Below are 57,671 nucleotides of genomic sequence, written 5' to 3'. Positions count from 1 at the left end.
GCGCCGTTTCTCGGCCAGGCCGGGCGGGACCCGGATGTGGAGCGCCTGCTCGAAGGTTTCGCTTTCCTCACCGGCCGCCTGCGGCAGAAGCTCGATGACGAGCTGCCGGAGCTGAGCCACTCGCTGATGCACCTGCTGTGGCCGAACTACATGCGGCCGTTGCCGGCATTCAGCATCCTGCAGTTCGACCCGCTGAAGCAGTCCGGGCCGGCCCTGCGCGTGGAGCGTGATACGCCGGTGGAGAGCAAGCCCATCGATGACGTGCGCTGCCGCTTCCGTACCTGCTACCCGACCGAAGTCCTACCGCTGGACCTGACCGCGCTGAACTACTCGGTGAAAGGCGACGGCGCGCTGCTCAGCCTGCGCCTGGAGATGAGCTGCGACGGCCATCTCGGCGAGCTGAACCTGAGCCGCCTGCGCCTGCACCTGGCGGGCGAGCGCTACATCAGCCAGATGCTCTACCTGAGCCTGTTGCGCAACCTCGAAGGCATCGAGCTGGTGCCGCTGGGCATGGACGGCAAGCCGTTCCCCGGCGTCAGCGGCGACGCCATGTCGTTCAAGATGCCGGGCAACCGCGTGCAGCCGGTGGGCTTTGCCGAAGAAGAGGCGTTGATCCCGTATCCGCTGAACACCTTCCGCGGCTATCGCTACCTGCAGGAATATTTCGCCTTCCAGGACAAGTTCCTGTTCGTCGACCTGAACGGCCTGGACCTGCTCAAGTCGCTGCCGGAGGACACCCTCAAGCAGATACACGGCCTGGAAGTGCGCTTCGACATTCGCAAGAGCGGCATTCAGCGCCTGCGGCCGACCTTGGACAACGTGAAGCTGTACTGCACGCCGATCGCCAACCTGTTCAAGCACGACGCGCTGCCGATCCGTCTCGATGGCAAGCAGGACGAGTACCTGCTGCTGCCGGCCGAGTACGACCTGGAAAACTGCGGCGTGTTCTCGGTGGAAACCGTCACCGGCTGGAAGCCCGGAGGCCTGGGTTACCAGGAATACGTGCCGTTCGAATCCTTCGAGCACGACCCGAGTTTCGACGTCCCGCAAAGCCGTCCGCACTACAGCATCCGCCAGCGTTCCTCGCTGCTGCACGATGGCCTGGACACTTACCTGAGTTTCGGCATCCGCCACACCGAGGCCCACGAGACTCTGTCCATCGAGCTGACCTGCACCAACCAGAACCTGCCGCGCCGGCTCAAGCTCGGCGAGATCAACCAGGCCTGTGAGGAAACCCCGGAGTTCCTCAGTTTCCGCAATATCACCCCGGCCACCTCGAGCTACGCGCCACCGCTGAATCGCGACTTCCTGTGGAAGCTGATCAGCAACATGTCGCTCAACTATCTGTCGCTGGCCAACGTCGATGCGCTCAAGGTGATCCTGGAAACCTACGACTTGCCGCGCTACTACGACCAGCACCTGGAAAAGGTCAGCAAGCGCCTGCTGGGCGGGCTCAAGTCGATCCGTCACGAGCATGTCGACCGGCTGCATCGGGGGCTGCCGCTGCGCGGTTTGCGCACCGAGCTGACCATCGATCCGGAAGGTTATATCGGTGAAGGCGACATGTTCGTCTTCGCTTCGGTTCTCAATGAGTTTTTCGCTCTTTACGCCAGTCTCAACTCGTACCACGAGCTGCGGGTAAAAAGTACACAGGGAGAGGTGTACCAATGGACACCACGTATGGGTCTGCAGCCCCTGCTTTAAGCGGGCTGACCCGGGTCATCCGCGAGTACTCGCTGTTCCAGGCCGTGCTGCTGGTGGTGGACCGGCTGCGCGATTCCCACCCGGGCCTGAGCGAAGAGGATCTCTACGACCAGCTGGAATTCCAGGCCAATCCGAGCCTGGGTTTCCCTGGCAGCGACGTCGATCGCGTGGAGTTTTTCGAAGAGCACGGGCAGATGCGCGCGCGCCTGAGGTTCAACCTGATCGGGCTGTTCGGCTCCGGCTCGCCGCTGCCGGCGTTCTACGGTGAGCAGGCCCTGGGCGACAGCGAAGACGGCAACCCGACTCGCAACTTCCTCGACCTGTTCCACCATCGCCTGCAGCGGCTGATGCTGCCGATCTGGCGCAAGTACCGCTACCGCGCCAGTTTCAAGAGCGGCGCGCTCGACCCGTTTTCCGCCCAGCTGTTCGCCCTGATCGGCCTCGGCGGCGAAGACATCCGCAAGGCCAAGGAGCTGAACTGGAAGCGCCTGCTGCCTTACCTCGGCCTGCTCAGCCTGCGGGCTCACTCGGCGGCGCTGATCGAGGCCGTGCTGCGTTACTACTTCAAGCATGCGGACCTGGTGATCGAGCAGTGCATCGAGCGTCGGGTGGAGATTCTCGAAGAGCAACGCAACCGCCTGGGCCGCGCCAACAGCCAGCTCGGCGAAGACCTGGTGCTGGGCGAGCGGGTGCGCGATCGCAGCGGCAAGTTCCGCATCCATATCCGCCAGCTCGACTGGCAACGCTTCCACGAATTCCTGCCGATCGGTTTCGGCTACCAGCCGCTGTGCGCGCTGGTGCGGTTCACCCTGCGTGACCCGCTGGACTACGACATTCGCCTGGTCTTGCGCCAGGAAGAAATCCGCGAACTGCGCATCGGTGAGCAGAACGCCTGTCGCCTCGGGTGGACCAGTTGGCTCGGCCGCGAACGCGCGGACGGCGTGGTGACCCTGGGCAGCAAAATTCATTAAGGACAGATGACATGATCAACGTAGACCTGCAGCAACTGATCCAGGCGCTGGACGCCGAAACCCGCCGCGACCTGGAGAGCTCCGCCGAACGCTGTGTCGCCCGTGGTGGCAGCAAGATCCTGGTCGAAGACCTGTTGCTGGGCCTGCTGGAGCGTCCGCAAGGCTTGCTCGCACGCGCGTTGCAGGACGCCGAAGTGGATGCCGGCGAGCTGAGCGCGGCACTGCAGTCGCGGGTCGAGCACAGCGCTTCGCGCAACCCGGTGTTCGCCCCGGAGCTGGTGCAGTGGCTGCAGGACGCCTTGTTGGTGGCCAACCTCGAACTGGGCCAGAGCCAGGTCGAGCAGGCGGCGCTGATCCTCGCCCTGCTGCGCAATCCAATGCGCTACGCCGGTAGCCGCTACCAGCCGCTGCTGGCCAAGCTGAACATCGAGCGTCTGAAGGATTTCGCCCTGTCGCAGAAGGAAGAACCGGCCAGCGGCAAGCCGGCGGCGCCGGGCGAATCGCTGTTGCAGCGCTTCACCCACAACCTGACCCAGCAGGCGCGCGAGGGCAAGCTCGACCCGGTGCTGTGCCGCGATGGCGCGATCCGCCAGATGGTCGACATCCTCGCCCGTCGCCGCAAGAACAACCCGATCGTGGTCGGCGAAGCCGGTGTTGGTAAAACCGCGGTGGTCGAAGGCCTGGCCTCGCGCATCGCCGCCGGTGAAGTGCCGCAGGTGCTCAAGGGCGTCGAGCTGCTGTCGCTGGACATGGGGCTGTTGCAGGCGGGCGCCAGCGTGAAGGGCGAGTTCGAGCGCCGCCTCAAGGGCGTGATCGACGAGGTCAAGGCTTCGCCTAAGCCGATCATTCTGTTTATCGACGAAGCCCACACCCTGATCGGCGCCGGCGGCAACGCGGGCGGTTCCGACGCGGCCAACCTGCTCAAGCCAGCCCTGGCCCGTGGCGAGCTGCGCACCATCGCCGCCACCACCTGGGCCGAGTACAAGAAGTACTTCGAGAAAGACCCGGCCCTGGCCCGGCGCTTCCAGCCGGTGCAGCTGCACGAACCGACTGTCAGCGAGGCGGTGACCATCCTGCGTGGCCTGGCCCAGGTCTACGAGAAGAGCCATGGCATCTACCTGCGCGACGACGCGGTGGTGGCCGCGGCCGAACTCTCGGCCCGTTACCTGGCTGGCCGCCAGCTGCCGGACAAGGCGGTGGACGTGCTCGACACCGCCTGTGCCCGAGTGCGCATCAGCCTGGCGGCGGCGCCGGAGAGCCTGGAGCGCCTGCGTGGCGAACTGGCCGAAGGCGGTCGTCAACGCCAGGCGCTGCGCCGCGATGCCGAAGCCGGCCTGGCGATCGACCAGGAGGCGCTGGACGCGCTGGAGGCCCGTCTGGCCGAGGCCGAGGCCGAGCAGCAAGCCCTGGAAACCCTGTGGAGCGAACAACGCACCCTGGCCGAACGTCTGCTCGAACTGCGTCAGCAACTGGCCAAGGCCCGCGACGCGGCCAACCAGCCGCCGCGGGTGTCGGTGGAAGAAGACGCCGAAGGTAGGGTGATCGAAACCCTCGCCGCCGAAGTGGAAGAGGGGCAGAGCGTCGAAGCGCTGGAAGCCGCCCTCAACGAAACCCATCGCGCTCTGAGCGATGCCCAGAGCCAGGAACGCCTGGTCAGCTTCGAAGTCTGCCCGCGCCTGGTGGCCGAAGTGATCAGCGCCTGGACCGGTGTGCCGCTGACGCAACTGGCCCGTGAACACAACGCCAAGGTGGCGAGCTTCGCCACCGACCTGCGCACGCGCATTCGTGGTCAGGAACAGGCGGTGCACGCCCTGGATCGTTCGATGCGCGCCACGGCCGCTGGCCTGAACAAGCCGGATGCGCCGGTGGGGGTATTCCTGCTGGTGGGCCCGAGCGGCGTCGGCAAGACCGAAACCGCCCTGGCCCTGGCCGACTTGCTGTACGGCGGCGATCGCTTCATCACCACCATCAACATGTCCGAGTTCCAGGAGAAGCACACTGTGTCGCGCCTGATCGGCGCGCCTCCAGGCTACGTCGGCTACGGCGAAGGCGGCATGCTCACCGAGGCGGTGCGACAGAAGCCGTACTCGGTGATTCTGCTCGACGAGGTCGAGAAAGCCGACCCGGACGTGCTCAACCTGTTCTATCAGATCTTCGACAAGGGCGTGGCTAACGATGGCGAAGGGCGCGAGATCGACTTCCGCAACACGCTGATCCTGATGACCTCGAACCTGGCCAGCGACCGTATCAGCGCCCTGTGCGAGAACGGCGAGCGGCCGAGCGCCGAGACTCTGGAAGAGACCATCCGCCCGGTGCTCAGCAAGCATTTCAAGCCGGCGCTGCTGGCGCGCATGCGCGTGGTGCCGTACTACCCGGTGGGCGGCCCGGTGCTGCGCGAGCTGATCGAAATCAAGTTGGGCCGTCTGGGCGAGCGCCTGAACCGTCGCCAGCTGGATTTCACTCACTGCCAGAACCTGGTCGACCACCTGGCCGAGCGTTGCACCCAGAGCGAAAGCGGCGCGCGCCTGATCGACCACTTGCTCGACCTGCACGTACTGCCGCTGGTGGCCGACCGCCTGCTGGACGCCATGGCCACCGGCGAGAACCTCAAGCGCGTACACGCGACGCTCGACAGCAGCGGTGGCGTGACCTGCGAGTTCGCCTGAGGTGGGTGTGATGTTCACTCGTGTACCACAACCGCTGATCTATGCCGAGGCGCTGCTGGCGCAGTTCGCCAGCCTGTCGCGGGCGGCCGACGGTGGCGCGCTGCTGGGCGATTTCGTGCGCGGCGTGGCCGGGCTCAGCGGCTGCGAACTGAGCCAGCTGTACCTGCTGGACGCCACCCATACCCGGCTGGGCCTGAGCGCCGAATGCCTGGGCGGCATCCTGCAACCGCGGGAAGCGGCGAGCCTGCCGGCGGACTACAACGGTGAGCAACTGCTGCAGTTCGCCCTGTGCCAGAACCGCGTGGTGAGCCTAGTGGGGCTGAGCGGCAGCCTGCATGAAACCAGTTTCCTGCCGGCCCGGGACACGCCCTGGCAGTCGTTGTTGTGCGTGCCGCTGGTGAACACGCAAAAGGCCGTCGAGGGCCTGCTGCTGTGCGCCAGTCGCGAACATATCGACCTGCAAGGCTTCGCCGATTCCATGGGCCAACTGGGTTCGTTCGTGCTCGGGCAATTGCACCTGCTGCAACGCCTGCGCCGTCCGGTGGGCGACGCGACGCCCGTGGCCAGCACCCCGGTCAGCGCCAGCGGCTACGGGTTGATCGGCAACAGCACGGCCATGCGCCAGACCTACCAGTTGATCAGCAAGGTGCTGCACAGCCCCTACACCGTGTTGCTGCGCGGCGAGACCGGCACTGGCAAGGAAGTGGTGGCGCGGGCCATCCATGACTACGGCCCGCGGCGCTCCCAGGCGTTCATCGTGCAGAACTGCGCAGCGTTCCCGGAGAACCTGCTGGAGAGCGAGCTCTTCGGCTACCGCAAGGGCGCCTTCACCGGCGCCGATCGCGACCGTCCGGGGCTGTTCGACGCGGCCAATGGCGGCACCCTGTTGCTGGACGAAATCGGCGACATGCCGCTGTCCCTGCAAGCCAAGCTGCTGCGCGTGTTGCAGGAGGGCGAGATCCGTCCGCTGGGTTCCAACGACACCCACAAGATCGACGTGCGCATCATCGCCGCGACCCACCGCGACCTGGCGGTACTGGTCAGCGAGGGCAAGTTCCGCGAGGACCTGTACTACCGCCTGGCGCAGTTCCCGATCGAGTTGCCGGCCCTGCGCCAGCGCGAAGGCGACATCCTCGATCTGGCCCGGCACTTTGCCGACAAGGCCTGCGCCTTCCTGCAGCGCGATCCGGTGAACTGGTCGGAAACCGCCCTCAATCACCTGTCGGGCTACACCTTCCCGGGCAACGTGCGCGAGCTCAAGGGCCTGGTGGAGCGGGCGGTGCTGCTGTGCGAAGGCGGCGAGCTGCTGGCCGAGCATTTCTCCCTGAGCGGCGAAGCGCTGCCGGAAGAACCCGGCCTGAACCTGCGCGAGCGCCTGGAGAAGGTCGAGCGTCACCTGCTGCTCGATTGCCTGCGCAAGAACGACGGCAACCAGACCCTGGCGGCCCGCGAGCTGGGGCTGCCCAGGCGCACGCTGCTGTACCGCCTCGGGCGGCTGAACATCAATCTTGGCGACTTCGAGGGTTAGCGCGACATGACTTCCCCCAGCGCCTTTTTCGTTTCGCCAAGCGTCGCCCGCAAGGGTCGGCGCTTTGTGCATTGTCTACCCATGGAGACCCTCTGATGTCTGTTCGTCACTGGCAAGCCGCCCTGCTGGCTCTGATCGTTCTCAGCGGCCTCGGCGGCTGTAGCGGCAATTACAAATTCAACGACAACACCTATCGCCCATTGGGTGATCCGCAGGCGGTCAATCGCGGCAAGTGACCGCAAGGAGCATCATCATGGAACTGGTTTTCGAAATGCTGAACACCAAGCAGTTCGTGCCCACGGAGTTGAGCAGCAAAACCTTCAAGCAGGCCGGCGGGGTGATCGGGCGGGGCGAGGATTGCGACTGGATCATTCCGGACCGCAAGCGTCACCTGTCCAATCACCACGCGATCGTCAGCTACCGCGACGGTACGTTTTTCCTCACCGATACCAGCAGCAACGGTATCCAGGCCAGTGACAGCGGCGCGCGCCTGCGCAAGGGCGAGCCGCAGCGTATCGAGCACGGCAGCGTCTATGTGCTGGGGGATTTCGAGATCCGTGCGCGCCTGGTGCGCGATCCGGCGACCTTCGACGCCGAAGTCGGGCGTCCGCAAGCCGCTGGCAGCATCATTCCCGATGACGCATTCCTCGACCTCGACCCGCTCAACGCGCTGGACCAGCAGGAGCGGGTGTATTCGGAAATCGACGAGCTGACCGCGCTCAATACGCCGCGCCAGGAACCACGGCAGCGCGCGGACTATGCGCGCATCGACATGGAAAGCTTGCTGGTGCCGGAACTGGTGGCGCAGCCCGAGGCGCCGGTCGCCGTCGAGCCGGCCCCGGTGGAGCGCCAGCGCGAAGGTTTCTGGGAGCATTTCGGCGCGGCGCTGGGGGTGGACCTCAAAGGCCTCGATCACGACGCCCGCGAAGCCCTGGCGATCGATGCCGCGCGCCTGCTCAAGCAAAGCATCGGCGGCCTGCAGCAAAGCCTGCGCACCCGCAGCGAACTGAAAAACGAACTGCGCCTGGCCCTGACCACCGCCCAGGGCGGCAGCAAGAATCCACTGAAATTCGCCGTGGACGCCAGCGAAGCACTGGGCATCCTGCTGCAGGGCAACAAGCCCGGCCAGTTGCCGGCCGAGCAGGCGATCTCCCGCGCTTTCCGCGATCTGCAGGCGCACCAGGTGGCGCTGCTGACCGCCAGCCGCGCGGCCGTGCGCGGCACCCTCGAGCATTTTTCGCCACAGCAGCTGACCCTGCGTTTCGAGCGCGACAACAAGCCGTTGCTGGCCACGTCCGGCAGCCGCTGGAGAGCCTACAACCGCTATCACCAGGCCCTGCGTCAGGACGATGACTGGAGCGAACGCCTGCTGGCCCGTGACTTCGCCCAGGCCTACGAAGAACAGATCCGCCTGATCTCCACCCTTCACACCGAACACCAAGGATGATGCGCATGTCTCGCTGCTCGACCCTGTTACTCAAGACGCTGGCTGCGCTGATTGCCCTGGCATTGCTGGCCGGCTGCTCGTCGCTGTCGCCGTACTCGACCATGACCAAGCTCAACCTCAAACTGACCGCCAGCGACCAGCTCAACCCGGACCTCAACGGTCGTCCGTCGCCGATCGTGGTGCGGCTGATCGAGCTCAAGCATCCGGTGGCCTTTGAGAACGCCGATTTCTTCAGCCTCTACGAGCGCGCCAAGGAGTCCCTGGCACCGGACATGGTGGCCAGCGAAGAGCTGGAACTGCGTCCGGGTGAAACCGTGGAACTCAAGCTCAGCGTCGAAGAAGGCAGCCGCTACGTCGGCGTGCTGGCGGCCTACCGGGATATCTCCGAAGCCCAGTGGCGCTATGTGGTGCAGCTCACTCCGGTGGAGCTGACCGAAGCCGATCTAACCCTCGACCAGGCCGGTATCCGCACCAGCAACGCAACGCTCGCCAAGGCGGAAAAGTAATCATGAACGTGCATAAAGTCATTTGGCAGGAAGGCATGTTGCTGCGCCCGCAGCACTTCCAGCACAACGATCGCTACTACGACTACCAGATGAAAACCCGCACCCAGTTGCTGGGCAGTTATTCCTGGGGTTTCCTGAGCCTGGAGATCGACCTGCAGTTCCTCAACATGGGCAAGCTGGTGATCAGCCAGGCCTCCGGCATCCTGCCCGACGGCAGCCTGTTCGAGCTGGGTGGCAACACCGAGCCGCTGGCCCTCGACGTGCCGCCGAACACCGGCAACACCCCGGTCTACCTGGCTTTGCCGCTGGTGACCGGCAACCACATCGAGTCGCGCCGTCCGGAGCAGTCCGACGTGCTGGCGCGCTACACCGCCTACGAGGCGGAAGTGGCCGACTCCAACGCCGGCGACGATTCCAGCAGCCAGGTCAGCTGCGCCCGGCCGGACTTCCGACTGCTGCTCGGCGAGCAACAGAGCGACCAGGCCTATGTGAAGCTCAAGCTCTGCGAAGTCCTCGACACCACGCCCGACGGGGTGATCAGCCTCGACCCGGACTTCGTGCCGACCTTCATCCACGCCCATGCCTCGAGCTACCTGCTGTCGTGCCTGAAGGAAGTGATCAGCATGCTCAGCCACCGCGGCGACACCATTGCCGACCGGATCCGTTCCAACGGCAAGGTCGGCGGCGCCGAAGTCGGCGACTTCATGATGCTGCAACTGATCAACCGCACCGAACTGCTGCTGCGCCATTACCTGGGCCTGGAGCAGGTGCATCCGGAAGAGCTGTACCGCACGCTGCTGACCATGCTCGGCGATCTGGCGACCTTCGCCAGCGACAGCAAGCGACCGCGCCTGGACAGCCGCTACCAGCACAGCGACCAGGGCGCGAGCTTCCGCAAGTTGATGGACGCGATCCGCCAGGTGTTGTCGATGGTGCTCGAACAGCACGCCATCGAGCTGGTGCTGCAGGCGCGCCAGTACGGGATCATCGTGTCGCCGTTGCACGACCACAAGCTGCTGGGCTCGGCCTCGTTCGTCCTGGCGGCCAGCGCCAACTGCGACTCCGAAGAACTGCGCCACCGCTTGCCGGCGCACCTCAAGGTCGGCCCGGTGGAGCGGATTCGCCAGCTGGTCAACCTGCACCTGCCGGGGATCAAGGTCAAACCCTTGCCGGTGGCGCCACGGCAGATCGCGTTCCACTCCAACAAAACCTATTTCATCCTCGAACTCAGTTCCGAAGACCTGGCGCAACTGGAGCGTTCCGGCGGTTTCGCCTTCCACGTGTCCGGCGAATTCGCCGAGCTTGAACTGAAATTCTGGGCCATCAGGAACTGACCGACATGATCAAGGACATGGAACACAACCAGGACGACAAGACCGTCCTGCTCGATCGCCAGGGCCATGGCCCGGCGCAGAGTCCGCTGACCGATTTCGCCGCGCCGCCGCGCTTCGAGCAACTGGAAGAACGGATGATCTATGCCGCGCGCCTGCGCCCGGCCGAGGCCTTCAACATCAGCCTGAACGCGCTGGTGGCGGCGGCCTCCGATCTGTTGTCGGAAGTGGTGCGCCTCAAGCACAGCGACACCCGCGAAGACCTGTACGCGCTCAACGAGCGCCTGACCTCGGGCCTGAAACTGTTCGAGGTGCGCGCCCTGCACAACGGCGCCGAAAGCAGCCAGGTCATGGCCGCCCGCTACGTGCTGTGCACCGTGGTTGACGAGGCGGTGGTCACCACCCCCTGGGGCAATGAAAGCGAGTGGTCGCAGATGAGCCTGCTCAGCAGCTTCCACAACGAGACCTTTGGTGGCGAGAAGTTCTTCCAGCTGCTGGATCGGCTGTCGAAGAACCCGGTCAAGCACCTGCCGATGCTGGAGCTGATGTACCTATGCCTGTCGCTGGGCTTCGAGGGCAAGTACCGGGTCATGGCCCGCGGCATGCTCGAACTCGAAGGCATACGCGATGCGCTGTACCGGCAGATCCGTCAGTTGCGTGGCGACGTGCCGCGCGAGCTGTCGCCGCATTGGGAAGGCCTGCACGACAAGCGCCGCAGCCTGGTGCGCATCGTGCCGTGGTGGATGGTCGCGCTGTTCACGGTGGTCTGCCTGGTGGTGATGTATTCGGGGTTCGCCTGGGTTCTGGGCGAGCAGCGCGAGACCGTTCTGCAACCTTATCAGCAGCTTGACCCGGCCGTGGTCCAGCCCCAGCAGTAATACAGGGACGTGTGATGAAAAACTTCTTCAAGAAAGTCGGCGCCTTCCTGCGCAAGACGTGGGTCTGGACGCTGTTGCTGGTGCTGTTCGTGGCACTGCTGGTGTGGTTCGTCGGGCCGCTGCTGGCGGTCAACGACTACAAGTTCTGGGAAAGCGCGACCTCGCGCCTGCTGACCATCAGCGTGCTGTTCCTGATCTGGGGCCTGACCATGGTCTTCGTCAGCTGGCGCGCCGGGATACGCAAGAAAGAAATGGAAGACAGCGAAGACGGCCAGGAACGCCTGCGCCGTGAAGAGCTGATCGACGAGGAACAGAAAGAGCTGCGCAGCCGCTTCAAGGAAGCCATGCGCACCCTCAAGACCTCGAGCCTGTACCGCGGGCGCAGCGAGCGCTGGCGCAACGACCTGCCCTGGTACCTGCTGATCGGTCCGCAGAGCAGTGGCAAGACCAGCCTGCTGGACTTCTCGGGCCTTGAGTTCCCGATCAACAAGATTGACCGCAAGCTGACCCGCGACACCATCGGCACCCGGCATTGCGACTGGTACTTCGCCGACCACGGCGTACTGATCGACACCGCCGGCCGTTACCTGACCCAGCCTGACGCGGAAGTCGACGGCAGCGCCTGGAGCACCTTGCTCAACCTGCTGCGCAAGCGTCGTCGCGGGCGTCCGCTCAACGGCGTGCTGGTGACCATTCCGGTGGAGCTGCTGCTGAGTGGCAACGAGCAGGATCTCGACACCCTGGCGCGCCAGGTCCGCGCGCGCCTGCAGGACGTGCACCAGAAACTGCACGTCGACGTGCCGGTGTACCTGGTGCTGAGCAAGGCCGACCAGTTGCTGGGCTTCGACGAGTTCTTCGACCAACTGAGCCGCGAGGAAAGCGACCAGGTGCTCGGCACCAGCTTCCGCAAGGAACAGAACGGCACCGACGTCGCCGTGCTGCGCCAGGAGTTCGAAGAGCTGCTGCGCCGCCTGAACAGCCAGGTGATCATGCGCATGCACCAGGAGCGCGACACCCAGCGCCGTGGCCGCATTCTCGACTTCCCGCACCAACTGGGCCAGATCGGCGAGCGCCTGTGCCTGTTCGTCGACATGGCGTTCACCGGCAACCGCTACCAGCGGGCCAGCCAGCTGCGCGGTTTTTACCTGACCAGCGCGCCGCACCTGACGGAAAAGCTCGACCCCGATACCGCCGGCATCGGTGCCAGCCTGGGCATGGCGGCCGGTGTGCTGCCAACTTTGCGCAGCGGTCGTTCGCGCTTCATTCATCACCTGCTGAGCCGGGTGATTTTCCCCGAGGCCGACCTGGCTGGCCTGGACAAGCGCGAGCGCAATCGCATCCATTGGAGCCAGCGTGCGCTGTACGTTGGCGCGCTGGTGGCCCTGGCCTTGTTCGGCCTGCTCTGGGCCGGCGGTTTCTCCGCCAACTACGAGCGCCTGGAAAACCTGCGCTCCCTGGCGCAGAACTGGAACCAGCAGCGCACCGCGCTGACCGCCCGCGACGACGCGATGGCGGCGCTCAAGACCCTCGACACCAGCTTCGAAGCCACCAAGGTGTTCCCGGCCAAGGGCGATGTATCGCTGCACGAGCGGGTCGGCCTGTACCAGGGCGAGGAAAGCAACCCAGTGGTGCTCAGCGCCTACGAGCGTGAGTTGCAAGCGCAGCTGCTGCCACGGGTGGCGCAGATGCTGGAAGGGCAGATCCGCAGCAACATGCGCGACCGCGACCGCCTGCTCAACAGCCTGCGGGCGTACCTGATGCTGAACATGCAGGACCGTCGCGATCCGTCCTGGCTCAAGGATTGGGTAGCCACCGACTGGTCGACGCGCTACGCCGGCAACACCGCGGTGCAGAACGGCCTGGGCGCGCACTTCGAACGCCTGCTCAAGCTGCCGTTCAGCTACCCGCTCAACGACACCCTGGTGGCCCAGGCGCGCCAGGTGCTGCGTAGCGAGTCGCTGGCCAACGTGGTCTATCGCGTGCTGCGCGAACAGGCGCGGAGCCTGCCGGAGTACCGTCTGAGCCAGCACCTGGGGCCGCAGGGCAGCCTGTTCGTCGGCACCGACTACGCGATCCCGGGCTTCTACACCCAGCAGGGTTACCAGCAGTACTTCTCGGTCCAGGGCACGGCGCTGGTCACCGATATCCTGCGTGACAACTGGGTGCTGGGCGAAGGCAGCGGCATCAGCGGCATGGACCTGCGCCGCCTGATGGTGGAGCTGGAGCAGCTGTACTTCCGCGACTACGCCAACTTCTGGAGCGAAGCGGTCGGCCAGGTCGGCCTGCAGCCGTTCAACGATGCCGGCGAAGGCGCCGATCAGGTCGCTGGCCTGACTTCGGCCAACTCGCCAGTGCTGCAACTGCTGGTGGAGGTGCGCGAGAACACCCGCTTCCAGGCCATCGCCGAAGCGGCCGAAGACGCGACCGCCGCGGCGGACAAGGCCGCCGAGAAGGGCGGGGCGCTGGGCAAGGTCGCGGCAGCTGCCGCGGGCAAGGCCCAGGAAGCCCTGGCCAAGAACCTGCCGGACACCGCGAAGAAGTCGCTGCAACGTCGCTTCGAGCCGCTGCACCGTCTGCTGGATGACAACAACGGCCCGGCGGCGGACCTGACGCCGGCGCTGCAAGCGCTGAACGACCTGCAACTGCAACTGGCCGGGCTGGCCCGTGCCAGTGCGCCCGAGCAGGCAGCGTTCGAAATGGCCAAGACCCGCATGAGCGGCCAGCGCGATGCGCTGAGCAACCTGCGCAACGCCTCGGTGCGCCTGCCGCGTCCGGTGAGCGTGTGGTTCAACGTGCTGGCCGAAGACACCTGGCGCCTGGTGCTCAACGACTCCTACCAGTACCTCAACCAGCGTTATCAGAGCGAGCTGTACAGCTTCTACGGCAAGGCCATCAGCAAGCGTTATCCGTTCAGCGCCCACAGCACCAGCGATGTCGCCATCAGCGATTTCCGCGAGTTCTTCAAGGCCCAGGGCATTGCCGATCGCTTCTTCGAAACCTACATGCGGCCTTTCGTCAGCGGCGATCCGGGCAACTACCGCCTGCGCAGCATCGACGGCCACAGCCTGCCGATGTCCAAGGTCTACCTCGACCAGATGGCCGCGGCCCAGGTGATCCGCCAGAGCTTCTTCTCGGAGAACCCGGCGGAGCCGCAGGTGCAGTTCAAGCTGGAGCCCTACACCCTGGACCCGGCGGTGAGCCGCTCCGAGTTCCGTTTCGGCGACAAGAGCATGGAATACCGCCACGGTCCGATCGTGCCGGTGTCCTTCAAGTGGCCGACCGATGCCGAAGACGGCCGCACCAGCCTGGTGCTGGACAAGATGGCCGGGCGCCCGGTGGGCATCGAAAAGAACACCGGCCCCTGGTCGCTGTTCCGTCTGTTCGACCTGATGCAGACCGAGTACCTGACCGGCCGTGACGTGCTGGTGCTCAAGGCCGACCTGGGCGGCCTGCGTGCCAACTACCTGCTGATGAGCCAGCGCACGCCGAACCCGTTCGACATGGGCGTGCTGCGCACCTTCCGCATGCCGGTGCAGCTCTGATGCTGGTTGCCAGTACCTGGCGCAGCGCTGCGCGCACCGACCCGGGCAAGGTTCGGGCGCGCAACGAAGATGCCTTCCTCGACTGTCCGGAGCAGGGGCTCTGGGTGGTCGCGGACGGCATGGGCGGGCATCAGGGTGGCGATATCGCCAGCCAGTTGATCGTCGCCAGCCTGGCCGAGTTGCCGGTGCAAGACAGCTTCGACGAGCGGCTCAAGGACCTGCGCCAGTGCCTGCACTGGCTCAACCGGCGCCTGGGCCAGGAGTTGACCGTCACTGCCGAGCGCCACGACAGCATCATGGGCAGCACCGTGGTCGCGCTGTTGCTGGAAGGCGATCGCGCGGCGTGCATCTGGGCCGGCGACAGCCGCTGTTACTTGTGGCGCGGGCAGCGTCTGTACCAGCTGTCCAAGGACCATTCGTTGCAGCAGCAACTGATCGACGAGCAGCAGATGAGCGTCGAGCAGGCGCGGGCCCATCCGGCGGCCAATGCCCTGACCCGGGCGGTGGGGGCCAGCGAGCAACTGACCCTGGATGTGCTGGAGTTGCAGGTTTACCCCGGCGATGCCTTCCTGCTGTGCAGCGACGGCCTGTACCAGGGGTTGACCAGCGACGCGCTGGGCAACGCCTTGAGCCTGGCTTCGCCGCAGGTGGCGCTGGAGCGTCTGTTCGACGGCGCCCTGCGTGGCTCGGCACGGGACAACCTGACAGCCGTGGTGATCCGCCAATGAGTGATCTCAAATCCGGTCTGGATAACATCCTGATGAGCGAGGAAGAGGCCAGCAACCTGACCTATTTCGCCTTCGCCAAGGCCAACGAGGCGCCGCGTCCCGTGGCGCCCAAGGCCAAGGCCAAGGGCAAGGGCCGCAACCGCTCGAGGAACCGCTCCCGTTCCAAGGCCAAGGCCGTGGCGCCGGTGGGCGGGCTGCCGGATGTGCTGGCCGGACGTTACCGCCTCGAGCGCCTGCTCGGGGCCGGTGGCATGGGCACGGTCTACCGCGCGCGGGACCTGCTGCATGAGCAGTTCGGCGATCCCGATCCTTACATAGCGCTCAAAGTCATGAGCGAAGAATTCTCCGAGACGCCGGATGCCAGCGCCTTGCTCTACAGCGAGTTCGCCCTGACCCGACGCCTGCGCCACCCGAACGTCGTGCGCCTGCACAGCTTCGAGGTGGACACCCAGTGCCAGCGCGCCTTCATCACCATGGAGCTGATGCGCGGCCTGACCCTGGATAAACTGCTCTGCGAACGGCCGTTGGGCCTGCCGTGGAAAGAGCTGCGCGATGTGGTGCGGCCACTGCTCGATGCCCTGGCGTACAGCCACGCTCGCGGTGTGCTGCACGGCGACCTGAAGCCGAGCAACGTGATGCTGTGCGAAGACGGCGTGCGGCTGTTCGACTTCGGCCTAAGCCAGGCCGAGGAGGGCGTGCTGCCCGGCCTGCCGCAGCTGAGCCGCAGCCGCTTCAATGCCTGGACGCCCGGCTATGCCGCCCCCGAATTGCTGGAGGGCGGGGCCTTGTCGGCCAGCGCCGATCTGTACGCGGTGGCCTGTGTGATCTTTGAGCTGGCCTGTGGCAAGCACCCGTATCGCCGGTTGCCGTCGACCCAGGCCCGCGACGAACGCCTGGACCGCACGCTGCAGGCACCCAAGAACCTTCCCAGACACTGTTGGCCAGCCCTGCGCGCGGCGCTGGCCTTCGACGTGGCGCAACGCAACATCTGCGCCCAAGCATTGCGCGACGCCATGCGCGCGGATTCGTCCTGGCTGCAACGCTGGTTCCATCGGCGTAACGGATGACCATCGAACAGGGAGCAAGCTATGTTCAATCCTTCCAATGAAACCCACTTCAGCCTGACGGTCGACGACTTCCAGGGTGACTTGCAGGTGCTGTCTTTCGAAGGGATCGAAGGCATCAGCCAGCCGTTCCGTTTCGATCTGGAACTGGTCAGCGAGAACCCCGATCTGGACCTGGAGACGCTGCTGCACAAGCAGGCGTTCCTGGCCTTTGATCCGCAGAACAGTGGCATCCACGGGCAGATCTACCGCGTGGCCCAGGGCGATGCCGGCAAGCGCCTGACCCGCTACAAGGTGTCGCTGGTGCCGCAGCTGGCCTATCTCGAACACCGCACCAACCAGCGCATCTACCAGCAGCTGTCGGCACCGAAGATCATCGCGCTGATCCTCGAAGAGCACGGCATCCAGGGCAACGCCTACCGGTTCCAGCTCGGCACGCCGTGCCCAGACCGCGACTACTGCGTGCAGTACGACGAAACCGACCTGCACTTCATCCAGCGCCTGTGCGAAGAGGAAGGCCTGCATTACCACTTCCAGCACAGCCCACAAGGCCACCTGCTGGTGTTCGGCGACGACCAGACAGTGTTCCCCAAGCTCGGCCAGCCCACCGCCTATATCCAGGGCAGCGGCATGGTCGCTGACGAGCCGGTAATCAAGGGCTTCAACCTGCGCCTGGAAACCCGCACCAGCCGCACCACCCGCCGCGACTACGACTTCGAGAAGCCGCGCCTGCAACTGGAAGCGGCCTATAAACCCGAGGCTGAAAGCGCAGAGCCGGACCTGGAAGACTACGACTACCCGGGGCGCTTCACCGACCGCGCCCGCGGCAAGTTCCTCAGCCAGCGCGCCCTCGAGCGCCACCGCGCCGACTACCAGCAGGCCGAAGGCTGGGGCGACCAGACACGACTGGTCAGCGGCCACTTCCTGGAGCTGTCCGAGCACCCGCGCAGCGAGTGGAACGACCTCTGGCTGCTCACCCATATCGTCCACGAAGGCAAGCAGCCACAGGTGCTGGAAGAGTCGGTGACCAGCGACACCACCGACAACAAGGACGACTTCCACCAGGGCTATCGCAACCGTTTTCTCGCCACGCCCTGGCAGGTGTTCTACCGCCCGGCCCTGAACCACCCGAAACCGCGCGTGCTGGGCAGCCAGACCGCGGTGGTCACCGGGCCCAAGGGCGAAGAAATCCACTGCGACCAGTACGGCCGGGTGAAGGTGCAGTTCCACTGGGACCGCGAGGGCAAGGCCGACGACAAGACCAGCTGCTGGCTGCGCGTGTCCTCCAGCTGGGCCGGCGACCGCTACGGCGCCATCGTCATCCCGCGCATCGGCATGGAAGTGCTGGTGACCTTCCTCGAAGGCGACCCCGACCAGCCGCTGATCACCGGCTGCCTGTACCACAAGGAACACCCGGTGCCTTACCCGCTGCCGGCGAACAAGACCCGCACCGTGTTCAAGTCCATGAGCTCGCCGGGCGGCGCCGGCTTCAACGAACTGCGCATCGAAGACAAGAAAGGCGCCGAACAGATCTTCATCCACGCCCAGCGCGACTGGGACGAAAACATCGAGCACGACCAGAAAATCCGCATCGGCCACGAACGCCACGACACGGTGGTGAAGAACACCTACACCGAGCTCAAGGCCGAAGAACACCGTGTCACCCACGCCGACCGCAAGATTGAAACCCGCGTCGACGACCACCTGACCGTCGGCGAAAACCAGCATATCAAGCTCGGCACCGCGCAACTGATCAAGGCCGGCCAGGAAATCCACCTCAAGGCTGGGGCCAAGATGGTGATCGAGGCCGGCAGCGAACTGACCATCAAGGCCGGCGGCAGCTTTATCAAGCTGGATGCCGGCGGCGTCACGGTGGTGGGGTCGGTGGTGAAGATCAATGCCGGGGGATCGCCGGGGAGTGGGACGGGGATTGGGATCAAGCCGCCGGGGTTGCCGGGGGCGGCGGATAAGGATAAGGCGGGGAGTTTGATGGATGAGGCGTTGATGAATACGCCGCCGGAGAAGGTTAAGCCGAAGGCTTTTTTTGTGTTTTCAGAATGAATTGTTAGGAACTGACATGAATTTTCATACTGCTTTTTTTAAAACCTTCATAGCGCGCGCGCTGGCATGTTTGCTTTTGCTGAGTGGGGCTGCATGTGCGGAGAAAAATAATATAAGCAAAGGGTTTGACGTTATCACTTATGAAGAGGCATTGGAGAAGTTCAATGAAGAACATTCGGATGAGAATTACAGGTGCCAATATAGCCTTTCCGGTGTAAGCGAAAACTCGCCGCTGACCGCCGTGGAAATAGAAGATTTTGTTTATCTCAAGAAAAATGGAAGCATAATTGAGCTGGCTGGCAAGGATAGAGACGAAAATACTGGAAATTACAGCTCTAGAGATGGAGAGTTGAAGATGTCATACAAGGTACTCAAGAAATATAATTTCTCAGAGTATCAAGAGTCGGACGACAGAGATGTAGAGGTTAAGTTCACATATCAAGGGAAGGTCGAAGTTGTAAAGATGTATGGTATTCGATGCGGAATTTGATATTGGGCTTGATTGCCGTTGGAGAGATGTATGTCGTCTGAAAAGTATGAAATCGTTGAAAGTGTTGGCAAGACTATTCGAAATGTAACTTCATTTTCCAGTCTGGCAAAACATCACCCATCTTCCGGTCAAGAGAAAGGGCGGGATTATGAGGTCATTGACGGGCATAACGAAGAAATACGAAAAAGCAAGAACGGGCCAACCCTTATCAAGAAGGACTTTGTCCTCAAGGTAAATGGTAGCATCAAAGGCGTGGAAGTTCCTGCGCCAATTTCTGGATATGTAAAAACATCCATAAATTATGGCGCTGTAAAGATCTATGATGCACCGACAGGCGGCAGGCTTATAGGCCAAGCACTTCACTTGGATACTAAGTTCAAGGTGAAGGATGGACAGTATATAGAATATGGCCAGCCTATTGGGATTCAGTCTGGTGTCGGGGTAGCGGGAAAAGTAACTTATGCTGTGCATTCTCATATTGAGTTGGAGAAGGCGCAGTTTGAAAAATATATTGCTGATATTGTTAGTGGGGTTATTAGGCCAGGAGTTGCTCCTAAAGGTTCATCCACGGGTACTGCAAAGAATACATCAATTGAAGGGTATCAGTTCCCTTTTAGAAAGCCAGATGATCAGGGATATAAAAGTGCCGACGAAATCTATGAGGTCTTGCAAAAAGAGACCTCAGGGCACTACTTGTTGAGTGCCCATGGGTTCTGGCATGGTGGGATTCATATTAGTGATAAAAGTGCACCTCAGTGTGTGCGTGAAACGCCTATCCGGTGTATCGGGGACGGTGAGGTTGTTGCGTATCGGTTAAATGAAAGCCATCTGACTTCTGAGTTTGTAGGCTCGAATGATTGCGCGTCTTTAAAGTATTCTACGTCGTTTTGCCTTGTACGCCATGAGTACAAGTCCCCTAAAAAGAAGACTGCTGAAGGTGAAAAGGGTGGGGGGCAGAACTGTCTAACTTTTTATAGCTTGTATATGCACCTTCTTCCATTCAAAGACTACTCCGTAAAAGAAGTTGATTTAAAAAGAAAGGTTAAGGCGGTTAATGGTGGCTGGCTTGCGCGAAGCTTACCGCTGGGGAAGGAGGGGAGTGAGGTTTTTGGTAATATTCCTACTGGCACAGAGTTCGAGATTCTTAAGGAAGAGAACTCGGCCGACGGGAAATATAAATTTGCCTATGGCCGTATTACCAAAGGCAGCTTTTCGAATAAGAAGATAGATGATTGCGTATGGTTTGCTATAGAGGAGAATGGCGAAGCAATCAAAGATAATAAAGGAAGTAATCGTCTCCAGGATATTCCTCCGCGGGAGCGGACGACTCCTGGCTATTGGCACGGAACAGTAAAGGCGACTGTAACGACCCTTCAAGGGCTGAAGGTTCGCGGAGCTCCCATAGGGGAAAAAGGTGGTCCGCAACTTGCACCACAGCAAGTACTTTGTACCGGTAGCACTATTGAATTCGATTCTGCAAAGATCAAGTGGCTGACTCTCGAAGATGGAGAGCGCTACCCTATGGCCGAATGTAAGTTTATTCCTGGAGACGGGGCCGGCCTGAAGGGCGAAGGTGTCTTGCCTCCGACATTTTGGTGTTGCGTAAGTGATACTGGGGCAAAACCGTTCATCACCAGAAAAGGTGTTGTTCCATCCCGCTTCGATAGCGTGGTCTTAACCAATACGGCGATAAAGGCAGGGGAGCCTATCGGGTATATGGGGCTTTATGAGTCCCCGGCCAGTGCCAAAGGTGGTGTGAATAGCAAGCACCAGGTTCATGTCGAGATTTTTAGTGCGGATAGTGGACTAGAGAGCTTCTTGAAAAATCCAGCTGGGATTCTGGATGGGAAAAAGTACATCATTGTCAGCAAAGGACAAAAACTGGCATCAAAAGGCGGAAGTTCTGAAAAGCCAGTATTTGCCGAGCAGACAGCCCCGCTGGAAAACAAGTTGATAGTGGCATTGGGTCAAGCCAAGAAGATAAAAGATGCCGAAGGTAAAGAGTGGTTTGAGCTTACCACCCCGGGCCCTGAAAAAAAGATAGCGGGATATATCAGTAAGGAAAAGTGCGAGATCGTTTGTCAGCACGATTGGGAGAAGTTAGGTTTTACAGTCGTCAAAGAGAATAGCCAAAACGCGGATGGATTTCTTGACCCTGAACAAATGCCGAAATTCTTTCAGGAACTGTATAAAGAAGTAGACAGTAATGGGGATAACAACATAACTCCCGGTGAGCTTCAGGCCTCGTTACGCGATACAGCCATACGTGATAAATGGTCAAAACTGATTGGTTACCATCCAACGGAATGGCAAGCGAAATCGTCTGAGCCGAAATGGGCTCGCATCAAGGATTTATTGAAAGATACACCAGACTTGCTTAAACATGAGCAAGGAAGAATTGATAAATTGGTTTTTTGGGATGAGCTTGCTGGGGCAATGCAAGTCTCACTACCAAAGCAAATCTATCACTTTCATCCGATAGCTTTCGTCAATAATTTAATGAAAGTCTCGGTGCCTGGTAAAGGTTGGGCCCACAGCGCATTCGCGGACTTATTGGCGAGTGTGGAATCGAGCAATGATTATACTGCTTATAATAAAACAAAAGGCGGAAAGAAATCTTTTTACAAGACTAACTTAACAGATCTTACCATCGCTGAGTTGCAGCAAAAACAAGCGGTCCGTGATATTTTTGCAGCCGGAAGGTATCAGATGATACCTGACACAATTAATGGAGCTGTGAAGAAGCTTGGGCTTGATACCTCTCTGAAATTTGATGAGGTTGTCCAAGATAAAATATTTGAAGAGTACCTAATAAAAGTGAAGCGTAAAGCATTCATTCAGTATTTGGAGGGGGATGGTGATGTTGAAAGAGCTATTTATGCTTGGGCGTTAGAGTTTGCCTCTGCAGGTGTACGTAAAGGGAAGCCTATCAGCTCTATCCCCAAACGTGATAAGAATAATAAGATAGTTATGGAAGCGGACGGTGTGACTCCTGTGATGTTGTCCAGAGTGGCAAGTTTTGAGGGGCAGTCGTATTATGCTGGAGACGGGCTTAACACTGCTCATATTCTTCCCGATGACATGGTTCGTGTATTAGAGGAGTCAAAGCAAAATGGTAAGTAATATTTCGTGTCGTCGATGGTTTTGGTTGGGGCTGTTTTTTATTTCCTGTTTTGCTCATGCAGCGGGATTTCGCTTTGAGGATTATAAGGTCGCGGAAATATTTCGAGGTGAGCATCATGAAGTAGTAACCCAAGATGAACCTGGTGATAATTGGGTCGAGGATAGAAAAGAAGCGATCAAACAGCCTGTTGATTTTGCTGGTCACTATGTTGTTTACACAAATGGTTGCGGTGGTGGCGCCATCTGTGGAGAGATACTAGATGTTGAAACTGGGGAGGTGGTGGCTTCATTTCCTAATGCTTATTATATTCTTGGGGACGATGGTAAGGCTCCCTTCACGGCAGTGCATAAGCCTGACAGTCGGCTACTTATTGTCATAGGTGTTGCAGCCGATCCTGAAGTTGGCTTGAAAGGGGAAAGTCTACCCTCCAAAAACAGGCAGCGCTTCTATGAGTTTAGTAATAATGAACTGAGGTTGGTTAAAGTCATTGAGAAATAGACTTTCTATGAGGGTGAGGTGTTTTTTATTTAGTCGCAAAGAGTAGGAGTTATGCTAATGATTGCTTAAAAGTAGCTCGTATTTTCTGCGAAAAATTCTTGATCTATTCTTTGCTCAGCTACTAATAGGGACAGAAATAAAGACAAAAGGGTGGCACTTGTTGAGCACCCTTTGTATAGGGTGGTACATGCCTAAAAATAACGGTATTAAAGTTTTATTTGTATTTTTGATCTTTGGTTTTTTTATATTTCCGGTTTTCGCAGGGGAAGCTGATATTACTCTGTGTGAGCTGCATGAGGATATCTACTTCAGTTGTCCACTTCCAGGAGGGAAAATTGTATCGGTATGTGCTTCTGGTAATGATAAGCCGAGTTCGGGGTATGTGCAGTATCGATATGGTGCTCCTGAAAAAATAGAATTTGTATATCCCAAAGAAAAACTTCCACCCAAAGGACGGTTCTATGTTGTTAATGCCTCGGAGGGAAGCGTAAATTTAGATATAATTAAGTTTTACAATGGTAAGTATACATATTTTGTTGCACAAGCTTTTGTCAGTTTCTTAACCGTGTTGAAAGACGATAAGGTTGTTCTTAGAAAATCTTGCGAGGCAGGTGGCTATGCATTCGTTAGTCGAGCAGCGTCAAGAGGTATTGAAGCCCTTCCGAAAAGTGCTGAAGACTTTCGGTGATTTCTAAAACATAGATAATACGTACTTTTTTGTGTGCAGGTAGGGGAGTAGGGGGTGGGTGTGAAAGAACTATTCATGATGCCGTTTTTATATGCGTGAAAACTGGAGTGTGAATGAATTCGTCCACTCTTATAACACTCTCCTTGCTCTCCATCGCTGCATATGATTAATTTTTCTATGGGTAAACCTGAATGAATAATATATTTTCGATTCTTTTTATATTTTTCTCTTCCGTAGGTTTTTCTTGGGGGGATTCGGGTTTGTGGGCTCCTGAAGTTTCCCCTCTCCCAGTCACAATAGAAAAAATAATTGCTAAAGAAAATGAAGTCGATTTAAAGGATATTAATCAATTTCCCAATGGTACATTGAAATGGGAGGGCGGATATATAAGTGCTGTTGTTTTTGATGGCTCAACAAAGAATTGTGCGATTTATGTTTCTAATGGGCGATCGCTATCGCTATTGTTTAGTGGAACGCCTTGTGAGTTTTCCGGTAGTCCGAAAATTGACACTCTCAGAAAAGCTTCGATGCCAGATGTACTGTATAAGGTTAAGCTGTTCCTACCAAGCCGCGGAACGATGGTGGATGAAGTTTTAGCGTTCTATTTTGATGAAGAGAGGAAAACGTACTGTGAAAGTCAGCTTCTCGGTGATTGGTATGAAACAGGAAATAGAAGCATCGAACCCAATGTTAGTGATGGAAAGTGTGAGTGACCAATTTTTAGATCGTGGCTTATTGTTTGTATGAGTAAGTGGCGGCGTTTGTTACGCCGCCTATTTTCTCAACCTGCCAATGTTTTTATTGGGAGGCAATAGAGTTCAACATTGCATGTGATAAATCATCCACAACGGCTTTACCCATTTCACACAGATAGTAAGCAGGCCAAGCATAGCGCTCTCCGCGTTCCTCCATTGCCGCATCGAGCATGAGTTTTTTGGCGTAGTAGAACAGGTTGGAAGCATGCTCCAAGGCTTCCCGAACTGGGATGTCGGGATTGACGCGGAACAGGCTTTGTTCTTTTCCGCCGCAATCGGCGAAGGTGACGATGCCGATGGTTTTGACTGAGGTGGTCATTGCGCACCTCCTGCTGTTTGCAAGTGGTGAGGTTGGTATAGGTGGGATGCGTACATTGGCGTAACTCCTTTTACGTTAAAGAAGCTGCCGTTTTCGTTTCCAGGCGAGAAGGGTGGCAGCTGTACGCGGGCTGGAAAACCGAGGCAAAAGGAACCCGGCAGACCCGAAGGTCTCCCACGCACAGCCGCCATGACGCAGAAATACAGGCACAAAAAAAGCGCCTGCACTTGATGGTCTGGGCGCTGCTGTTGCGCCTTTTTGCTCTTCGGGTTTCCAGGCCCGGTCGCTGATTTTGCAGCGACGGCGGAAGGATAGCGGGCGACTTGGCTCGCTGCAACGACATAGGCATTGCGGCTTGTGACAACCCGCTTTTTTCGGTTGGTTGCGTTATCTAGTTGATTTCAAGCAGCTCTCTATGAGCGGTAGTTCAAATAGGAATTCTCGTACCGAATTCTGGTGTTTTCTTACAGCCGTTTTACGTTCCACTTGATAGCGTCAGTACTCTGAGGACCACCTTTTCATAGCGCCACCGATGTCATGGATGATCACCAAGCAGGGAGCAAGCTATGTTCAATCCTTCCAATGAAACCCACTTCAGCCTGACGGTCGACGACTTCCAGGGTGACTTGCAGGTGCTGTCTTTCGAAGGGATCGAAGGCATCAGCCAGCCGTTCCGTTTCGATCTGGAACTGGTCAGCGAGAACCCCGACCTGGACCTGGAGACGCTGCTGCACAAGCAGGCGTTCCTGGCCTTCGCCCCGGCTGCTCTGAACGGCGAGGGCAGTGGCATCCACGGCCAGATCTACCGCGTGGCCCAGGGCGACGCGGGCAAGCGCCTGACCCGCTACCAGGTGTCGCTGGTGCCGCAGCTGGCCTACCTCGAGCACCGCACCAACCAGCGCATCTACCAGCAGCTATCGGCGCCGAAGATCATCGCCCTGATCCTCGAAGAGCACGGCATCCAGGGCAACGCCTACCGGTTCCAGCTCGGCACCCCGTGCCCGGACCGCGACTACTGCGTGCAGTACGACGAAACCGACCTGCACTTCATCCAGCGCCTGTGCGAAGAGGAAGGCCTGCATTACCACTTCCAGCACAGCCCGCAGGGCCATCTGCTGGTGTTCGGTGACGACCAGACCGTGTTCCCCAAGCTCGGCCAGCCCACCGCCTATATCCAGGGCAGTGGCATGGTCGCCGACGAGCCGGTGATCAAGGGTTTCAACCTGCGCCTGGAGACCCGCACCCGCCGTACTACTCGACGCGATTACGACTTCGAGAAGCCGCGCCTGCAACTGGAAGCCGCCTATAAACCCGAGACCGACAGTGAAGAACCGGACCTGGAAGACTACGACTACCCGGGCTGTTTCACCGACCGCGCGCGCGGCAAGTTCCTCAGCCAGCGCGCCCTCGAACGCCACCGCGCCGACTACCAGCAGGCCGAAGGCTGGGGCGACCAGACGCGGCTGGTCAGCGGCCATTTCCTGGAACTGTCCGAGCACCCGCGCAGCGAGTGGAACGACCTCTGGCTGCTGACCCATATCGTCCACGAAGGCAAACAGCCGCAGGTGCTGGAAGAGTCGGTGACCAGCGACACCACCGACAACAAGGACGACTTCCACCAGGGCTATCGCAACCGCTTCCTCGCCACGCCCTGGCAGGTGTTCTACCGTCCGGCCCTGAACCACCCGAAACCGCGGGTGCTGGGCAGCCAGACCGCGGTGGTCACCGGGCCCAAGGGCGAAGAAATCCACTGCGACCAGTACGGCCGCGTAAAGGTGCAGTTCCACTGGGACCGCGAGGGCAAGGCCGACAACAAGACCAGCTGCTGGCTGCGGGTGTCCTCCAGTTGGGCCGGCGACCGCTACGGCGCCATCGTCATCCCGCGCATCGGCATGGAAGTGCTGGTGACGTTCCTCGAGGGCGACCCCGACCAGCCGCTGATCACCGGCTGCCTGTACCACAAGGAACACCCGGTGCCTTACGCCCTGCCGGCGAACAAGACCCGCACGGTGTTCAAGTCCATGAGCTCACCGGGCGGCGCCGGCTACAACGAACTGCGCATCGAAGACAAAAAAGGCGCCGAACAGATCTTCATCCACGCCCAGCGCGACTGGGATGAAAACATCGAGCACGACCAGAAAATCCGCATCGGCCACGAACGCCACGACACCGTGGAGAAGAACACCTACACCGAACTCAAGGCTGAAGAACACCGCATCACCCACGCCGACCGCAAGACCGAAACCCTAGGCTTCAAAGGCCTGCCTTTTGGGGTAACGACACTTATCAAGTCAAAGCAAATGCGCCAGACAAATCATTAGGGCTGCGAGTTCGTAGCGGCAACTCAGGGCAGACCCCGGTTTTGACGGTTCTACCCCGTGGTACCACGGTGAACACTAAACCTGCTCCAGCAACACAAAAATGGCTCGAAATCGTCAGCGTGACCCCTGAAGTCGCAGCTCTGCCAGCAAATACGGGTTGGGTGTTCAAAGGTGAAATGCAGCACCTTTCTGGAGATATTTATTTTGTCGGAGAGAAAGCCGAGGACGCCCCTCCAGGGCAGAAAACCGGGGCGAATATCCGCAGTGCTACGGCAAGAGGTCTGCCTATAGGTTTTTTACCTGCAGGCACGCAAATCAAAATCAGCAATGAACAAACTTCTGGCAAATATCGCAAGCTGCTGGAAATTGTCACCGGCGAATCCATCCCTGCGTTGACACCGGGTGCAGATGGAACATTGCCTGGGTATGTCTGGCTCGACTCTCTTGAGGTAAAAAGCGAACCCAAGACCCCGGGGGTGATTGTCCCGTTGACACCGGTTCATAAAATCAAAGCCGGTGAACTCATAGGGCATGTGGGGAAGTATCAGAACTACTCGGACGCAGCTCCGAAAAACTTACTGCATCTGGAAGTGTTTAGCTGTGAGGACATCAAGGCTTTCATCGACCAGACCAAAGAGCAGGCCGTCAGACTGCCAGAAACAGAAAAGACACTGGTCAAAATCCTGCCACGCATCCGGCTGATTACTCATGTGCCGGGTATGAATGCTACCAACCCCCCCAAGGCGAACGATGCTAGTAAAGAGGTCGGTTATGGTCTGCTCATTCCTGTGAGCGTATTGGAAGCCCTGCCAGCAGAGAAAAAAATCAAAGCTCCGGTGGTGATGGGTGGAGTCACTACCTATACGCAGTGGTGGCACCTGGAAGGGCTACTCGCCGATGCTCAAGGAGAGAGCATCGACGGTTGGTTTGCCGAGCCTAATACCACGTTGTACCGCCACTCGCCTTTTGAATGGGAAGGTTTCACCTTCATCGAAGAAACTGGGAGCAATGTCGATCTCTACGCGGATTTTCTTCATGCGCAAGAGAATATGACGGATGAAGAACGCAAGGCTTACCACCCAAATATCGTGACTGCCGGGGCAGGTCCGACAAAACAATCTCTCTACACTATCCTTGATCGAAATCACGACACGAAGCTTCCACCGGAAGAGATAGGAAATGCCCTGAGTAAGCCTTGGTTCGCCCAACCGGTCTCACAGATGATTATCAAATATGAGAGTGAGTGGGACTACAAGGCAGCGAAGTGGGACTCATTGGATGAGTTAATGGGGCATAGCGAGTCGGCGCCACATAAGGAGTGGGTTGCCGAGAAGGCGCGGATTGAGAGCCTGAGTTGGTGGGGTAAGCTTGGGATAATTGATAATGCCGAAGTATGGCATATACACCCTGTTGGTTTGCTGGGAGCCTTTTGCAAACTGAAGAGCTCAAATGGAAGCTTGGGGAAGGTCACATATGATGCAGAAGGTAATGATATCTCTACGTCGCAATTCTTCAGCAGAGTAATACATTGGCCAGGTAATGCCGAGTCAGGAGTTACTTTAGGGCGAGGCTATGATATGGGGTCACGAAGTGAAAGCTCTATATATGAGCATATGGTTGCTTCGGGGGTTCCAGCTGCTCAAGCTACGAAAATATCTAAAGCCCGTGGGTTAAAAGGAAACTTGGCAAGAGACTTTGTAGCGGCGAATAAACAAGATATCGGGGAGATCACGCTTGAGCAGCAAAAGGCACTTTTTGATTTGATTTATCCAGATTACGTTTCAAGAGCAATAGTAGTTTACAATAATTGGACCTCTACATTGCCGGGACGTATAGAGTGGGAAGGATTGCAGCAGATAGTAAGAGATATACTGGTGGACTTTGTTTATCAAGGATTCACCCAAGGTCCAAACCCAATGAAGGCAGGGATGAATGATGATGTGGATGAGCTTATTAGATATATAGAAAATACTCCTGCTATAAGTCAGTATGAAGGCGGGCGACATCGTGCTAATTATCTAAGAAATAACAGGTGATGAGAATGTTTTTTGATTATTTTAGGAAGTTTTCTTTGCTTGCTCTGCTTGCGATTTTTTCGTCTTTTGCTATAGGGGGAGAGTGCGATAATATTACATTGAGTGCCCAGGTTGACCTGTGTGCAAAAGAAAGAAAAGACAGTGCGGATGCGAAGCTGAACGAAAGCTACAAAAATCTAATAAGTCGAACTAGAGCCCAATATGAAGCAAACTCTGAGTTAGGTGGTTTGTATTTGGAGAAGCTTAAGGGGGCGCAGCGTGCATGGTTGAAATATCGTGATGCTAATTGTGATCTGGAAGCATTTGAAGTAGAGGTAGGACGGCCTGCTCACATAACGATAGTTAATAATTGTGTGGCTCGAATGAGTGAGGAACGTACCGCTTATTTGAATGGGGTTATGAAGTGATTTTTAGTGATGAAGTGCTTCAGCTTCATTTGAGGAGGCGCTGAAATGCAAACGTTGGAAATAAGTGGTAGGGTCGTAACTTTTTTAGGGTGTCTAATGGTACTAGTTAGCCCCGCGATGGCAGATGCTAAGTGCGATGATAGTATAACAGTGAACTCGGACATCGCACGTTGCTCTCAAGAGTCTCTCGCTAAAATTGATAAGATTCTGAATGAGCAATATAAAGCTCTTTCTGCTGAATTGACTCCAGTCCTTAAAGCTGACTTGCTCTCTAGCCAGAAGCTTTGGATTCGCTTGAGAGACGAACAATGCAACGACGCGGACGAAGCATCTTCAGGTCAAGAGGCTCCAATTGAAAAGCTTTCGTGTTTGAATCAACTCACGAGCTTTCGTGTAAATGAAATTATATATTTGCGAACGGGTGTTATTGGGGATGGGTTTTATAAGGCGGTATCCGTCGTGAACAAAAAAGCAACTTCTATGGATTACGCTAAAGCTGTTGCATATATTGGTGGGGATATGAATTTTGGAGCAATCTGGTCTGAATATGCAAAAAATAACTGTGCAATGACACAGAAGCTTTATGGGGAAGCCTCTGACCGTTGTTTGTCTAGAATGCGTTTTCAGATGCCGATCTATTGAATGAGCCTCTGAGATTTTACTAGGCAAGCCATTATTTTTAATGGCTTGCCTTCTATGTGTTAAAGACTCAGGGCGTACTATTTTACTGGCTTGGTGAAATGGAGTTCGAAATGTCGTCCACTACGGCCTTACCCATTTCGCACAGGTAATAAGCCGGCCAAGCATAGCGTTCTCCCTGCGGCTCCATCGCCGCATCGAGCATGAGCTTTTTGGCGTAGTAGAACAGGTTGGAAGCATGTTCCAAGGCTTCTCGGGCTGGAATATCCGGATTAACCCGGAACAGGCTTTGTTCTTTTTCGCCGCAGTCGGCGAAGGTAACGATGCCGATGGTTTTGATCGAGGTGGTCATTGCTCACCTCCTGCTGTTTGCAGAGGGTGGATCTTGGACTGGCGGGTGATGTACATGGCAGTAACTCCGTTTACTGAATTGAGCTGCCGTTTCGTTTCCAGTCGAAAGGGTGGCAGCTATGCGCGGGCTGGAAAACCGGAGTAAACGGAACCCGGCAGACCCGAAGGTCTCCCGCGCACAGCCGCCATAACACGAGAAAGTCAGGCACAAAAAAGCGCCAGCAATCGTGATAGTTGGCGCTGCTGCGCCGTTTACTCATCGGGTTTCCAGGCCCGGTCGCTGATTTTGCAGCGACGGCGGAAGGATAGCGGGGAGGCTGGGCAGCTGCAACGACAGGATTACCGCATTTTATGACGATGTGTTTTCGGCGTGTTCAGTGGGCTTTGTTGCCAGCTTCAGACAGATCTTTGTGAGTCGCGCATCAAATTAGGAATCATCCTGCCGATGCTCGGTGTTTTCCTACAATCGTTATGCGCTCTACTTGATAGCGTCAGTATTCTGAGGACCGCCTTTTCATAGCACTACCGACGTAATGGATGATAACCAAGCAGGGAGCAAGCTATGTTCAATCCTTCCAATGAAACCCACTTCAGCCTGACGGTCGACGACTTCCAGGGTGACTTGCAGGTGCTGTCTTTCGAGGGGATCGAAGGCATCAGCCAGCCGTTCCGTTTCGATCTGGAACTGGTCAGCGAGAACCCCGATCTGGACCTGGAGACCCTGTTGCACAAGCAGGCTTTTCTCGCCTTCGATCCACAAGACCGTGGCATCCACGGGCAGATCTACCGCGTGGCCCAGGGCGATGCCGGCAAGCGCCTGACCCGCTACCAGGTGTCGCTGGTGCCACAACTGGCTTACCTCGAACACCGCACCAACCAGCGCATCTACCAGCAGCTGTCGGCGCCGAAGATCATCGCCCTGATCCTCGAAGAGCACGGCATCCAGGGCAACGCCTACCGGTTCCAGCTCGGCACCCCGTGTCCGGAGCGCGACTACTGCGTGCAGTACGACGAAACCGACCTGCACTTCATCCAGCGCCTGTGCGAAGAGGAAGGCCTGCATTACCACTTCCAGCACAGCCCGCAAGGCCATCTGCTGGTGTTCGGCGACGACCAGACCGTGTTCCCCAAGCTCGGCCAGCCCACCGCCTATATCCAGGGCAGCGGCATGGTCGCCGACGAGCCGGTGATCAAGGGCTTCAACCTGCGCCTGGAAACCCGCACCCGCCGCACCACCCGTCGCGACTACGACTTCGAGAAGCCGCGCCTGCAACTGGAAGCGGCCTATAAACCCGAGGCCGAAAGCGAAGAGCCGGACCTGGAAGACTACGACTACCCGGGGCGCTTCACCGACCGCGCCCGCGGCAAGTTTCTCAGCCAGCGCGCCCTCGAACGCCACCGTGCCGACTACCAGCAGGCCGAAGGCTGGGGCGACCAGACACGACTGGTCAGTGGCCACTTCCTGGAATTGTCCGAGCACCCGCGCAGCGAGTGGAACGACCTCTGGCTGCTGACCCACATCGTCCACGAAGGCAAACAGCCGCAGGTGCTGGAAGAGTCGGTGACCAGCGACACCACCGACAACAAGGACGACTTCCACCAGGGCTATCGCAACCGTTTTCTCGCCACGCCCTGGCAGGTGTTCTACCGCCCGGCCCTGAACCACCCGAAACCGCGCGTGTTGGGCAGCCAGACCGCGGTGGTCACCGGGCCCAAGGGCGAAGAAATCCACTGCGACCAGTACGGCCGGGTGAAGGTGCAGTTCCACTGGGACCGCGAGGGCAAGGCCGACGACAAGACCAGCTGCTGGCTGCGCGTGTCCTCCAGCTGGGCCGGCGACCGCTACGGCGCCCTCGTCATCCCGCGCATCGGCATGGAAGTGCTGGTGACCTTCCTCGAAGGCGACCCCGACCAGCCGCTGATCACCGGCTGCCTGTACCACAAGGAACACCCGGTGCCTTACCCGCTGCCGGCGAACAAGACCCGCACCGTGTTCAAGTCCATGAGCTCGCCGGGCGGCGCCGGCTTCAACGAACTGCGCATCGAAGACAAGAAAGGCGCCGAACAGATCTTCATCCACGCCCAGCGCGACTGGGACGAAAACATCGAGCACGACCAGAAAATCCGCATCGGCCACGAACGCCACGACACGGTGGTGAAGAACACCTACACCGAACTCAAGGCCGAAGAACACCGCATCACCCACGCCGACCGCAAGACCGAAACCCGCGTCGACGACCACCTGACCGTGGGCGAAAACCAGCACATCAAACTCGGCACCGCGCAACTGACCAAAGCCGGCCAGGAAATCCACCTCAAGGCCGGCGCCAAGATGGTAATCGAGGCGGGCAGCGAACTGACCATCAAGGCCGGTGGCAGCTTTATCAAGCTCGATGCCGGCGGCGTCACGGTGGTGGGGCCGGTGGTGAAGATCAATGCGGGGGGCTCGGCGGGGAGTGGCACTGGGATCGGTATTCTGATGCCGGGTCTGCCGGGGGCGGCTGATGCGGACAAGGCTGGCAGCCTGATGGAGGAGGCGTTGGCCAACCCGGCGAAAGAAACAGTGCCGGGTCAGCTGTGCATTCGTATTTCCCCGTTGCCCAACATGCCGGGGTATCCGGATGAGCCTTATCAGCTTTACGCCGATGGCGCACTTATCGACAAAGGCTTCAGCGACGAGAAGGGCAATGTGCTTTTCCAGCATATTCCCGGTACCCGCAACTACTCGGTGGAAACGGTGAACGGACACCGTTTCAACCTGGACATGAGCGAAACCTCGACCGAACAGACGCGCCAACGCAGTGAACGCCTGGGGCGTGAGGGATACCGCGACTTCCCGGGCGCGGCGGCCTCCCTGGAGGCGTTGAGCAGCAGTGAGGCGTTCCGCCAATTGTGGGCGGATCAAAGCGAGCAGAAAGAGTAAAGGAAGCACTCCATGACATACCTCGATCAGAAACTGTCGATCTCGCTTGAAGAAAGCGCCGCAACCCTGACCTCGGATTGGTTCGCTCACAAGAACAATCCGCTAAGCCCGCCACGTCCGGCAGGCAACGTGGTGACGCCGCTGGTGTGTGGCGAGGAAGCCTTCAAGAAGGTCTATGAATGCATCCAGGCAGCTACGAAAAGCATCGACCTCATCAGTTGGGGCTTCGACCCTGGATTGCGTCTCGACCGGGCCTCGACCGACAGCCCCAGTCTGGGAAAACTGCTCAGGCAGAAGGCCGAAAGTGGTGTCGAGGTACGGGTACTGATCTGGAACAACCGACTGGCCCAGCTCGGTGAAAACTCGGTGATCGGCGAGGGCTGGAGCGGCGCCGGCGGAACATCGATGGGTTCCGGAATGACCGCGGGCAAGCCGGCTGACACCAGCGCCCTGGGTGAAAAACGGAAAAAGCTTCTGGAAAAACAGCAGCAGGAGCAGGCACGCCTGGAAAAACTTCCGGCAAACGACGAGGCTGGCCGACGAGCCACGCGCGACCGTCTGATCGACATCCAGCAAAGCCTGGATGCCCTGGACAGCGGCTACACCAAGGGCCGTGATTCGGGAGGGACGGTTCAAGCCCCGAACGAACAGGTCGAGACCCGAGATTGGTATCGCTGGGTAAACAGCCGCGAAGCCCGCAATATCGAGTTTCGTACGCGGGATTTCGAGTTCATAGGACAGTTGACCTACGACGATCAAAATGGCCTACGCATGCATTGGGGGCGCCTTGCCATCCTGTGGCGACTGCTCAAGGACGAGTCTCACGATGTGTCCTTCATGCAGATGATGCTCCTGAGCCTGTTTCCCAGCCATCACCAGAAAACTCTGGTGGTCGACTACATGGACCCGCAAAAGGCGGAAGGTCTCGTGATGGGCCACAACCTGCAGCGCAACTACTGGGACACCACCGCCCACGCCTACGACGATGCAGCCGGCAAGCGCGACCTGGGCTTCGGCCCTTGGCAGGACCTTTCCCTATTCGTACGTGGCCCGGTGCTGTTCGATCTCAATCACAACTTCTGCAATGCCTGGGACAAGAGCAGCAGTTGGATACGCCGTATCTTTAAGGGCACCCTGAATCACGAGCGGTCGTCGGTCAAACCGCTGAGCCTGATTCGTGATGGTGGAGAGCCCGCGCAGATTTGCCGGACTCAACCGGAAGAAGGCCCGGAAAAAACCATTCTCGAGGTATATGAAAAGGCCCTGGGCAATGTGCATCAGTACGCCTATATCGAGAACCAGTACTTCCGCTACAAACCGCTGGCCGAACGCCTGAAGAAAGTTGCCGCCGACTACGTCGCTGCCGGCAAACAACAGGACTTGCACTTGTTCGTGGTCACCAATAACCCGGAGAGCGGGCACTTCTCCAGTTCCACCTACGAGATGCTCGACACCCTTGGTCAGGGTGAACTGATGCCCTTGGCCCACCGCGACCTGCTCTACGATCAGCGCCAATTGGCCTACAGCCAACGCGAACTGAAGGCCCGCGCCGAATCGCCGACTCGCGATCAGGAACTGGCCAAGGTACAGACGCAAATGCATGAGCAGGGTATCGATCCGAGTCGCGCCGATGAACTCCTGGCCATGGACCCCAACAAACACTACAACCAGGCCGCGGCTCGCGAACTGGAGCCGGAGATGCTGCCGCCCAAGGGGTTGAAAATCATTATCGCGACCCTGGTCAGTTGCAAGGACGGCGGCGAAACCGCGACTGCCAAGACACGCGAGCAACGCCAGACCGAACGCGATATCACCGAACACCTCGGCCCGGAACAAGGCATGGCGCAGTACAAGTCCATCTATGTACACAGCAAGCTGCTGCTGGTGGACGACCTGTTCTTCACCCTGGGCTCCGCCAACATCAACGAACGCAGCCTGAACTCGGACTCCGAACTGAATATCGCCATGCCAAGCCCGCAAACCACCCGGACCTGGCGGGAGCGGTTGTGGGGGATGCATTCGGGGAAAGGGGTAAGTAAGAAGACACCCTTTTTAATCGATAATATTCAAGATGATTATGAAAAATGGGACGCGATCATCACCAAGAATTGGGAAAATCAAAAGAAAAAACTACCACTAAATGGAAACTTAGTCAGATTTTGGGATGTGGTGACACCTTATGCAAAAGCCCTTGATTAGATCGATATTTGCTCTGTTTTTATTTTTTTATGGAGTCCCAGTTATGGCTTACGAATTCAAATGTGTGCATGAGAAGGACACTGCTCCCCCTCTGAACCAACAAGCTGACGAATGGTTCAAACAAGCTCGATCTATCAGTAAAGAGCGCTTGCCTGACTGGCCCAAAGCCGCCCATCTATACCAACAAGCAGTAGATAAAGACCACTGGAAAGCAATGCATAACCTTGCGGAGCTACATCTACGTGGCGATGGGGTTCCTAAAGACACGAATAAGGCGATTGACTTATACCTGAAAATGACACAGTTGCAGGTTCCGCTGGGTTACTACGATATGAGCGTAATGACACAAAGAGGAATTGGTGTTGTGCAATCAGACAGGACTGCCATGCAGTTTCTGATTAAGGCAGCAGAATTGGGAAGCCCTCAAGCTCAAACAAGGATTGGTTACATTTATATATATGAAAAAAATAAAGATTCTGTTGGTATCAGCTATCTGAAGTGCGCCGAAAGTCAGGATTATGCAGATGCTGCATACAAACTTGGTACATATTATGAGTCGGTAGACAAAAATTACCCTGTCTCCATGCATTATTATCAACGAGCTGCAGCGTTAGGTGAGCGGAAAGGAGCTATGGAAATAGAAGATGTATTTCAAAATGGTAAGTTTTCTTATAATAAAGACAAGAAGACTGAAGATGCATACTACAAAGTATCCAGGGAACTTGCCAAAAATCCAGATTTGCGCTTTCCCAATCTGGCCAAAGATCACCCGCTGCCACCGAACCCTGTGCAGGGTTATCACGCAGATAAAGACATCAACTGGAAACCGACCGGACGTAATGACGACTATTAAAGCACTGCTGGCTGTTGTGCTATTGGGCAGCAGTGGTTTTTCCATGGCATACGATTTCAAGTGTGTTCATGAAAAAGATATTGCTCCTCCTCTGGATCAGCAGGCAGATCAATGGTTCAAACAAGCTCGTGTGCTTAGCAAAGAACGCCCAGCTGACTGGAGCAAAGTTGCCAGTCTGTATCAGCAGGCTGTAGAGAAGAACCATTGGAAAGCAATGCACAATCTTGCAGAGCTATATTTACGCGGTGATGGTGTCTCGAAAGATACAAATAAAGCTATCGATCTTTATATGCGAATGGTCGAACTTGAGGTTCCGTTGGGCTACTACGATATGGGTGTGATGGTACAGCGGGGTATAGGGGGTACTCAGTCCGATAAGAATACAATGCAGTATTTAATCAAGGCAGCAGATTTAGGTAGTCCTCAAGCTTTAACGCACATTGGATATTTGTATGTATACGAAAAAAATAATGATCAGCTAGGGTTGAAGTTTCTTAAGTGTGCTGAAAAACAAAATTATGTAGATGCTGCCTACAAGCTGGCATCTTACAATAGTAATATTGATAAAAATTATCCGGTTGCAATGCATTATTATCAGCGGGCTACTGCGTTGGGCATGCGGAAGGCAGCATTGGTAATTGAAAGCACTTTTGCGGATGGCGACCTTGGTTATATAAAAGATAAAAAAATAGCACTTGCGTACAGTGATATTTCCAGTCAGCTGTACAAAAAGCCCGAACTTCGCTTTCCTGATCTAGCCAAAGAGCACCCACTTCCAGCGCATCCTATTCAGGGTTATCACGCGGACAAAGACATCAACTGGAAGCCAACCGGACGCGATGACGATTATTAAGAGAAAACCCACAACGAGAAGTATCCCGAAAAAATAGCTTCAACGAGCCTATGCGAAGCATCAAAACGCGACCTATGGGCTGTCCCGATCAAGGAGCCGCATAATGCATAAGATATTCACGGTACTGGCGATTTTGCTGCTTGCCATCTCGATACTCAGTGCTTTGCTCGGGTTGGCTGGCATTGCTGGCGGGGCAAGCGGCAGTGGGGGCATTTCCGACTCCGTCGACGTTGCGTTCCTGGTTGCCAAAGTGCTGCTCGCCTTGAGCCTGTTGTCTGGAGTGCTGGCTATTGCCTGGCCCAGGAGTGGATAAGGCTGAATCAGGTTGCAGGATTCGCAGGGTTATGAGCAGGTCTCTTCGTGACGACTCATAAAGGCTGCTCTTAAACGAGCGTGACTTGGCGGTCATAATCCCCAATAACGCGTTCATCTTCCCTTAACCTTGCATAACTGTGGCGTTCCCCTCCGAAGCCGCTACACTGCGCCAGCCGTTCATTTTTTCTTTGGGGCTTTGCGCATGAAATTTCGTTTTCTTCTGTGGATGCTGGGGCTGTTGATGGGCAAGGCCAGCCGGACCAATCCTGCGTTCCAGCAGCAGTTGGGTGACAAGGAACTGGTGTTTCAGCTGCAGACGCTGGATGGCAAGGTGGCGCGGCATTTCCGGGTGAAGGACCAGCGGATTACCAGTAAGTCCGGTGTGTATCCCGAGCCGGCGTTCGCCATTGCCTTTAAAGACGCGGCCTATGGTTTTGCCACGATGCAGGCGAAGAACAAGCAATTGGCCTTTATGACCGGGATTCAGGACAAGTCGATCCAGATCAAGGGCAACCCGGCGCTGGTGATCTGGTTCCAGGGGCTGACCAAGTACTTGAAGCCGAAGAAGGCCAAGCCGAAGGCTTGAGGGCGGGCTGTATACCAGCCGGAAGATGATCGCGGGCAAGCCTCGCTCCTACAGGAGCGGGGCTTTTTTCTGGGGGTCAGTGCTGGCTGAACTGCGAGGCCAGTTCGCGCAGGAGCACTTCGGCTTCGAGGACCTTGCTGACCACGTCTTCGGCTTTGTCGCGGGACAGGCCGAGACGTTCGAGCAGGGCGTCCGGGATGTCTTCAACGGGGCCGGAGCCGATGCCGCGGCTGCGCAGCAGGCGCACGGCCAGGCATACCAGGTTCGGGTATTCGGCGTAGGCGCCGTCATAGCTCGGGTCGTGCTGGAAGCGCAGGGCGGTGGACAGCTCGTCCGGCATATCCCAGTAGCGCATCAGCCAGGCGCCGATCTGCTCGCGGCTGATGCCCAGCAGGTGCTGTTCCACGTAACTGTGGCAGAGGTGCGGGTTGACCTCCAGGTGGCGGCAGATCAGCGAGAAGTGCGGCGGGAAGACGTGGGCCAGCAGCAGGTAGCCGAAGTTGTGCAGCAGGCCGGCGAGATAGGTCAGGCCGGATTCCGGGCGCTGGGCGCGCGGCATGGCGCGGGTCAGGCCTTCGATGACGGCGGCGGTGTAGATCGACTGCTGCCAGTACGGCGTGCTGTGTTGCGGGTGGTCCTTGGGCAGGCTCAGGGTCTTGCCCAGGGCCAGGCCCAGCGCCAGGTTGATCACCAGGTCGAAGCCCAGCACGCGGACGATGGCGTCTTCCACCGAGCGGATCTTGCCCGGCGAGGCGTAGTAGGGCGAAGCCGCCCAGCTCACCACTTGCGCGGCCAGGGCCGGGTCGGTTTCCACCACGCCGGTGATGTCGTCGATGGTGGCGTTGGGGTCGACCCGCAGCTTGATGATCTTCTGCGCGGTTTCGGCGAGCGGCGGAATCTCGATGGTCGCTTCCAGGCGTTGCTGGATGCGCCGGGCGGTGAAGGCCTGCATGGCCTGGGTGATTTCCTCGCGGTCGTCGTCCGGGCGGTCGAGGTTCGGGCGGATGCTGCTCAAGGCTTCGCCGAAGTTGCCGGCGCTGGCCTTGCTTAGCATGCTCTTGAAAGCGTCGCTGGTGATTTCCAGCAGCAGGCCCGGTTCGCCGGAGTTGATCAGCAGGAGCGGCTCGCGCAGCAGGCTTTCGTCATACAGGCAGGGCGAGCTGGTGAGCGCCGGCAGGCCGGGCAGCAGGCTCAGGTTGTGTTTGCCGAGCATACGCTCCAGGCGTTCCGTGGATACGGCGGTCAGGCGGCGGCCGGTCAGTTCGGCGAGGCGATTGAGGTCCAGCAACTGGCTCTGCGGGAACAGCACCATCAGCGCGCCGACGGCGTCGTCCAGCAGGACCGCCTGTACCTTGCGCGCGGCCGGCAGGCCCGGGTGATCGAGGACTTCCGTGAAGCCGATGTTCAGTTTGCCGAGCAGCAGCCGGATTACAGACGGAGCGTGCGGGGCTGCGGTGGCGAGGGCAACTTCTGTCATGGTCTGTATCCGTTTTCAAACAATTTCAGGAGTATAACCAGCTTGATCGGGGCATTCGCCCCTTAACTGAGACGCTGCTCACACTTGGCCGTATTGCTGCCCGTGGCGCAGCCAGCGTTCCAGCAGCGGGCTGACGTGGTGCGGCCAGCGTTCCAGCAAGGCCTGGGCGGCATCGCGCACGGCCGGTAGCAGGTCGGCGTCGCGCATCAGGTCGGCGACCTTGAATTGCAGCAGGCCGGTCTGGCGGGTGCCGAGCATCTCGCCGGGGCCGCGCAGTTCCAGGTCCTTTTCGGCGATGACAAAACCGTCGTTGGTTTCGCGCATGATGCCCAGGCGCTGGCGGCCGATCTGCGACAAGGGAGGATGGTAGAGCATGACGCAATGGCTGGCGGCGCTGCCCCGACCAACGCGACCGCGTAGCTGGTGCAACTGGGCCAGGCCCAGGCGCTCGGGGTTCTCGATGATCATCAGGCTGGCGTTGGGCACATCGACGCCGACTTCGATCACGGTGGTGGCCACCAGCAGTTGCAACTCACCGGCCTTGAACTGGCCCATGACCTCGGCTTTTTCCGCCGGCTTCATGCGCCCGTGGATCAGGCCGACCCGCAGTTCGCCCAGGGCGCTGCTCAGGTCTTCGTAAGTGGTTTCCGCGGCCTGGCAGGTCAGCTCTTCGGATTCCTCGATCAGCGTGCACACCCAATAGGCCTGGCGCCCTTCGGCGCAGGCGGCGCGCACCCTCTCGATGACCTCGACGCGGCGCGAGTCGGTCACCAGCACGGTGTTCACCGGCGTGCGGCCTGGGGGCAGTTCGTCGAGGATCGAGGTGTCCAGGTCGGCGTAGGCGCTCATGGCCAGGGTCCGGGGGATCGGCGTGGCGGTCATGATCAGCTGGTGCGGGCATAGGCGTCCGCCCACGCCCTTCTGGCGTAGGGCCAGGCGCTGCTGCACGCCGAAGCGGTGTTGTTCGTCGATGATCACCAGCGCCAGGTTCTTGAACTGTACTTCGTCCTGGAACAGCGCGTGGGTGCCGACCACCATCGGCGCGCCGGCGGCGATCTGTTCCAGGGCCGCCGTGCGGCTCTTGCCCTTGAGCTTGCCGGCCAGCCAGGCGACCTCCAGCCCCAGCGGCTCGAGCCAGCGCTTGAAAGTGATGAAGTGCTGCTCGGCGAGGATCTCGGTCGGCGCCATCAGCGCCACTTGATAGCCGGCCTCCAGTGCCTGCAGGGCGGCAAGGGCGGCGACCACGGTCTTGCCGGCCCCCACGTCGCCCTGGATCAGCCGCAGCATCGGTTCGGGCTGGCTGAGGTCATAGGCGATCTCGTTGCCGACCCGCTGCTGTGCGCCAGTGGGCGGAAAGCCGAGGTTCTTCAGGTACTGCGCCGGCAGCCGGGTAGCCTTGGGTAGCGCCGGGGCGAGTTGCGAGCGCAGGCTTTCGCGCAGGCGCTGCTGGGACAGCTGATGGGTCAGCAGTTCCTCGAACGCCAGGCGATGCTGTGCCCAATGGTGACCCAGGGCCAGCTCGTCGACATCGGCGTCGGCCGGCGGATGGTGCAGGTAGCGAATCGCATCGTCCAGCGGCGCCAGCTGGTAGTCCCGCGCCAGCTCTTGCGGCAGCCAGTCCGGCAGGCTGCGCGGGCCGAGCAGGGCCAGGCTCTGCTGGCACAGCATGCGCAGGCGCTGCTGGGTCAGGCCTTCGGTGAGCGGGTAGATGGGGGTCAGGGTCTGGTCCACGGGCGGCGGTTCATCGCCGCTGATGGCGCGGTATTCCGGGTGGTAGATTTCCAGCCCCGAGGCGCCGGGACGGGCTTCGCCATAACAGCGCACGCGGGTGCCGCGCTTGAGGCCTTCCTTCTGCGCATTGCTGAAATGGTAGAAACGCAGGCTGAGCCCGCCGGTGCCGTCCTGCAGGCGCACCAGCAGGCTGCGGCGCTTGCCCATCACCACGTCGGCGCCGCTGACGGTGCCTTCGATCACCGCGTCCTGCCCGGGGCGCAGCGCGCCGATCGGTACTACGCGGGTGCGGTCCTGATAACGCAGGGGCAGGTGGAACAGCACGTCCTGCAGGTTCTCCAGGCCGACCTTGGCCAGCTTTTCGGCCATGGCTTCGCCGACGCCCTTGAGTGCCGTGACCGGCACGTTCGACAGCTCAGTCATCGCGACGGCTTAACTCGCGGCAGGCGGCTTGGCCACCGAACACAGGCGGATCGAGTCGGCGAGGATCTCGATGGCTTTCGGCCGCGGGAAGCTGGCGCGCCAGGCGATCGCCACGGTGCGGAACGGCACGGGCGCGGTCAGCGGCCGTACTTCGATCACGCCCGGAGCGTAGTGATGGCTGTCCACCGCCGAGAGCGGCAGGATCGAGACACCAAGGCCGGAAGCGACCATGTGGCGAATGGTTTCCAGAGAGCTGGATTCCACCGTGGTGTGCTTGGCGCCGTCGTTGCCTTTGGCCAGGGTCGGGCAGGCCTCGAGTACCTGGTCGCGGAAACAGTGGCCTTCGCCCAGCAGCAACAGGCTCTTGTCGTTGAGCAGGTTGGCGTCGATGCTTTCTTTTTGAGTCCAGGGGTGGGTGCTTGGCATCAGCACGTAGAAGGGTTCGTCGTACAGCGGCAGGGTCAACACGTCGGCTTCGTTGAACGGCAGGGCGATGATGATCGCGTCCAGTTCGCCGTTGCGCAGCTTGTCGCGCAGCACGTGGGTGAAGTTCTCTTCGATGTACAACGGCATCTGCGGGGCGACCCGGTGCAGTTGTGGGATCAGGTGCGGGAACAGGTACGGGCCGACGGTGTAGATCGCGCCGACTTTCAGCGGGGCGGTCAGCTGGTTCTTGCCGGCCTGGGCCAATTCGCGAATGCCCTGGGCCTGTTCGAGGACCTTTTGCGCCTGGGCGACGATGCCTTCGCCGACCGGCGTCAGACGTACCGCACTCTTGCTGCGCTCGAAAATCAGCACACCGAGTTCGTCTTCAAGCTTCTTCACGCCCACCGACAGGGTCGGCTGGCTGACATGGCAACGCTCGGCCGCGTGACCGAAGTGCTGCTCTTGGGCGAGGGTAACGATGTAGCGTAATTCAGTAAGAGTCATAGCGGACGTCCATGAGGTTGCGGGCCAAGCATACCGGCTGCAATCGATAGACGCACGTTATCAGACTCAATGCTCGCTGTGACACCGGGCAATGCATGCTGCTCATGCCCGGAAAAGCAAAAAGGCCCCTTTGGGTGCCTTTTTGCTGGGGGTTGCCTGTGCGTCATGCTCAGCGGCGACGTTTCTCCAGGGAGTAAACGAAGGGCGCGACGATCTCGATCGAGCCGTTGTTGAGCATGTCCGCCGGCGGCTTGGGCAGCGGCTGGGCGCGGCGGATCATTTCCAGGGTGGCCCGGTCCAGATCGGCGTTGCCCGAGCGTCCTACCAGCTCATAGGACAGCACGTTGCCTTGGGCGTCGACCACGAAGCGCAGTCGGTTCAGGCCTTCCTTGCCGCGTGCCTGAGCGCCTGGCGGGTACTTCTTGTACTTGGCCAGGTGCGCCAGCAGCGTGCCTTGCCAGCTTTCCTTGGCGGCGATCTGGGCCGGCGACGGACCCGGAGCGGGTGCCGAGGACGGTGCCGCGGTGGGCGTCGGCGGAGCGTCGCTGGGCTTCTCTTCGCTGGGCTTTTCCTTCGGCGGCTCCGGCTTTTTCTCCACAGGCTTGGGCGGTTGTGGCTTGGGCTTGGGTTTGACCGGCTTGGGCACGGAAATCGTCGGCTTCGGCGCTTCCGCGAGTTTGGGCAGCGGCAGCTCTTCGATCGGAGCCGGTGGCTGCGGTGGCGTCACGACCTTGGGCGGTGCGGGAGGAGGCGGTGCCGGCAGCGGCGCCAGCTCGACCATCATCGCCTGGGGTGGCAGCTCGACCGGCATCGGGGCGCTCCAGTTGAGCGCGAGCAGGATCGCGACCGCATGGACCCCCAGTACGATGGCCAGGCTACCGCTGTAACGCGTCAGTTTTTGGCGCGTCGTGATCATTTCTTGGTAGCCGTCTCAAGTCCGACCAGGCCGACCTTCAGGTATCCGGCGGCCCGCAGGGCATCCATCACGCTCATCAGGTCGCCGTAATCCACGCCTTTGTCGGCCTGGAAGAAGATCGTCGTGTCTTTTTTGCCCTGGGTCTTGGCGTCGAGGGTGGCGCCGAGGGCTTCGGCCTTCACTTCGTCGTCGCCGAGGTACAGGCGTTGGTCGGCCTTGACGCTGAGAAACACCGGTTTCTCGGGGCGTGGCGCCGGTTTGGCCGTCGAGGCCGGGAGATCGACCTTGATGTCCACGGTGGCCAGCGGCGCCGCGACCATGAAGATGATCAGCAGCACCAGCATCACGTCGATGAACGGCGTGACGTTGATTTCGTGGTTTTCGGCGAGATCGTCTTCCGCGCCTTCTTTCAAATGCAGGCCCATGGTGATTACCCTACTTTGGCCACATGAGGTTGCGCGGAGCGCTCGGCGGTCGGCAGGTGATCGAGATCACGGCTGACCAGCAGCAGGACTTCCGCGGAAGCGTCGGAGACCTGGGCCTTGTAGCCGGCGATGGAGCGGGCGAAGACGTTGTAGATGACCACCGCAGGAATGGCCGCGACCAGGCCCAGGGCGGTTGCCAGCAGGGCTTCGGCGATGCCGGGGGCGACGACGGCGAGGTTGGTGGTCTGGGTTTTGGCGATGCCGATGAAGCTGTTCATGATGCCCCACACGGTACCGAACAGGCCGACGAAGGGCGCAGTGGAACCGATGGTGGCAAGCACGCCGGTGCCGCTGCTCATATTGCGGCCGCAGGCGGCTACCAGGCGCTCGAGGCGGAAGCTGACGCGTTCCTTGATGCCTTCTTTCTCGCGGCTGTTGGCCGACAGGCGCATTTCTTCCAGGGCGTCGTGGACCAGCAGATTGGCCAGGGTGCCTTCTTTGGCAGCGGTGACGCTGGCTTCCTTGAGGGTGGTGGCCTTTTTCAGGCTGAGGATCTCACCGCGCAGGCGACGCTTGGCGCCCATCAGCTCGAAGCCTTTGGCGATCCAGATGGTCCAGGTGATGATCGAGGCGATGGCCAGGCCGATCATCACCAGCTTCACGATGATGTCGGCGTTCTGGTACATGCCCCAAGGGGACAGGTCGTGGGCCATGCCCAGGGTGTTGTCCGCTTCGAGGACTTCAGGCGCGTCTTCGGCCGGTTCGCCTTCGGCGGGGGCTGGCGCTGCAGCGACCGGGGTGGCTACCGGTGCCGCGGCATCGGCTGGCGCGTGGGCTGCCGCAGGTGTCGAGGCACCAGTTGGGGCCTGTTCATCGGCGAAGGCCGCGGTCGGTGCCAGCAGCAGGCTGAACAGCAACGCTGCGGCCGCGCTCATGGCGCGCAGCGGGCTTGGGCGTTGGGTTGGCGAAGCGGAGAGTTGATTGCGTGTCATGCTGGCCGGACCTGAGAGGGAAAAGGGTAAGTGTCCTTCTAGGCCTCGCAGGGCCGAGAACAAATGGGCCGTCATTATTGCAACTAATTCTTGTTAACAGAAGTAATAGAGTATCTTTTTTTCTTTGATTGCTAGCCGCTCGTCCATTGCCGACGCTAGTCTGTGCCTTTCTGATAGGAGTTTTCTGATGTCCGCCCCTTCTGTTCTGATCGCTGGCTGCGGTGATGTCGGCAGCCGTCTGGCGAAGCAACTGCTGGCTGAAAGCTGGCGGGTCTACGGCCTGCGGCGCAGGGTTGCGCAATTACCGGAAGGGGTGATCGGCGTGGCGGGCGATCTTTTCGGTGAGCAGTGTCCGGCAGCCTGGCCCACCACCCCGCTGGATTATCTGGTGTACAGCGCGGCCGCTACCGAGCATGACGAGGCAGGCTACCGTGCGGCTTATGTCGAGGGGCTGACCCATGTCCTGGGTTGGCTCAAGCAGAACGGGCAGTCGCCGAAGCGCCTGTTGTTCGTTTCTAGCAGCAGCGTCTATGGGCAGAAAGACGGCGAGTGGATCGACGAGACTTCGCTGGCGCAGGCTGATGGCTATTCCGGGCGGCTGATGCTCGAGGCCGAGCAAGTGGCGTTGCAGAGCGGTATTCCAGCCAGCCTGGTGCGCCTGACTGGGATCTACGGTCCGGGGCGGGAATGGCTGTTGAACCAGGTGCGCCAGGGTTATCGCGTGGCCATCGATCCGCCGCTGTATGGCAACCGCATTCATGCCGACGATGCGGCGGGGTTGTTGGCTTTCCTGCTGCAGGCCGATCGGCGCGGCGTGCCACTTGAGGACTGCTACATCGGGGTCGATGATGCGCCAGCGCCTTTGGCCGAGGTGGTGGACTGGCTGCGGGAGTACCTGGGCGTGACCGAGTGGGCGGACAATTCGAGTGTGCGGCGCTCCGGCAGCAAGCGCTGCAGCAATGCCCGCGCCAAGGCCCTGGGTTGGGAGCCGCGTTATCCGAGTTTTCGCGAGGGCTATGCGGAGATTATCGAAGGGCAGGGCTGAGTCGCGCTGGATAAAGAAAAAGGAGCCTTTCGGCTCCTTTTTGCTGGATCACTGTTTTTCCAGTAGCCACTGGCGCGTACCCGGGGTGAGGGAAGGTACCTCGTCCGCCTGGGAGGCGTTGATGGGTTGGAAGATCTCCAGTTGCTTGCCGTTGCGCGCGAAGATCCAGGGGTTGCCCTGGCCGTTGAGCTGCAGCCACAGGTTGTCGTAGCCACCGCTCATCGATGCGCAGTCGCCGGCGAGGCAGAGTGCGTAGCGATCGGCGCCCGGCAGGCCCATGACCTGGCCGTTGGACTGGAACAGCACGGTGCCGCCTTGACCCGGGCCGTTGACGATTTTCCATTCGCCGCCCAGGTAAGCCGAGTACAGCGCGCGCTCGAAGTTGGCGCCCAGTGGCGCGCCTTCCGGTGCTGGCTCCTTGGGACGATCGAAAACCTGTTCCGGCTCGTTGTCGTTGGCTTCTTGCAGCAGCTGTTTGCCGTCGCGGCTCAATGTGCTGGCGGAGCTGCCGTAGAAATCGATTTTCCAGGAGCCGGACTCTTCAGCCAGCACCTTGCCTTCGACGTTTTCGAAGCCGTTGGTGTAGCGCGCCTGACTGGCCTTGGTGTTGATGTCCCATTCCAGGTTCGGGCCGTAGCTTTGCAGGGCTTCGCGCAGAGGTCCGCCTTTGGCGGCGGCGTCGATGGCGACCTGGTTGATCCAGGTGCCACTGATGTCACGGTCGGCGGGATCGCTGGCACAGCCACCGAGGAACAGGGCGCACAACGAGAGGGCTAGCGCTTTGCGCATGAGGAAATCCTTTCAGAACGAAGACGGCGCGACCTGGGTAGCCGCGCCGGACGTATTACTCGATGACCAGGATGGCATCCATTTCAACCTGCGCGCCTTTTGGCAGGGCGGCAACGCCGATGGCGGCGCGGGCAGGGTAAGGCTGCTGGAAGTACTTGCCCATGATCTCGTTGACCTTGGCGAAGTGGCTCAGGTCGGTGAGGAAGATGTTGAGCTTGACGATGTCCTTGAACGAACCACCGGCGGCCTCGGCCACGGACTTGAGGTTCTCGAATACCTGAACGGTCTGGGCTTCGAAGCCTTCCACCAGTTCCATGGTCTTTGGATCGAGCGGGATCTGGCCGGACATGTAGACGGTGTTGCCTGCCTTGATCGCCTGGGAGTAGGTGCCGATCGCGGCGGGTGCCTTGTCGCTGGTGATAACGGTCTTGGTCATGAATGACTCCTTGTAATGGGCGGGCTATATAGCGAGCTATGCACGCATGCGAGTGATGCGAATGACCCCGGTCAGGGCGCGCAGTTTCTTGATCACGCGGGCCAGGTGCACGCGGTCGTGCACGCTGACCACCAGTTGGACCACGCTGATGCGACCATCCCGTTCGTCCATGCTGATTTTCTCGATATTGCCGTCGGCCGCGTTGACGCTGCTGGCCAGCAGGGCGATCAGGCCACGCTGGTGTTCCAGTTCGACGCGCAGCTCGACGTTGAATTCGCCGGTGACATCCTTGGCCCACGAAAGCTGGATGCATTTTTCCGGGTTGTGGCGGATTTCGCTGATATTGCGGCAGTTGTCCAGGTGCACCACCATCCCTTTGCCCGCGGACAGGTGGCCGACAATCGGGTCGCCCGGGATCGGCGTGCAGCACTTGGCGTAGCTCAGGACCAGGCCTTCGGTGCCGCGTATGGCCAGCGGACCTTCCGGGCTTGGCAGCTGTTCGCCTTCGCCGAGGAGGCGGCGGGCGACCACATAAGCCATGCGATTGCCCAGGCCGATATCTTCCAGCAGGTCTTCGATCAGCTCCAGGCGATACTCGGTGAGCATCGCTTGCACGCGTTCGGCGGGGATCTTTTCCAGCGCGCTGTCGAAACCGTTGAGCACCTTGTTCAGCAGGCGTTCGCCCAGGCTGATGGACTCGGAGCGGCGTTGCAGTTTCAGGGCGTGACGGATGTGAGTGCGAGCCTTGCCGGTGACCACGAAGTTGAGCCAGGCCGGGTTGGGGCGTGCGCCCGGGGCGCTGACGATTTCCACGGTGGAGCCGCTTTGCAGCGGTTCGGACAGTGGCGCCAGGCGGCGATTGATACGACAGGCGATGCAGCTGTTGCCGACGTCGGTGTGCACCGCGTAGGCGAAGTCCACCGCCGTGGAGCCTTTGGGCAGCTCCATGATCCGGCCCTTCGGCGTGAACACGTAGACCTCGTCCGGGAACAGGTCGATCTTCACGCTTTCGATGAATTCCAGGGAGTTGCCGGCGCGTTGCTGCATCTCCAGCACGCCCTTGACCCACTGACGAGCCCGGGCATGGGTGCCCTTTGGCTGCTCGTCACCGCTGGATTTGTACAGCCAGTGGGCGGCGATGCCGTTGTTGGCCATCTCTTCCATTTCGCGGGTGCGGATCTGGATCTCGATCGGAACGCCGTGCATGCCGAACAGCGTCGTGTGCAGCGACTGATAGCCGTTGGCCTTGGGAATCGCGATGTAATCCTTGAAGCGACCCGGCAGTGGCTTGTACAGGTTGTGTACGGCGCCGAGCACGCGGTAGCAGGTATCGACCTTGTCGACGATGATCCGGAACGCGTAGACGTCCATGATCTCGTTGAAGGCCCGGCGTTTGCCGCGCATCTTTTTATAGATGCCGTACAGGTGCTTCTGGCGACCGCTGACTTCGCCCTGGATGCCGTCGATGGCCAGGCAGTGGCTCAGGGACTCTTCGATCTTGTTGACGATTTCCTTGCGGTTGCCCCGGGCGCGCTTGACCGCCTGGTAGATCCGCGCGGAACGCATCGGGTGCATGGCCTTGAACCCGAGGTCTTCGAATTCGATGCGGATGCTGTGCATGCCCAGGCGGTTGGCGATGGGTGCGTAGATCTCCAGGGTTTCCTTGGCGATCCGCCGGCGTTTTTCGCCGGAGAGCACTTCCAGGGTGCGCATGTTGTGCAGGCGGTCGGCCAGCTTGACCAGGATCACGCGAATGTCGCGCGCCATGGCCATGGCCATCTTCTGGAAGTTTTCCGCTTGGGCTTCGGCCTTGGTCTCGAAGTTCATCTGGGTCAGTTTGCTGACCCCGTCGACCAGTTCGGCCACGGTTTCACCGAACTGCGCGCAAAGCGCTTCTTTGGCGATACCGGTGTCTTCGATCACGTCATGCAGCATGGCCGCCATCAGGCTCTGATGGTCCATATGCATGTCGGCGAGAATGTTTGCGACCGCTAATGGGTGCGTGACGTACGCCTCGCCGCTGCGACGGCGCTGACCGTCATGGGCTTGTTCGGCGTAGAAATACGCTCGGCGGACCAGATTGACCTGGTCCGTGCCGAGATAGGTCGATAAGCGATCGGCGAGGGCGTCTATGCTCGGCATGATAACTCCTGCCGTAGGCTGTGATCCCGCGCCGTGCTACGTCGACCAGGCATAGGCTTAGACGGCCTCGTTGGACTCGTCCTCGAAAGCAGCAAAAAGCGGTTCATCTTCAACGATTTCGGCTTCGGCGATAGCTGCGTAGTCGATCAGGCCTTCAGCGATTTCGCGCAGGGCGACGACGGTAGGCTTGTCGTTTTCCCATGCTACTTTCGGCTCTTTGCCGCCGGTTGCCAGTTGACGGGCACGCTTGGTAGAGAGCATGACCAGCTCAAAGCGGTTATCCACGTGTTCTAGACAGTCTTCAACGGTTACGCGGGCCATGGTCTTCCTCGTAGCAAATGCAATATGCGCGCTGCCCGGATGGGCGAGCGGACTCAACAGTTTAAAAAATCACCAGCGATTAGGGAAGCGCTGATTTTTTAACCAAGCTTTCCGACGCGCTACAAGTGCCAATGTAAAGCCCTTGCAGCGGTTTTGGGAAGTGCTATTCAGCCCAGCAATTCGGCGAGCAATTTGCCGAAACGCTGTTGCTGGCGCTTCTGCTGCAGCTGGTTGGTGCGGAAAATCGCCTTCAGATCGTCCAGCGCATGGGCGAAATCGTCGTTGATGATCAGGTAGTCGTAGTCGACGTAGTGGCTCATCTCGCTGACGGCTTCGCGCATCCGGCCTTCAATGATCTCGTCGCTGTCCTGGCCGCGGTTGGTCAGGCGCTGGCGCAAGGCCTGCTGGGACGGCGGCAGGATGAAGATCGAACGAGCCTGGGGCATCAGCTTGCGCACCTGCTCGGCACCTTGCCAGTCGATCTCCAGGATCAGGTCGTGACCTTCGTCCAGGGTCTGCTGCAAGTGGCTTTGGGAGGTGCCATAGAGATTGCCGAAGACTTCGGCGCGCTCGAGGAAGTCACCGTGTTCGCCCATCTTCACGAACGCTTCGCGCGAGACGAAGTGATAGTTCACGCCGTCCACTTCGCCCGGGCGCATGGCGCGGGTGGTGTGGGAGACGGAAACGCGGATCGACGGGTCGGCGTCGATCAAGGCCTTGACCAGGCTGGTCTTGCCCGCGCCCGAGGGGGCGGAAATGATGTAGAGGGTGCCGGTGCTGTGGTTCATGTCTGGGTAGCCTTACTCAATATTCTGTACTTGTTCGCGCATCTGCTCGATCAACACCTTGAGGTTGACCGCAGCCTGGGTGCTGCGCGGGTCGAAGGCCTTGGAGCCCAGTGTGTTGGCTTCGCGGTTGAGCTCCTGCATCAGGAAGTCCAGGCGCCGACCGGCGGCGCCGCCGGACTTGAGCACGCGGCGCACTTCGATGATGTGGGTGCTCAGGCGGTCCAGTTCTTCGGCGACGTCGCTCTTCTGGGCGAGCAGCACCATTTCCTGTTCCAGGCGCGTTGGGTCCAGCTCGGCCTGCATGTCGGCGAAGCGGTCGAGCACTTTCTGGCGCTGGGTGGCGAGCATCTGCGGAATCAGTTCGCGCAGGGTCACGACGTCTTCCTCGATGGAGGTCAGGCGTTCGTTGATCAGTCGGGCCAGCTCCGCGCCTTCGCGCTCGCGGCCGCTCTTCAACTCTTTCAGCCCCTGGTTGAACAGGCTCAGGGCTTCATTGTTCAGCGCCTGTGGGTCGCTGGCATCGGCCACCAGGACGCCGGGCCAGGCCAGCACTTCCAGTGGGTTCAGCGCCGCCGGCTGCTTGATCAGGCTGGCAACCGACTCGGCTGCCGCCACCAGTTGCGCGGCGCGCTCCCGGTCGACCTGCAATGGTTTGCCGGTGGTTTCTTCGGTGAAGCGCAAGGTGCATTCGAGCTTGCCGCGCGACAGTCCCTGGCGCAGCGCCTCACGGACCGCGCCCTCCAGATCGCGAAAGGATTCCGGCAAACGCAGGTGCGGTTCCAGGTAGCGGCTGTTGACCGAGCGCAGTTCCCAACTCAGGGTGCCCTGAGTGCCGGCCTGTTCTACCCGGGCGAAGGCGGTCATGCTGTGCACCATGGAGGTACCTCCGATACAGGTCCGCCACCAACCGCGGAGGGTTGCACGGGCCCGATATGAATGAATTGAAGCCGACTGGCTGCGAAGGCGCAGGATTGTAGCGCAGTGCGGTGGATGCTCCCAAACTGCGGGTGTGACAAAGCGCTGCGAAGCGACCGGAGGGCCGTTCCAGAGGTGTCGCCGACGGGCCGGGGTTTTTAGAACTGCCCAGGCAGGGCCGCGGGCTCTATAATGATCGGCAGTTTTCCGTCCCCGTACAGGTATTTCCCTATGAAACGTCCAAGTGGTCGCGCTGCCGATCAGCTCCGCTCGATCCGCATCACCCGCAACTACACCAAACACGCCGAGGGATCTGTACTGGTCGAGTTTGGTGATACCAAAGTGATCTGCACGGTCAGCGTCGAGAACGGCGTGCCCCGCTTCCTCAAGGGCCAGGGCCAGGGTTGGTTGACCGCCGAATACGGCATGCTGCCGCGTGCCACCGGCGAGCGTAACCAGCGTGAAGCCAGTCGCGGCAAGCAAGGTGGTCGTACCCTGGAGATCCAGCGTCTGATCGGTCGTTCCCTGCGCGCCGCGCTGGACATGACCAAGCTGGGCGACGTCACCCTGTATGTCGACTGCGATGTGATCCAGGCCGATGGCGGTACCCGTACCGCGTCGATCACCGGTGCCATGGTGGCCCTGGTGGATGCGCTGAAAGTGATCAAGAAGCGTGGAGGCCTGAAGGGCGGCGACCCGATCAAGCAAATGATCGCCGCGGTGTCCGTGGGCATGTACCAGGGTGAGCCGGTGCTGGATCTGGATTATCTGGAAGACTCGGCGGCCGAGACTGACCTCAACGTGGTCATGATCAGCACCGGCGGTTTCATCGAAGTCCAGGGGACCGCCGAAGGCGCGCCGTTCCAGCCGGAAGAACTGAACGCCATGCTGGCGCTGGCCAAGAAAGGCATGAGCGAGATCTTTGAATTGCAACAGGCAGCCCTGGCTGACTGATTGCCCGGTAGCTTTCAGCAAGGAGAGCAGCATGAACGACGACCAGCTTCCGCAACCTGTCCCGAGCCATGAGGTGCGTCAGTGGGCGATGTTCTGTCACCTGTCGGCCTTGCTGGGCATCTGGATTCCGTTCGGCACCCTGATCGGCCCGCTGGTTCTCTGGCAGATGAAGCGTGAGACGGACCCGTTCATCGATGCCCAGGGCAAGGAAGCGCTGAACTTTCAGATCACCGTGGCCCTGGCCTCGCTGGTCTGCTTCCTGCTGATGGTGGTGTTGGTGGGTTTCCTGCTCTTTGGTCTGCTGGCGATCGGCGCCCTGGTGCTGACCATCATCGCCGGGGTCAAGGCCAATGAAGGGGTGGCGTACCGTTACCCGTTCACGTGGCGATTGATCAAGTAGGCCGAGCGCCCACAAAAAAGCCGACAGTGATGTCGGCTTTTTTGTGGCTGCGAAAAGACGCTTAGATGGTCAGCGTCCAGTCGTAGTCCACGATCAGCGGCGCGTGCTGCGAGAAGCGCGGCTGGCGTGGCAGGCGTGCGCTGCGCACGAAGCGACGCAGGCCCGGAGTCAGCAGCTGATAGTCGAAGCGCCAGCCCAGGTTGAGCATCTCGGCTTGTTCGTTGTCCGGCCACCAGCTGTATTGATCGCCTTCGCGGCTGACTTCGCGCAGGGCGTCGACATAACCCATGTTGCCGACAATCTCGTCCATCCAGGCACGCTCGGGCGCCAGGAAACCCGGAGATTGCTGGCTGTCACGCCAGTTCTTGATATCCAGCTTCTGTTGCGCGACGTACAGCGAGCCACAATAAATGTACTCGCGACGTTTGCGCCGCTGTTTATCCAGGTAACGGGCGAAGTCGTCCATAAGCTTGAACTTCTGGTTCAAGTCTTCATCGCCGTTCTGCCCGGAAGGAAGCAGCAAGGTCGCGATGCTGACCTTGTCGAAATCGGCTTGCAGGTAGCGCCCGTAGCGGTCGGCCGTCTCGAAGCCGAGACCGCTGATGACAGCCTTCGGTTGCAACCGCGAATACAAAGCCACACCGCCTTGGGCGGGAACTTCGGCATCGCAGGCATAAAGGAAGTAGCCATCCAGTTGGAAGGCTGGATCGTCCAGTTCAAAGGCGGAGGCGCGGGTGTCCTGCAGGCAGATGACGTCGGCATTCTGTGCTTGCAGCCAACTGAGCAAACCTCGCTCCACTGCAGCCTGAATACCATTGACGTTCACACTGATGATCCGCATAAATGGCCCCAAAAATCACGTGCGTGTATGATACCCGAGGTCTACCTAATTAGCTAAATCCGTGGTATTTGGGGCTTTTTCATGCAGGCGTATCAGCGCGATTTCATTCGTTTTGCCATCGAACGCGGGGTTTTGCGTTTCGGTGAGTTCACCCTGAAGTCCGGGCGTACCAGTCCTTACTTCTTCAATGCCGGCCTGTTCAACAGCGGTTCGGCCCTGGCGCAGCTGGGGCGTTTTTATGCCGCGGCGATCGTCGACAGTGGCATTTCTTTCGACGTGCTTTTCGGCCCTGCGTACAAAGGCATTCCTTTGGCGGCGACGACAGCCGTGGCCCTGGCCGAGCATCATCAGCGCGATCTGCCATGGTGCTTCAACCGCAAGGAAGCCAAGGCTCACGGCGAAGGCGGCAGCCTGGTCGGCGCGCCACTGACTGGCGATGTGCTGATCATCGACGACGTGATCACCGCGGGCACGGCGATTCGCGAAGTGATGCAGCTCATCGAATCCCAGGAAGGCGCCAAGGCGGCGGGTGTGTTGATCGCCCTGAACCGTCAGGAACGTGGCAAGGGTGAGTTGTCGGCGATCCAGGAAGTCGAACGCGACTTCGGCATTCCGGTGGTGAGCATCGTTTCCCTGACCCAGGTCCTGCAGTTCCTGGCGGACGACCCGGTGCTCAAGCAGCATCTGCCGGCGGTGGAAGCCTACCGCGCGCAATTCGGCGTCTGAGTATTGTAGGAGCGAGGCTTGCCCGCGATAGCGGTCTAACCTGATACACCGCTATCGCGGGCAAGCTCCGCTCCTACAGAAGGCGCAATAAAAAGACCCCGCCTGGCTTGGCCAGGCGGGGTCTTTTTATTTGCAGAGCTTAAGGACGCTTGCGATTGCTGATCAGGGTGCCGACACCGGTATCGGTGAAGATCTCCAGCAGAATCGCATTGGGTACACGACCGTCGATGATCAACGAGCTGCCCACGCCACCCTGTACCGCTTCCAGCGCGCAACGAATCTTCGGCAGCATGCCGCCGTAGATGGTGCCGTCTTCAATCAGGGCATCGACCTGCTGGGTAGTCAGGCCGGTCAGGACCTTGCCCGACTTGTCCATCAGGCCGGCGATGTTGGTCAGCAGCATCAGCTTCTCGGCTTTCAGCGCCTCGGCCACCTTGCCGGCCACCAGGTCGGCGTTGATGTTGTACGACTCGCCGTTGGCGCCGACACCGATCGGCGCGATCACCGGGATGAAGTCACCTTTGACCAGCAGGTTCAGCAGGTCGGTGTTGATGCCGACTACTTCGCCCACGTGGCCGATGTCGATGATTTCCGGAGTGGTCATTTCCGGCGTCTTGCGGGTGACGGTGAGCTTCTTCGCGCGAATCAGCTCCGCGTCCTTGCCGGTCAGGCCGATGGCGCTGCCGCCATGACGGTTGATCAGGTTGACGATGTCCTTGTTCACCTGGCCGCCCAGGACCATCTCCACCACGTCCATGGTCGCCGCGTCGGTGACGCGCATGCCATCGATGAAGTGGCTTTCGATGGACAGGCGCTTGAGCAGGTCACCGATTTGCGGGCCGCCGCCATGTACCACCACCGGGTTGATCCCGACGGCCTTCATCAGCACGATGTCGCGGGCGAAGCCGGTCTTCAGCTCCTCGCTTTCCATCGCGTTGCCGCCGTATTTGATCACCAGGGTCTTGCCGACATAGCGGCGAATATAAGGCAGCGCTTCGGACAGGACCTTGGCGGTATTGGCGGCGGCATCGCGTTCGAGGGTCATTCAGGGCTCCGGCACTTCAATAAAGGCGCTTGAAGAAAATCAAAACGGTAGTTGGAGGTCAGGTGCAACACGTTTCAGCTGGGTGTGGAACACATCCTTGATGCGCTGCAGTTCGGCTTCGTCATCGGCTTCGAAGCGCAGTACCAGCACCGGCGTGGTGTTGGAGGCGCGAACCAGGCCCCAGCCTTTGGGGTAGTCGACTCGTACGCCGTCGATGGTGGTCAGGTCGGCGCCTTCGCCCCATTGCGCGTCGTGCAGCGCATCAATGATGCTGAATTTGCTCTCTTCGGTCACATGGATATTGATTTCCGGCGTAGAAATATCGTTCGGGAAGGTGGCAAACAGCTCTTCCGCGTTGGATTTTTCCTTGCTGAGGATCTCCAGCAGCCGCGCGGCGCTGTAGATACCGTCGTCGAAACCGAACCAGCGTTCCTTGAAGAAGACATGCCCGCTCATTTCACCGGCCAGCAACGCACCGGTCTGCTTCATTTTCTTTTTGATCAACGAGTGGCCGGTCTTCCACATGAGTGGGCGACCGCCGTACTCCTTGATCAGCGGGATCAGACGGCGGGTGCATTTGACGTCGAAGATGATCTCCGCGCCCGGGTTGCGTGCTACCACGTCCTTGGCGAACAGCATCAACAGGCGATCGGGGAAGACGATGCTGCCGGTGTTGGTTACTACGCCGACGCGGTCGCCGTCACCGTCGAAAGCCAGGCCGAGATCGGCATTGGTTTCTGCGACCTTGGCGATCAGGTCTTCCAGGTTCTCGGGCTTGCCCGGATCCGGGTGATGGTTGGGGAAGTTGCCGTCCACTTCGCAGAAGAGCGGGATGACTTCGCAGTTCAGGGCTTCGATCAGCTGAGGCGCGATGACGCCGGCCGCGCCGTTGCCGCAGTCGACCACCACTTTCAGGCGACGGGCGAGTTTGACGTCGGCGGTGATTTCCTTGCCGTAGCGATCGAGGATGTCGACCTTGGTGATGCTGCCCTGGCCGCTGCTCAGGTTGTTGGTCTTGAGGCGATCGTGCAGGGCCTGGATCTGTTCGTTGGCCAGGGTATCGCCGGCGATGACGATCTTGAAGCCGTTGTAGTTCGACGGGTTGTGGCTACCGGTCAGCATCACCCCGGATTTGCCAGCCAGCACGTTGGCTGCGTAATACAGCGCCGGTGTCGGTACCAGGCCGACATCGCTGACGTGGCAGCCACTGTCGTGCAGGCCCTGGATCAGTTGCTCCACCAACTCAGGGCCGGAAAGGCGACCGTCACGGCCTACGCAAACGTTGGGTTCGCCTTGGGCCAGGCTCTCGGAGCCAATGGCGCGACCGATCCAGTAGGCGGTTTCAGCGTTTAGGGTTTCCGGAACGGTTCCGCGAATGTCGTAAGCGCGAAAGATGCTTTCAGGGAACTTGGGTACGACTTGGGCTGCATTGCTCATCACTGGGGGTGCTCCGTCTAAAAGGGGGCAGGACAGGCCGGAATACTGACCGGAAGGCTCAAACTGAAGGGTATGACGGCGTTTTTGCCCTTGGGTTCATGGTGCAAAAATGCCATCTGATGAGCGTCAGCTCTTTTTCGACCACCTTCAGCCTTGATTCCGGGCGGCTCAGTCTCTGAGTAAAGCAGCAGAATTTTAGTGTTGAAACACAGCCCGCCAATCTCAGGCCGAGCTGTTGGCTCGGCCCGTTTTTTTCTTAATGGCTGCCGGAGTGACCGAAACCGCCCGCGCCACGCTGGCTTTCGTCGAAGGCTTCGACCACTTCGAAGTGCGCCTGGACCACGGGCACCAGTACCAACTGGGCAATGCGTTCGCCCACCGCGATGTTGAACGCGGTCTGGCCACGGTTCCAGCAGGAAACCATGAGTTCGCCCTGGTAATCGGAGTCGATCAGGCCGACCAGGTTGCCCAGGACGATGCCATGTTTATGACCCAGGCCGGAGCGCGGCAGGATCAGCGCGGCGAGGCCAGGATCGCCGATGTAGACGGACAGGCCGGTAGGAATCAGCAGGGTCTGGCCCGGTTCCAGGATGGTGTCCTGCTTGAGCATGGCGCGCAGGTCGAGGCCGGCGGAGCCTGGCGTGGCGTACTGCGGCAGAGGGAATTCATTGCCGATGCGTGGGTCGAGGATCTTGGCTTGTAAAGCGTGCATGCGAGTTAAACCTGGTTCAGCCGTTCGGCGATGAAAGAGATCAGTTGGCGGGCAATCTTGCCCTTGCTGGTCTGGGCGAAGAGAGTTGCGTGCAACTCCCGGTCAATCACGCTGCAGGCGTTTTCCTCGCTGTTGAAGCCAATGCTCGGGTTGGCCACGTCGTTGGCGACGATCAGGTCGAGGTTCTTGTCCTTGAGTTTGCGCGCAGCGTAGTCGAGCAAGTGTTCGGTTTCGGCGGCGAAGCCGACGCTGAACGGACGGTCGGGGCGAGTGGCGATGGTGGCCAGGATGTCCGGGTTGCGCACCATCTGCAGCAGCAGGCCGTCGCCGTTCGTAGGGTCTTTCTTTAATTTCTGTGGGGCGACGACTTCCGGGCGGTAGTCCGCGACCGCGGCCGAGGCGATGAACAGGTCGCAGGGGATGGCGGCCTCACAGGCGGCGAG

Annotated in this window: 49 protein-coding genes and 2 pseudogenes (2 of these 51 only partly in view); 32 read left to right on the top strand and 19 right to left on the bottom strand. The window is 59.5% G+C overall.

Annotation, left to right across the window (positions count from 1 at the left end; genetic code table 11):
* The 18 genes from tssF to C4K38_RS31380 all read left to right on the top strand — a co-directional run.
* Positions 1-1,704: the 3' portion of a type VI secretion system baseplate subunit TssF gene (gene tssF, locus C4K38_RS31465; RefSeq protein ID WP_025806996.1), read on the top strand. Its footprint begins 84 nt before the window's first position; 1,704 of the gene's 1,788 nt are visible here — the last part of the coding sequence; its start codon lies beyond the left edge, outside the window; its stop codon occupies positions 1,702-1,704.
* Positions 1,668-2,675, top strand: coding sequence for a type VI secretion system baseplate subunit TssG (tssG, locus tag C4K38_RS31460; RefSeq protein WP_023967802.1), 1,008 nt, complete (start codon positions 1,668-1,670; stop codon positions 2,673-2,675). The genes tssF and tssG overlap by 37 nt, the downstream gene beginning before the upstream one ends.
* 11 nt (positions 2,676-2,686) lie before the next feature.
* On the top strand, positions 2,687-5,341 hold the full coding sequence (gene tssH, locus C4K38_RS31455; RefSeq protein WP_053276690.1) for a type VI secretion system ATPase TssH: 2,655 nt from the start codon (positions 2,687-2,689) through the stop codon (positions 5,339-5,341).
* A 10-nt stretch (positions 5,342-5,351) separates the two neighbouring features.
* The gene (locus C4K38_RS31450; protein ID WP_053276689.1) at positions 5,352-6,869 is read left to right on the top strand and encodes a sigma-54 interaction domain-containing protein; all 1,518 of its coding nucleotides are present in this window, start codon (positions 5,352-5,354) and stop codon (positions 6,867-6,869) included.
* A gap of 95 nt (positions 6,870-6,964) precedes the next feature.
* On the top strand, positions 6,965-7,105 hold the full coding sequence (locus C4K38_RS31445; RefSeq protein WP_007930271.1) for a hypothetical protein: 141 nt from the start codon (positions 6,965-6,967) through the stop codon (positions 7,103-7,105).
* A 17-nt stretch (positions 7,106-7,122) separates the two neighbouring features.
* Positions 7,123-8,316, top strand: a complete 1,194-nt coding sequence (gene tagH / locus C4K38_RS31440) for a type VI secretion system-associated FHA domain protein TagH (RefSeq protein ID WP_053276688.1) — start codon at positions 7,123-7,125, stop codon at positions 8,314-8,316.
* Positions 8,317-8,321: 5 nt separating this feature from the next.
* A complete protein-coding gene (gene tssJ, locus C4K38_RS31435) occupies positions 8,322-8,822 on the top strand; it encodes a type VI secretion system lipoprotein TssJ (protein ID WP_053276687.1) in 501 nt (166 codons plus the stop codon).
* A 2-nt stretch (positions 8,823-8,824) separates the two neighbouring features.
* Positions 8,825-10,156: a type VI secretion system baseplate subunit TssK gene (tssK, locus tag C4K38_RS31430; RefSeq protein ID WP_007930267.1), complete on the top strand. Its 1,332-nt coding sequence runs from the start codon at positions 8,825-8,827 to the stop codon at positions 10,154-10,156.
* 5 nt (positions 10,157-10,161) lie between these two features.
* Positions 10,162-11,031, top strand: a complete 870-nt coding sequence (icmH, locus tag C4K38_RS31425) for a type IVB secretion system protein IcmH/DotU (protein ID WP_053276686.1) — start codon at positions 10,162-10,164, stop codon at positions 11,029-11,031.
* A gap of 14 nt (positions 11,032-11,045) precedes the next feature.
* Positions 11,046-14,573: a type VI secretion system membrane subunit TssM gene (tssM, locus tag C4K38_RS31420; protein ID WP_053276685.1), complete on the top strand. Its 3,528-nt coding sequence runs from the start codon at positions 11,046-11,048 to the stop codon at positions 14,571-14,573.
* Entirely contained in the window at positions 14,573-15,301 is a 729-nt protein-coding gene (locus C4K38_RS31415; protein ID WP_053276684.1) for a PP2C family protein-serine/threonine phosphatase, read from the top strand. Before tssM ends, C4K38_RS31415 begins: the two co-directional genes overlap by 1 nt.
* Positions 15,298-16,368 carry a serine/threonine-protein kinase gene (locus tag C4K38_RS31410; protein ID WP_053276683.1) on the top strand — a complete coding sequence of 357 codons (1,071 nt, stop codon included), beginning with the start codon at positions 15,298-15,300 and terminating at the stop codon, positions 16,366-16,368. Before C4K38_RS31415 ends, C4K38_RS31410 begins: the two co-directional genes overlap by 4 nt.
* 21 nt (positions 16,369-16,389) lie before the next feature.
* Entirely contained in the window at positions 16,390-18,426 is a 2,037-nt protein-coding gene (locus tag C4K38_RS31405; RefSeq protein WP_081364185.1) for a type VI secretion system Vgr family protein, read from the top strand.
* Between the two features lie 16 nt (positions 18,427-18,442).
* Entirely contained in the window at positions 18,443-18,916 is a 474-nt protein-coding gene (locus C4K38_RS31400; protein WP_053281450.1) for a hypothetical protein, read from the top strand.
* Between the two features lie 30 nt (positions 18,917-18,946).
* Entirely contained in the window at positions 18,947-22,039 is a 3,093-nt protein-coding gene (locus tag C4K38_RS31395) for a hypothetical protein (protein WP_124345329.1), read from the top strand.
* Positions 22,029-22,538 (top strand): hypothetical protein, encoded by a 510-nt coding sequence (locus tag C4K38_RS31390; RefSeq protein ID WP_081001610.1) that lies wholly within the window; start codon positions 22,029-22,031, stop codon positions 22,536-22,538. The genes C4K38_RS31395 and C4K38_RS31390 overlap by 11 nt, the downstream gene beginning before the upstream one ends.
* A gap of 187 nt (positions 22,539-22,725) precedes the next feature.
* Positions 22,726-23,226, top strand: coding sequence for a hypothetical protein (locus C4K38_RS31385; RefSeq protein ID WP_081364276.1), 501 nt, complete (start codon positions 22,726-22,728; stop codon positions 23,224-23,226).
* 191 nt (positions 23,227-23,417) lie between these two features.
* Positions 23,418-23,939, top strand: coding sequence for a hypothetical protein (locus C4K38_RS31380; RefSeq protein ID WP_124345328.1), 522 nt, complete (start codon positions 23,418-23,420; stop codon positions 23,937-23,939).
* An 85-nt stretch (positions 23,940-24,024) separates the two neighbouring features.
* On the opposite strand, the gene C4K38_RS31375 is transcribed toward C4K38_RS31380, so the two are convergent.
* Positions 24,025-24,300 carry a DUF3077 domain-containing protein gene (locus C4K38_RS31375; RefSeq protein WP_053281442.1) on the bottom strand — a complete coding sequence of 92 codons (276 nt, stop codon included), beginning with the start codon at positions 24,298-24,300 and terminating at the stop codon, positions 24,025-24,027.
* Positions 24,301-24,866: 566 nt separating this feature from the next.
* Between C4K38_RS31375 and C4K38_RS31365 the strand changes: the two are divergent.
* The 4 genes and pseudogenes from C4K38_RS31365 to C4K38_RS31350 form a co-directional block, all read left to right on the top strand.
* Positions 24,867-26,543 (top strand): annotated as a pseudogene (locus tag C4K38_RS31365) (type VI secretion system Vgr family protein); the annotation flags it as partial.
* A 146-nt stretch (positions 26,544-26,689) separates the two neighbouring features.
* A complete protein-coding gene (locus C4K38_RS32685; protein ID WP_232007627.1) occupies positions 26,690-28,657 on the top strand; it encodes a DUF8812 domain-containing protein in 1,968 nt (655 codons plus the stop codon).
* Between the two features lie 5 nt (positions 28,658-28,662).
* Positions 28,663-29,064: a lysozyme inhibitor LprI family protein gene (locus C4K38_RS31355; RefSeq protein ID WP_164487029.1), complete on the top strand. Its 402-nt coding sequence runs from the start codon at positions 28,663-28,665 to the stop codon at positions 29,062-29,064.
* Positions 29,065-29,109: 45 nt separating this feature from the next.
* Positions 29,110-29,706 carry a lysozyme inhibitor LprI family protein gene (locus C4K38_RS31350; RefSeq protein WP_081001607.1) on the top strand — a complete coding sequence of 199 codons (597 nt, stop codon included), beginning with the start codon at positions 29,110-29,112 and terminating at the stop codon, positions 29,704-29,706.
* A gap of 82 nt (positions 29,707-29,788) precedes the next feature.
* Here the strand turns inward: C4K38_RS31350 and C4K38_RS31345 are convergent, their stop codons facing one another.
* Positions 29,789-30,055: a DUF3077 domain-containing protein gene (locus C4K38_RS31345; RefSeq protein ID WP_053281441.1), complete on the bottom strand. Its 267-nt coding sequence runs from the start codon at positions 30,053-30,055 to the stop codon at positions 29,789-29,791.
* 561 nt (positions 30,056-30,616) lie between these two features.
* Here C4K38_RS31345 and C4K38_RS31340 point away from each other — a divergent pair.
* From C4K38_RS31340 to C4K38_RS31315, 6 genes are all read left to right on the top strand, one after another.
* A complete protein-coding gene (locus C4K38_RS31340) occupies positions 30,617-32,977 on the top strand; it encodes a type VI secretion system Vgr family protein (protein WP_053281440.1) in 2,361 nt (786 codons plus the stop codon).
* Between the two features lie 12 nt (positions 32,978-32,989).
* Positions 32,990-35,176, top strand: coding sequence for a phospholipase D-like domain-containing protein (locus C4K38_RS31335; RefSeq protein WP_053281439.1), 2,187 nt, complete (start codon positions 32,990-32,992; stop codon positions 35,174-35,176).
* Positions 35,177-35,219: 43 nt separating this feature from the next.
* Entirely contained in the window at positions 35,220-36,029 is an 810-nt protein-coding gene (locus C4K38_RS31330) for a tetratricopeptide repeat protein (protein WP_231998585.1), read from the top strand.
* Positions 36,016-36,882 carry a tetratricopeptide repeat protein gene (locus tag C4K38_RS31325; protein ID WP_053281438.1) on the top strand — a complete coding sequence of 289 codons (867 nt, stop codon included), beginning with the start codon at positions 36,016-36,018 and terminating at the stop codon, positions 36,880-36,882. The genes C4K38_RS31330 and C4K38_RS31325 overlap by 14 nt, the downstream gene beginning before the upstream one ends.
* Before the next feature lie 103 nt (positions 36,883-36,985).
* Entirely contained in the window at positions 36,986-37,195 is a 210-nt protein-coding gene (locus C4K38_RS31320) for a hypothetical protein (RefSeq protein WP_016703149.1), read from the top strand.
* A gap of 204 nt (positions 37,196-37,399) precedes the next feature.
* Positions 37,400-37,783 carry a hypothetical protein gene (locus tag C4K38_RS31315; RefSeq protein ID WP_025807007.1) on the top strand — a complete coding sequence of 128 codons (384 nt, stop codon included), beginning with the start codon at positions 37,400-37,402 and terminating at the stop codon, positions 37,781-37,783.
* Between the two features lie 76 nt (positions 37,784-37,859).
* Here the strand turns inward: C4K38_RS31315 and C4K38_RS31310 are convergent, their stop codons facing one another.
* The 6 genes from C4K38_RS31310 to exbB all read right to left on the bottom strand — a co-directional run bounded on the left by C4K38_RS31310 (position 37,860) and on the right by exbB (position 44,677).
* Positions 37,860-39,260 (bottom strand): aminoacyl-tRNA deacylase and HDOD domain-containing protein, encoded by a 1,401-nt coding sequence (locus C4K38_RS31310; RefSeq protein WP_053281437.1) that lies wholly within the window; start codon positions 39,258-39,260, stop codon positions 37,860-37,862.
* Positions 39,261-39,338: 78 nt separating this feature from the next.
* Positions 39,339-41,414 carry an ATP-dependent DNA helicase RecG gene (gene recG / locus C4K38_RS31305; RefSeq protein WP_053281436.1) on the bottom strand — a complete coding sequence of 692 codons (2,076 nt, stop codon included), beginning with the start codon at positions 41,412-41,414 and terminating at the stop codon, positions 39,339-39,341.
* 9 nt (positions 41,415-41,423) lie between these two features.
* The gene (locus tag C4K38_RS31300; RefSeq protein ID WP_025807009.1) at positions 41,424-42,344 is read right to left on the bottom strand and encodes a hydrogen peroxide-inducible genes activator; all 921 of its coding nucleotides are present in this window, start codon (positions 42,342-42,344) and stop codon (positions 41,424-41,426) included.
* A 169-nt stretch (positions 42,345-42,513) separates the two neighbouring features.
* Entirely contained in the window at positions 42,514-43,260 is a 747-nt protein-coding gene (locus C4K38_RS31295) for an energy transducer TonB family protein (RefSeq protein WP_053281435.1), read from the bottom strand.
* The gene (exbD, locus tag C4K38_RS31290) at positions 43,257-43,685 is read right to left on the bottom strand and encodes a TonB system transport protein ExbD (protein ID WP_007921142.1); all 429 of its coding nucleotides are present in this window, start codon (positions 43,683-43,685) and stop codon (positions 43,257-43,259) included. Before exbD ends, C4K38_RS31295 begins: the two co-directional genes overlap by 4 nt.
* Before the next feature lie 5 nt (positions 43,686-43,690).
* Positions 43,691-44,677 (bottom strand): tonB-system energizer ExbB, encoded by a 987-nt coding sequence (gene exbB / locus C4K38_RS31285; RefSeq protein ID WP_053281434.1) that lies wholly within the window; start codon positions 44,675-44,677, stop codon positions 43,691-43,693.
* Between the two features lie 187 nt (positions 44,678-44,864).
* Between exbB and C4K38_RS31280 the strand changes: the two genes are divergently transcribed.
* Positions 44,865-45,722: an SDR family oxidoreductase gene (locus C4K38_RS31280; protein ID WP_053281433.1), complete on the top strand. Its 858-nt coding sequence runs from the start codon at positions 44,865-44,867 to the stop codon at positions 45,720-45,722.
* A 48-nt stretch (positions 45,723-45,770) separates the two neighbouring features.
* On the opposite strand, the gene C4K38_RS31275 is transcribed toward C4K38_RS31280, so the two are convergent.
* The 6 genes from C4K38_RS31275 to C4K38_RS31250 form a co-directional block, all read right to left on the bottom strand.
* Positions 45,771-46,511, bottom strand: coding sequence for a putative periplasmic lipoprotein (locus tag C4K38_RS31275; protein ID WP_053281432.1), 741 nt, complete (start codon positions 46,509-46,511; stop codon positions 45,771-45,773).
* A gap of 55 nt (positions 46,512-46,566) precedes the next feature.
* A complete protein-coding gene (locus tag C4K38_RS31270) occupies positions 46,567-46,947 on the bottom strand; it encodes a RidA family protein (RefSeq protein WP_007921133.1) in 381 nt (126 codons plus the stop codon).
* 36 nt (positions 46,948-46,983) lie between these two features.
* A complete protein-coding gene (spoT, locus tag C4K38_RS31265; protein WP_025807013.1) occupies positions 46,984-49,089 on the bottom strand; it encodes a bifunctional GTP diphosphokinase/guanosine-3',5'-bis pyrophosphate 3'-pyrophosphohydrolase in 2,106 nt (701 codons plus the stop codon).
* Between the two features lie 57 nt (positions 49,090-49,146).
* Positions 49,147-49,410, bottom strand: coding sequence for a DNA-directed RNA polymerase subunit omega (rpoZ, locus tag C4K38_RS31260; protein WP_007921129.1), 264 nt, complete (start codon positions 49,408-49,410; stop codon positions 49,147-49,149).
* Positions 49,411-49,577: 167 nt separating this feature from the next.
* Positions 49,578-50,198 carry a guanylate kinase gene (gene gmk / locus C4K38_RS31255; protein WP_053263107.1) on the bottom strand — a complete coding sequence of 207 codons (621 nt, stop codon included), beginning with the start codon at positions 50,196-50,198 and terminating at the stop codon, positions 49,578-49,580.
* Between the two features lie 12 nt (positions 50,199-50,210).
* Positions 50,211-51,074 carry a YicC/YloC family endoribonuclease gene (locus C4K38_RS31250; RefSeq protein WP_053281431.1) on the bottom strand — a complete coding sequence of 288 codons (864 nt, stop codon included), beginning with the start codon at positions 51,072-51,074 and terminating at the stop codon, positions 50,211-50,213.
* Between the two features lie 270 nt (positions 51,075-51,344).
* On the opposite strand from C4K38_RS31250, the gene rph reads away from it, so the two are divergent.
* Together rph and C4K38_RS31240 are read left to right on the top strand one after the other, a co-directional pair.
* Positions 51,345-52,067 (top strand): ribonuclease PH, encoded by a 723-nt coding sequence (rph, locus tag C4K38_RS31245; RefSeq protein WP_053281430.1) that lies wholly within the window; start codon positions 51,345-51,347, stop codon positions 52,065-52,067.
* Positions 52,068-52,098: 31 nt separating this feature from the next.
* Positions 52,099-52,467: a DUF4870 domain-containing protein gene (locus tag C4K38_RS31240; protein ID WP_007921123.1), complete on the top strand. Its 369-nt coding sequence runs from the start codon at positions 52,099-52,101 to the stop codon at positions 52,465-52,467.
* A 61-nt stretch (positions 52,468-52,528) separates the two neighbouring features.
* On the opposite strand, the gene C4K38_RS31235 is transcribed toward C4K38_RS31240, so the two are convergent.
* Entirely contained in the window at positions 52,529-53,308 is a 780-nt protein-coding gene (locus tag C4K38_RS31235) for a catabolite repression control protein Crc (protein WP_003176915.1), read from the bottom strand.
* An 81-nt stretch (positions 53,309-53,389) separates the two neighbouring features.
* Here C4K38_RS31235 and pyrE point away from each other — a divergent pair, with 81 nt between their 5' ends.
* Positions 53,390-54,034 carry an orotate phosphoribosyltransferase gene (pyrE, locus tag C4K38_RS31230; protein WP_053281429.1) on the top strand — a complete coding sequence of 215 codons (645 nt, stop codon included), beginning with the start codon at positions 53,390-53,392 and terminating at the stop codon, positions 54,032-54,034.
* 139 nt (positions 54,035-54,173) lie between these two features.
* On the opposite strand, the gene argB is transcribed toward pyrE, so the two are convergent.
* From argB to coaBC, 4 genes and pseudogenes are all read right to left on the bottom strand, one after another.
* On the bottom strand, positions 54,174-55,079 hold the full coding sequence (gene argB, locus C4K38_RS31225; protein WP_007921120.1) for an acetylglutamate kinase: 906 nt from the start codon (positions 55,077-55,079) through the stop codon (positions 54,174-54,176).
* A 39-nt stretch (positions 55,080-55,118) separates the two neighbouring features.
* Positions 55,119-56,522 (bottom strand): annotated as a pseudogene (locus C4K38_RS31220) (phosphomannomutase/phosphoglucomutase); the annotation flags it as partial.
* Between the two features lie 250 nt (positions 56,523-56,772).
* Positions 56,773-57,228 carry a dUTP diphosphatase gene (gene dut, locus C4K38_RS31215; RefSeq protein WP_016703155.1) on the bottom strand — a complete coding sequence of 152 codons (456 nt, stop codon included), beginning with the start codon at positions 57,226-57,228 and terminating at the stop codon, positions 56,773-56,775.
* Positions 57,229-57,233: 5 nt separating this feature from the next.
* On the bottom strand, positions 57,234-57,671 hold the 3' portion of the coding sequence (gene coaBC / locus C4K38_RS31210) for a bifunctional phosphopantothenoylcysteine decarboxylase/phosphopantothenate--cysteine ligase CoaBC (protein ID WP_007921117.1). Its footprint extends 771 nt past the window's final position; 438 of the gene's 1,209 nt are visible here — the last part of the coding sequence; its start codon lies off the right edge, out of view — the gene reads right to left on this strand; its stop codon occupies positions 57,234-57,236.

It is taken from the genome of Pseudomonas chlororaphis subsp. piscium (assembly GCF_003850345.1).
GTDB classification, from domain to species: Bacteria; Pseudomonadota; Gammaproteobacteria; order Pseudomonadales; family Pseudomonadaceae; genus Aquipseudomonas; species Aquipseudomonas piscium.
The sequence above is the reverse complement of the archived record's forward strand: the minus strand, read 5'-3'. Positions and strand labels throughout refer to the sequence as shown.

Coding starts and splice junctions, on each gene's coding strand:
- tssG (WP_023967802.1), top strand. CDS start 1,668: ATGGACACCACGTATGGGTCTGCAGCCCCTGCTTTAAGCGGGCTGACC.
- tssH (WP_053276690.1), top strand. CDS start 2,687: ATGATCAACGTAGACCTGCAGCAACTGATCCAGGCGCTGGACGCCGAA.
- C4K38_RS31450 (WP_053276689.1), top strand. CDS start 5,352: ATGTTCACTCGTGTACCACAACCGCTGATCTATGCCGAGGCGCTGCTG.
- C4K38_RS31445 (WP_007930271.1), top strand. CDS start 6,965: ATGTCTGTTCGTCACTGGCAAGCCGCCCTGCTGGCTCTGATCGTTCTC.
- tagH (WP_053276688.1), top strand. CDS start 7,123: ATGGAACTGGTTTTCGAAATGCTGAACACCAAGCAGTTCGTGCCCACG.
- tssJ (WP_053276687.1), top strand. CDS start 8,322: ATGTCTCGCTGCTCGACCCTGTTACTCAAGACGCTGGCTGCGCTGATT.
- tssK (WP_007930267.1), top strand. CDS start 8,825: ATGAACGTGCATAAAGTCATTTGGCAGGAAGGCATGTTGCTGCGCCCG.
- icmH (WP_053276686.1), top strand. CDS start 10,162: ATGATCAAGGACATGGAACACAACCAGGACGACAAGACCGTCCTGCTC.
- tssM (WP_053276685.1), top strand. CDS start 11,046: ATGAAAAACTTCTTCAAGAAAGTCGGCGCCTTCCTGCGCAAGACGTGG.
- C4K38_RS31415 (WP_053276684.1), top strand. CDS start 14,573: ATGCTGGTTGCCAGTACCTGGCGCAGCGCTGCGCGCACCGACCCGGGC.
- C4K38_RS31410 (WP_053276683.1), top strand. CDS start 15,298: ATGAGTGATCTCAAATCCGGTCTGGATAACATCCTGATGAGCGAGGAA.
- C4K38_RS31405 (WP_081364185.1), top strand. CDS start 16,390: ATGTTCAATCCTTCCAATGAAACCCACTTCAGCCTGACGGTCGACGAC.
- C4K38_RS31400 (WP_053281450.1), top strand. CDS start 18,443: ATGAATTTTCATACTGCTTTTTTTAAAACCTTCATAGCGCGCGCGCTG.
- C4K38_RS31395 (WP_124345329.1), top strand. CDS start 18,947: ATGTCGTCTGAAAAGTATGAAATCGTTGAAAGTGTTGGCAAGACTATT.
- C4K38_RS31390 (WP_081001610.1), top strand. CDS start 22,029: ATGGTAAGTAATATTTCGTGTCGTCGATGGTTTTGGTTGGGGCTGTTT.
- C4K38_RS31385 (WP_081364276.1), top strand. CDS start 22,726: ATGCCTAAAAATAACGGTATTAAAGTTTTATTTGTATTTTTGATCTTT.
- C4K38_RS31380 (WP_124345328.1), top strand. CDS start 23,418: ATGAATAATATATTTTCGATTCTTTTTATATTTTTCTCTTCCGTAGGT.
- C4K38_RS31375 (WP_053281442.1), bottom strand. CDS start 24,300: ATGACCACCTCAGTCAAAACCATCGGCATCGTCACCTTCGCCGATTGC.
- C4K38_RS31355 (WP_164487029.1), top strand. CDS start 28,663: ATGTTTTTTGATTATTTTAGGAAGTTTTCTTTGCTTGCTCTGCTTGCG.
- C4K38_RS31350 (WP_081001607.1), top strand. CDS start 29,110: ATGCAAACGTTGGAAATAAGTGGTAGGGTCGTAACTTTTTTAGGGTGT.
- C4K38_RS31345 (WP_053281441.1), bottom strand. CDS start 30,055: ATGACCACCTCGATCAAAACCATCGGCATCGTTACCTTCGCCGACTGC.
- C4K38_RS31340 (WP_053281440.1), top strand. CDS start 30,617: ATGTTCAATCCTTCCAATGAAACCCACTTCAGCCTGACGGTCGACGAC.
- C4K38_RS31335 (WP_053281439.1), top strand. CDS start 32,990: ATGACATACCTCGATCAGAAACTGTCGATCTCGCTTGAAGAAAGCGCC.
- C4K38_RS31330 (WP_231998585.1), top strand. CDS start 35,220: ATGGCTTACGAATTCAAATGTGTGCATGAGAAGGACACTGCTCCCCCT.
- C4K38_RS31325 (WP_053281438.1), top strand. CDS start 36,016: ATGACGACTATTAAAGCACTGCTGGCTGTTGTGCTATTGGGCAGCAGT.
- C4K38_RS31320 (WP_016703149.1), top strand. CDS start 36,986: ATGCATAAGATATTCACGGTACTGGCGATTTTGCTGCTTGCCATCTCG.
- C4K38_RS31315 (WP_025807007.1), top strand. CDS start 37,400: ATGAAATTTCGTTTTCTTCTGTGGATGCTGGGGCTGTTGATGGGCAAG.
- C4K38_RS31310 (WP_053281437.1), bottom strand. CDS start 39,260: ATGACAGAAGTTGCCCTCGCCACCGCAGCCCCGCACGCTCCGTCTGTA.
- recG (WP_053281436.1), bottom strand. CDS start 41,414: ATGACTGAGCTGTCGAACGTGCCGGTCACGGCACTCAAGGGCGTCGGC.
- C4K38_RS31300 (WP_025807009.1), bottom strand. CDS start 42,344: ATGACTCTTACTGAATTACGCTACATCGTTACCCTCGCCCAAGAGCAG.
- C4K38_RS31295 (WP_053281435.1), bottom strand. CDS start 43,260: ATGATCACGACGCGCCAAAAACTGACGCGTTACAGCGGTAGCCTGGCC.
- exbD (WP_007921142.1), bottom strand. CDS start 43,685: ATGGGCCTGCATTTGAAAGAAGGCGCGGAAGACGATCTCGCCGAAAAC.
- exbB (WP_053281434.1), bottom strand. CDS start 44,677: ATGACACGCAATCAACTCTCCGCTTCGCCAACCCAACGCCCAAGCCCG.
- C4K38_RS31280 (WP_053281433.1), top strand. CDS start 44,865: ATGTCCGCCCCTTCTGTTCTGATCGCTGGCTGCGGTGATGTCGGCAGC.
- C4K38_RS31275 (WP_053281432.1), bottom strand. CDS start 46,511: ATGCGCAAAGCGCTAGCCCTCTCGTTGTGCGCCCTGTTCCTCGGTGGC.
- C4K38_RS31270 (WP_007921133.1), bottom strand. CDS start 46,947: ATGACCAAGACCGTTATCACCAGCGACAAGGCACCCGCCGCGATCGGC.
- spoT (WP_025807013.1), bottom strand. CDS start 49,089: ATGCCGAGCATAGACGCCCTCGCCGATCGCTTATCGACCTATCTCGGC.
- rpoZ (WP_007921129.1), bottom strand. CDS start 49,410: ATGGCCCGCGTAACCGTTGAAGACTGTCTAGAACACGTGGATAACCGC.
- gmk (WP_053263107.1), bottom strand. CDS start 50,198: ATGAACCACAGCACCGGCACCCTCTACATCATTTCCGCCCCCTCGGGC.
- C4K38_RS31250 (WP_053281431.1), bottom strand. CDS start 51,074: ATGGTGCACAGCATGACCGCCTTCGCCCGGGTAGAACAGGCCGGCACT.
- rph (WP_053281430.1), top strand. CDS start 51,345: ATGAAACGTCCAAGTGGTCGCGCTGCCGATCAGCTCCGCTCGATCCGC.
- C4K38_RS31240 (WP_007921123.1), top strand. CDS start 52,099: ATGAACGACGACCAGCTTCCGCAACCTGTCCCGAGCCATGAGGTGCGT.
- C4K38_RS31235 (WP_003176915.1), bottom strand. CDS start 53,308: ATGCGGATCATCAGTGTGAACGTCAATGGTATTCAGGCTGCAGTGGAG.
- pyrE (WP_053281429.1), top strand. CDS start 53,390: ATGCAGGCGTATCAGCGCGATTTCATTCGTTTTGCCATCGAACGCGGG.
- argB (WP_007921120.1), bottom strand. CDS start 55,079: ATGACCCTCGAACGCGATGCCGCCGCCAATACCGCCAAGGTCCTGTCC.
- dut (WP_016703155.1), bottom strand. CDS start 57,228: ATGCACGCTTTACAAGCCAAGATCCTCGACCCACGCATCGGCAATGAA.